This is a genomic window from Rhodanobacter thiooxydans LCS2 (genome assembly GCF_000264375.1).
Taxonomy (GTDB): Bacteria; Pseudomonadota; Gammaproteobacteria; order Xanthomonadales; family Rhodanobacteraceae; genus Rhodanobacter; species Rhodanobacter thiooxydans.
In genome coordinates this window covers 1-55209 of record NZ_AJXW01000011.1, presented here as the reverse complement: position 1 = coordinate 55209, position 55209 = coordinate 1, and the positions used below count along the sequence as shown (strand labels likewise).

59 protein-coding genes and 1 riboswitch (1 of these 60 only partly in view) are annotated in these 55209 nt (G+C 68.4%); of the genes, 19 read left to right on the top strand and 40 right to left on the bottom strand.

Features of this window, described 5'->3' with window-relative positions:
- Together mtnC and UUA_RS03385 are read left to right on the top strand one after the other, a co-directional pair.
- On the top strand, window positions 1-595 hold the 3' portion of the coding sequence (gene mtnC / locus UUA_RS03390) for an acireductone synthase (RefSeq protein WP_008434280.1). 92 nt of this gene lie to the left of the window's left edge; the window shows 595 of its 687 coding nt (coding positions 93-687); its start codon lies off the left edge, out of view; it ends in the stop codon at window positions 593-595.
- Between the two features lie 21 nt (window positions 596-616).
- Window positions 617-1621: a C13 family peptidase gene (locus UUA_RS03385; RefSeq protein WP_008434278.1), complete on the top strand. Its 1005-nt coding sequence runs from the start codon at window positions 617-619 to the stop codon at window positions 1619-1621.
- A 6-nt stretch (window positions 1622-1627) separates the two neighbouring features.
- On the opposite strand, the gene hisIE is transcribed toward UUA_RS03385, so the two are convergent.
- The 9 genes from hisIE to UUA_RS03340 all read right to left on the bottom strand — a co-directional run bounded on the left by hisIE (window position 1628) and on the right by UUA_RS03340 (window position 9443).
- Window positions 1628-2260, bottom strand: a complete 633-nt coding sequence (hisIE, locus tag UUA_RS03380) for a bifunctional phosphoribosyl-AMP cyclohydrolase/phosphoribosyl-ATP diphosphatase HisIE (RefSeq protein ID WP_008434277.1) — start codon at window positions 2258-2260, stop codon at window positions 1628-1630.
- An 83-nt stretch (window positions 2261-2343) separates the two neighbouring features.
- Window positions 2344-3120, bottom strand: a complete 777-nt coding sequence (hisF, locus tag UUA_RS03375) for an imidazole glycerol phosphate synthase subunit HisF (protein ID WP_008434275.1) — start codon at window positions 3118-3120, stop codon at window positions 2344-2346.
- A gap of 178 nt (window positions 3121-3298) precedes the next feature.
- Window positions 3299-4027, bottom strand: a complete 729-nt coding sequence (gene hisA, locus UUA_RS03370; RefSeq protein WP_008434274.1) for a 1-(5-phosphoribosyl)-5-[(5-phosphoribosylamino)methylideneamino]imidazole-4-carboxamide isomerase — start codon at window positions 4025-4027, stop codon at window positions 3299-3301.
- On the bottom strand, window positions 4024-4614 hold the full coding sequence (gene hisH / locus UUA_RS03365) for an imidazole glycerol phosphate synthase subunit HisH (protein ID WP_008434273.1): 591 nt from the start codon (window positions 4612-4614) through the stop codon (window positions 4024-4026). Before hisH ends, hisA begins: the two co-directional genes overlap by 4 nt.
- A 136-nt stretch (window positions 4615-4750) precedes the next feature.
- Window positions 4751-5815, bottom strand: a complete 1065-nt coding sequence (hisB, locus tag UUA_RS03360; protein ID WP_008434271.1) for a bifunctional histidinol-phosphatase/imidazoleglycerol-phosphate dehydratase HisB — start codon at window positions 5813-5815, stop codon at window positions 4751-4753.
- Complete coding sequence (gene hisC, locus UUA_RS03355; protein ID WP_008434270.1) at window positions 5812-6873, bottom strand: histidinol-phosphate transaminase; 1062 nt, start codon at window positions 6871-6873, stop codon at window positions 5812-5814. Before hisC ends, hisB begins: the two co-directional genes overlap by 4 nt.
- Window positions 6870-8177, bottom strand: coding sequence for a histidinol dehydrogenase (hisD, locus tag UUA_RS03350; protein ID WP_008434268.1), 1308 nt, complete (start codon window positions 8175-8177; stop codon window positions 6870-6872). Before hisD ends, hisC begins: the two co-directional genes overlap by 4 nt.
- Before the next feature lie 43 nt (window positions 8178-8220).
- Window positions 8221-9114: an ATP phosphoribosyltransferase gene (hisG, locus tag UUA_RS03345; RefSeq protein ID WP_008434267.1), complete on the bottom strand. Its 894-nt coding sequence runs from the start codon at window positions 9112-9114 to the stop codon at window positions 8221-8223.
- Window positions 9111-9443 carry a YerC/YecD family TrpR-related protein gene (locus UUA_RS03340; protein ID WP_039953479.1) on the bottom strand — a complete coding sequence of 111 codons (333 nt, stop codon included), beginning with the start codon at window positions 9441-9443 and terminating at the stop codon, window positions 9111-9113. The genes hisG and UUA_RS03340 overlap by 4 nt, the downstream gene beginning before the upstream one ends.
- Before the next feature lie 140 nt (window positions 9444-9583).
- Window positions 9584-9794: riboswitch (cobalamin riboswitch) on the top strand.
- 348 nt (window positions 9795-10142) lie between these two features.
- On the opposite strand from UUA_RS03340, the gene UUA_RS03335 reads away from it, so the two are divergent.
- The 3 genes from UUA_RS03335 (at window position 10143) to UUA_RS03325 (ending at window position 14005) form a co-directional block, all read left to right on the top strand.
- The gene (locus tag UUA_RS03335; RefSeq protein ID WP_008434264.1) at window positions 10143-12566 is read left to right on the top strand and encodes a ribonucleoside-diphosphate reductase subunit alpha; all 2424 of its coding nucleotides are present in this window, start codon (window positions 10143-10145) and stop codon (window positions 12564-12566) included.
- Window positions 12567-12651: 85 nt separating this feature from the next.
- Complete coding sequence (locus UUA_RS03330; protein ID WP_008434263.1) at window positions 12652-13749, top strand: ribonucleotide-diphosphate reductase subunit beta; 1098 nt, start codon at window positions 12652-12654, stop codon at window positions 13747-13749.
- A 10-nt stretch (window positions 13750-13759) separates the two neighbouring features.
- Entirely contained in the window at window positions 13760-14005 is a 246-nt protein-coding gene (locus UUA_RS03325) for a glutaredoxin family protein (protein WP_008434261.1), read from the top strand.
- 416 nt (window positions 14006-14421) lie between these two features.
- On the opposite strand, the gene UUA_RS18720 is transcribed toward UUA_RS03325, so the two are convergent.
- The 7 genes from UUA_RS18720 to UUA_RS03295 all read right to left on the bottom strand — a co-directional run bounded on the left by UUA_RS18720 (window position 14422) and on the right by UUA_RS03295 (window position 18856).
- Window positions 14422-14583, bottom strand: a complete 162-nt coding sequence (locus UUA_RS18720; protein ID WP_008434260.1) for a 30S ribosomal protein THX — start codon at window positions 14581-14583, stop codon at window positions 14422-14424.
- Between the two features lie 68 nt (window positions 14584-14651).
- Complete coding sequence (locus UUA_RS03320; protein WP_008434259.1) at window positions 14652-15608, bottom strand: cation diffusion facilitator family transporter; 957 nt, start codon at window positions 15606-15608, stop codon at window positions 14652-14654.
- Between the two features lie 58 nt (window positions 15609-15666).
- Window positions 15667-16101, bottom strand: a complete 435-nt coding sequence (locus UUA_RS03315; protein WP_008434257.1) for a MerC domain-containing protein — start codon at window positions 16099-16101, stop codon at window positions 15667-15669.
- Window positions 16102-16199: 98 nt separating this feature from the next.
- Window positions 16200-16709, bottom strand: a complete 510-nt coding sequence (locus UUA_RS03310; protein WP_008434255.1) for a transcriptional repressor — start codon at window positions 16707-16709, stop codon at window positions 16200-16202.
- A 30-nt stretch (window positions 16710-16739) separates the two neighbouring features.
- Entirely contained in the window at window positions 16740-17018 is a 279-nt protein-coding gene (locus UUA_RS03305; protein WP_008434253.1) for a hypothetical protein, read from the bottom strand.
- Window positions 17019-17053: 35 nt separating this feature from the next.
- Window positions 17054-18454, bottom strand: a complete 1401-nt coding sequence (gene gltX, locus UUA_RS03300; RefSeq protein ID WP_008434251.1) for a glutamate--tRNA ligase — start codon at window positions 18452-18454, stop codon at window positions 17054-17056.
- Window positions 18455-18604: 150 nt separating this feature from the next.
- Window positions 18605-18856, bottom strand: a complete 252-nt coding sequence (locus UUA_RS03295; RefSeq protein ID WP_153022905.1) for a hypothetical protein — start codon at window positions 18854-18856, stop codon at window positions 18605-18607.
- A gap of 91 nt (window positions 18857-18947) precedes the next feature.
- Between UUA_RS03295 and UUA_RS03290 the strand changes: the two genes are divergently transcribed.
- Window positions 18948-19733: a transporter gene (locus UUA_RS03290; RefSeq protein WP_008434247.1), complete on the top strand. Its 786-nt coding sequence runs from the start codon at window positions 18948-18950 to the stop codon at window positions 19731-19733.
- 21 nt (window positions 19734-19754) lie between these two features.
- On the opposite strand, the gene UUA_RS03285 is transcribed toward UUA_RS03290, so the two are convergent.
- Window positions 19755-20192, bottom strand: a complete 438-nt coding sequence (locus UUA_RS03285) for a DUF4399 domain-containing protein (protein ID WP_008434245.1) — start codon at window positions 20190-20192, stop codon at window positions 19755-19757.
- Window positions 20193-20306: 114 nt separating this feature from the next.
- Between UUA_RS03285 and UUA_RS03280 the strand changes: the two genes are divergently transcribed.
- Window positions 20307-21467 carry a glycosyltransferase family 4 protein gene (locus UUA_RS03280; RefSeq protein WP_039953486.1) on the top strand — a complete coding sequence of 387 codons (1161 nt, stop codon included), beginning with the start codon at window positions 20307-20309 and terminating at the stop codon, window positions 21465-21467.
- Entirely contained in the window at window positions 21436-21999 is a 564-nt protein-coding gene (locus UUA_RS03275) for a phosphatase PAP2 family protein (protein WP_008434243.1), read from the top strand. The genes UUA_RS03280 and UUA_RS03275 overlap by 32 nt, the downstream gene beginning before the upstream one ends.
- A 292-nt stretch (window positions 22000-22291) precedes the next feature.
- On the opposite strand, the gene accD is transcribed toward UUA_RS03275, so the two are convergent.
- The 14 genes from accD to prmB form a co-directional block, all read right to left on the bottom strand.
- Window positions 22292-23161 carry an acetyl-CoA carboxylase, carboxyltransferase subunit beta gene (gene accD, locus UUA_RS03270; protein WP_008434241.1) on the bottom strand — a complete coding sequence of 290 codons (870 nt, stop codon included), beginning with the start codon at window positions 23159-23161 and terminating at the stop codon, window positions 22292-22294.
- A gap of 46 nt (window positions 23162-23207) precedes the next feature.
- Window positions 23208-24008 (bottom strand): tryptophan synthase subunit alpha, encoded by an 801-nt coding sequence (gene trpA, locus UUA_RS03265; protein WP_008434240.1) that lies wholly within the window; start codon window positions 24006-24008, stop codon window positions 23208-23210.
- Window positions 24005-25216, bottom strand: coding sequence for a tryptophan synthase subunit beta (gene trpB / locus UUA_RS03260; RefSeq protein ID WP_008434239.1), 1212 nt, complete (start codon window positions 25214-25216; stop codon window positions 24005-24007). The genes trpA and trpB overlap by 4 nt, the downstream gene beginning before the upstream one ends.
- Window positions 25217-25288: 72 nt before the next feature.
- Window positions 25289-26302, bottom strand: coding sequence for a cupin-like domain-containing protein (locus UUA_RS03255; RefSeq protein ID WP_008434237.1), 1014 nt, complete (start codon window positions 26300-26302; stop codon window positions 25289-25291).
- The gene (locus tag UUA_RS03250) at window positions 26299-26922 is read right to left on the bottom strand and encodes a phosphoribosylanthranilate isomerase (RefSeq protein WP_039953476.1); all 624 of its coding nucleotides are present in this window, start codon (window positions 26920-26922) and stop codon (window positions 26299-26301) included. Before UUA_RS03250 ends, UUA_RS03255 begins: the two co-directional genes overlap by 4 nt.
- A complete protein-coding gene (gene truA / locus UUA_RS03245) occupies window positions 26919-27686 on the bottom strand; it encodes a tRNA pseudouridine(38-40) synthase TruA (protein ID WP_008434235.1) in 768 nt (255 codons plus the stop codon). The genes UUA_RS03250 and truA overlap by 4 nt, the downstream gene beginning before the upstream one ends.
- Before the next feature lie 103 nt (window positions 27687-27789).
- Window positions 27790-30174 carry a motility hub landmark protein FimV gene (locus UUA_RS03240; RefSeq protein WP_008434227.1) on the bottom strand — a complete coding sequence of 795 codons (2385 nt, stop codon included), beginning with the start codon at window positions 30172-30174 and terminating at the stop codon, window positions 27790-27792.
- Between the two features lie 175 nt (window positions 30175-30349).
- Window positions 30350-30646 carry a hypothetical protein gene (locus UUA_RS03235; RefSeq protein WP_039953474.1) on the bottom strand — a complete coding sequence of 99 codons (297 nt, stop codon included), beginning with the start codon at window positions 30644-30646 and terminating at the stop codon, window positions 30350-30352.
- A gap of 2 nt (window positions 30647-30648) precedes the next feature.
- Window positions 30649-31680 (bottom strand): aspartate-semialdehyde dehydrogenase, encoded by a 1032-nt coding sequence (locus tag UUA_RS03230; protein ID WP_008434225.1) that lies wholly within the window; start codon window positions 31678-31680, stop codon window positions 30649-30651.
- A gap of 41 nt (window positions 31681-31721) precedes the next feature.
- Entirely contained in the window at window positions 31722-32714 is a 993-nt protein-coding gene (locus tag UUA_RS03225; RefSeq protein WP_008434224.1) for a 2-hydroxyacid dehydrogenase, read from the bottom strand.
- The gene (locus UUA_RS03220; protein ID WP_008434223.1) at window positions 32711-33106 is read right to left on the bottom strand and encodes a hypothetical protein; all 396 of its coding nucleotides are present in this window, start codon (window positions 33104-33106) and stop codon (window positions 32711-32713) included. The genes UUA_RS03225 and UUA_RS03220 overlap by 4 nt, the downstream gene beginning before the upstream one ends.
- Before the next feature lie 15 nt (window positions 33107-33121).
- Window positions 33122-34210 (bottom strand): chorismate synthase, encoded by a 1089-nt coding sequence (gene aroC / locus UUA_RS03215; protein WP_008434222.1) that lies wholly within the window; start codon window positions 34208-34210, stop codon window positions 33122-33124.
- Between the two features lie 34 nt (window positions 34211-34244).
- Window positions 34245-34790, bottom strand: a complete 546-nt coding sequence (locus UUA_RS03210; RefSeq protein WP_008434221.1) for a GNAT family N-acetyltransferase — start codon at window positions 34788-34790, stop codon at window positions 34245-34247.
- 3 nt (window positions 34791-34793) lie between these two features.
- The gene (gene prmB, locus UUA_RS03205; protein WP_008434220.1) at window positions 34794-35720 is read right to left on the bottom strand and encodes a 50S ribosomal protein L3 N(5)-glutamine methyltransferase; all 927 of its coding nucleotides are present in this window, start codon (window positions 35718-35720) and stop codon (window positions 34794-34796) included.
- 263 nt (window positions 35721-35983) lie between these two features.
- On the opposite strand from prmB, the gene asd reads away from it, so the two are divergent.
- Both asd and UUA_RS03195 read left to right on the top strand, forming a co-directional pair.
- Window positions 35984-36841 carry an archaetidylserine decarboxylase gene (gene asd / locus UUA_RS03200; RefSeq protein WP_008434219.1) on the top strand — a complete coding sequence of 286 codons (858 nt, stop codon included), beginning with the start codon at window positions 35984-35986 and terminating at the stop codon, window positions 36839-36841.
- Window positions 36842-36955: 114 nt separating this feature from the next.
- Entirely contained in the window at window positions 36956-37405 is a 450-nt protein-coding gene (locus tag UUA_RS03195) for a hypothetical protein (protein ID WP_039953472.1), read from the top strand.
- Window positions 37406-37428: 23 nt separating this feature from the next.
- On the opposite strand, the gene UUA_RS03190 is transcribed toward UUA_RS03195, so the two are convergent.
- On the bottom strand, window positions 37429-38913 hold the full coding sequence (locus tag UUA_RS03190) for a transglycosylase SLT domain-containing protein (protein WP_039953484.1): 1485 nt from the start codon (window positions 38911-38913) through the stop codon (window positions 37429-37431).
- Window positions 38914-39040: 127 nt separating this feature from the next.
- Here UUA_RS03190 and UUA_RS03185 point away from each other — a divergent pair, with 127 nt between their 5' ends.
- From UUA_RS03185 to greB, 3 genes are read left to right on the top strand one after another with little or no spacing between them, the layout of a single operon-like run.
- Window positions 39041-40534 carry a helicase HerA-like domain-containing protein gene (locus tag UUA_RS03185; protein ID WP_008434216.1) on the top strand — a complete coding sequence of 498 codons (1494 nt, stop codon included), beginning with the start codon at window positions 39041-39043 and terminating at the stop codon, window positions 40532-40534.
- Window positions 40535-40544: 10 nt separating this feature from the next.
- Window positions 40545-41792 (top strand): hypothetical protein, encoded by a 1248-nt coding sequence (locus UUA_RS03180; protein ID WP_008434215.1) that lies wholly within the window; start codon window positions 40545-40547, stop codon window positions 41790-41792.
- Entirely contained in the window at window positions 41789-42295 is a 507-nt protein-coding gene (gene greB / locus UUA_RS03175) for a transcription elongation factor GreB (protein ID WP_008434214.1), read from the top strand. The genes UUA_RS03180 and greB overlap by 4 nt, the downstream gene beginning before the upstream one ends.
- Window positions 42296-42343: 48 nt before the next feature.
- Here greB and UUA_RS03170 read toward each other — a convergent pair whose 3' ends face one another.
- Together UUA_RS03170 and rimO are read right to left on the bottom strand one after the other, a co-directional pair.
- Window positions 42344-43138, bottom strand: coding sequence for a DUF3025 domain-containing protein (locus tag UUA_RS03170; RefSeq protein ID WP_008434212.1), 795 nt, complete (start codon window positions 43136-43138; stop codon window positions 42344-42346).
- Between the two features lie 6 nt (window positions 43139-43144).
- Window positions 43145-44482: a 30S ribosomal protein S12 methylthiotransferase RimO gene (gene rimO / locus UUA_RS03165; protein ID WP_008434211.1), complete on the bottom strand. Its 1338-nt coding sequence runs from the start codon at window positions 44480-44482 to the stop codon at window positions 43145-43147.
- Window positions 44483-44585: 103 nt separating this feature from the next.
- Between rimO and UUA_RS03160 the strand changes: the two genes are divergently transcribed.
- Window positions 44586-45254 carry a dienelactone hydrolase family protein gene (locus UUA_RS03160; RefSeq protein ID WP_008434210.1) on the top strand — a complete coding sequence of 223 codons (669 nt, stop codon included), beginning with the start codon at window positions 44586-44588 and terminating at the stop codon, window positions 45252-45254.
- On the top strand, window positions 45251-45667 hold the full coding sequence (locus tag UUA_RS03155; RefSeq protein ID WP_008434207.1) for an HIT domain-containing protein: 417 nt from the start codon (window positions 45251-45253) through the stop codon (window positions 45665-45667). The genes UUA_RS03160 and UUA_RS03155 overlap by 4 nt, the downstream gene beginning before the upstream one ends.
- A 69-nt stretch (window positions 45668-45736) precedes the next feature.
- Here the strand turns inward: UUA_RS03155 and UUA_RS03150 are convergent, their stop codons facing one another.
- The 3 genes from UUA_RS03150 to apbC all read right to left on the bottom strand — a co-directional run bounded on the left by UUA_RS03150 (window position 45737) and on the right by apbC (window position 48123).
- Window positions 45737-46231, bottom strand: coding sequence for a hypothetical protein (locus UUA_RS03150; RefSeq protein WP_039953470.1), 495 nt, complete (start codon window positions 46229-46231; stop codon window positions 45737-45739).
- 95 nt (window positions 46232-46326) lie between these two features.
- A complete protein-coding gene (gene dcd / locus UUA_RS03145) occupies window positions 46327-46893 on the bottom strand; it encodes a dCTP deaminase (protein WP_008434203.1) in 567 nt (188 codons plus the stop codon).
- Between the two features lie 135 nt (window positions 46894-47028).
- Window positions 47029-48123, bottom strand: coding sequence for an iron-sulfur cluster carrier protein ApbC (gene apbC / locus UUA_RS03140; RefSeq protein ID WP_008434202.1), 1095 nt, complete (start codon window positions 48121-48123; stop codon window positions 47029-47031).
- A 159-nt stretch (window positions 48124-48282) separates the two neighbouring features.
- On the opposite strand from apbC, the gene UUA_RS03135 reads away from it, so the two are divergent.
- A complete protein-coding gene (locus UUA_RS03135; protein ID WP_008434200.1) occupies window positions 48283-48747 on the top strand; it encodes a DUF2147 domain-containing protein in 465 nt (154 codons plus the stop codon).
- A gap of 70 nt (window positions 48748-48817) precedes the next feature.
- Here the strand turns inward: UUA_RS03135 and UUA_RS03130 are convergent, their stop codons facing one another.
- From UUA_RS03130 to UUA_RS03120, 3 genes are read right to left on the bottom strand one after another with little or no spacing between them, the layout of a single operon-like run.
- Window positions 48818-49615: a DeoR/GlpR family DNA-binding transcription regulator gene (locus UUA_RS03130; RefSeq protein ID WP_008434198.1), complete on the bottom strand. Its 798-nt coding sequence runs from the start codon at window positions 49613-49615 to the stop codon at window positions 48818-48820.
- The gene (locus UUA_RS03125; protein ID WP_008434196.1) at window positions 49608-50237 is read right to left on the bottom strand and encodes an HAD family hydrolase; all 630 of its coding nucleotides are present in this window, start codon (window positions 50235-50237) and stop codon (window positions 49608-49610) included. The genes UUA_RS03130 and UUA_RS03125 overlap by 8 nt, the downstream gene beginning before the upstream one ends.
- Window positions 50234-51400: an MFS transporter gene (locus tag UUA_RS03120; RefSeq protein ID WP_008434194.1), complete on the bottom strand. Its 1167-nt coding sequence runs from the start codon at window positions 51398-51400 to the stop codon at window positions 50234-50236. Before UUA_RS03120 ends, UUA_RS03125 begins: the two co-directional genes overlap by 4 nt.
- Window positions 51401-51587: 187 nt before the next feature.
- Between UUA_RS03120 and metG the strand changes: the two genes are divergently transcribed.
- From metG to nth, 3 genes are all read left to right on the top strand, one after another.
- Entirely contained in the window at window positions 51588-53723 is a 2136-nt protein-coding gene (metG, locus tag UUA_RS03115) for a methionine--tRNA ligase (RefSeq protein ID WP_008434193.1), read from the top strand.
- A gap of 101 nt (window positions 53724-53824) precedes the next feature.
- Window positions 53825-54427: an RnfABCDGE type electron transport complex subunit B gene (locus UUA_RS03110; protein WP_008434192.1), complete on the top strand. Its 603-nt coding sequence runs from the start codon at window positions 53825-53827 to the stop codon at window positions 54425-54427.
- A gap of 121 nt (window positions 54428-54548) precedes the next feature.
- Window positions 54549-55193, top strand: coding sequence for an endonuclease III (nth, locus tag UUA_RS03105; protein ID WP_008434190.1), 645 nt, complete (start codon window positions 54549-54551; stop codon window positions 55191-55193).
- Window positions 55194-55209: the final 16 nt, after the last annotated feature.

Here is a 55209-nt window from a genome sequence, read left to right as displayed (position 1 = left end):
GCGGCTGCCGGCCTTCGTCGAAACCCACGGCGACAAGCCCGAGGTGCAGCACTGGCTGCATGAGGCGGCCATGGAGGCCGGGCTGGTGGAGGCCAGCCGCCAGGACATCATCGAGCTGCTGCTCAAGTGGATCGACCAGGACCGCAAGTCCACTGCACTGAAGGCGCTGCAGGGCATGATCTGGAAGGACGGCTACGAGGCCGGCGACTACCGCGCGCACATCTACCCGGAAGTCGCCGCGCGGCTGCGCGACTGGCGCGCCGACGGACTGCGTCTGTATGTCTACTCCTCCGGCTCGGTGCCGGCGCAGAAACTGTTCTTTCGCCACAGCGAGGCCGGCGATCTCGGCGCGCTGTTCGCAGGCTACTTCGACACCGAGACCGGCCCGAAGCGCGAGGTCGAATCCTACCGGCGCATCGCCGAAGCGATCGGCGAGCAGCCGCGCCACCTGCTGTTCCTGTCCGACATCGCGGAAGAACTCGACGCCGCGCAGGCGGCCGGCTTCCACACCGGCTGGCTGGTACGTGAACCGCAGGCGCTGCCCGACGCACCGCGCCATGCGGTCTATCGCAATTTCGACGCGATCACGCCGTGAAACCGCCGCACGCGCCCCGCCATGCGTAGCATCCTGACCATCCTGCTCGCGTTTGCCGCCGGGGTGCTGCTGGCGACCTGGTGGCCAGGCCAGTCGTCGGCGCCCAGCGCCGACCACTTCGCCGCCGCGGCACCTGGCAGCGCCGCGGCAGAAGCCGCGGTGGGCGACGACGTCGATGCGGACCGCTGGCCCAGCCAGGCCCCCACCCCGGAGCAGGTGCTGTACGCGCAGCCGCGGATGATGCGCGACGCCTTGGCGCAACTCGGGCCGCGCGTACCCGGCCAGCCGAACCTGTACCTGCTCGCCTTCGCCGGCGACGGTGGCGAGGACGTGTTCCGCAATGAAGCCGAGTACGCCGCGCGGTTGTTCGCGCAACGCTTCGGCGCCAGCGCGCACAGCCTGGTGCTGGAGAACAACCGGGCCAGCCTGACCACCCGGCCGCTGGCAAGCTGGAGCAACCTGGAAACCGCGCTCGAAGGCCTGGGCAAGGTGATGCAGCCGGACCAGGACATCCTGCTGCTGTACTTCACCAGCCACGGCAGCGAGGACCACGACCTCCTGCTCGACATGGACCCGCTGCCGCTGGACCAGCTCGGCGCCAGCGATCTGGCCGACATCCTGGCCATGCACCCGTTCAAGTGGAAGGTGGTGGTGGTCAACGCCTGCTACTCGGGCGGTTTCGTGCCGCCGCTGCGCGGCCCCGGCACCCTGGTGCTCACCGCCGCCCGCGCCGACCGCAGCTCGTTTGGCTGCGGCAGCGATTCCGACATCACGTACTTCGGCAAGGCCTGGCTGGTCGATGCACTGAACCGCACCGACAACTTTGCGGATGCGTTCAAACGGGCCAGCGGCGAAATCAGCCGGTGGGAACGGCAGGACAAGCTCACCCCCTCGGAGCCGCAGATCGACATCGGCAGCGGCATCACCGGGCAACTCGCCTTGTGGCGCAAGGGGCTCACGCCGGGACCGGCGTTGCCGTTCAGGCCGGCGCCGGCCGGCAACGCGTCCGTCGCCACGCCCCGCTAGTCCGGCTCATCCGCGTCGCGCATGCCGTTCGGCCAGCACGCGGGTGACATCGGCCAGGCCAAGTCCGCGCGCGCGCAGCGCCACGGTGAGATGGAATACCAGGTCCGCCGCCTCACCAAGCAGCTCGTCGTCATCCTGCGCCACCGCGGCCAGCGCGGTCTCCACACCTTCCTCGCCCACCTTCTGCGCGATGCGACGGATGCCGCCGTCGAACAGCCGGGTGGTGTAGCTACCGGGCGGACGTTCAACGTGGCGGTGCTCGACCAGAGCATTGAGTTCGGCGAGGAAACCGAGCGGCGGGCGTACGTCGGCGCTGTCGCCGAAGCAGCTGGAGGTGCCGAGGTGGCAGGTCGGCCCGTGCGGGGCGGCCTGGATCAGCAGGGTGTCGGCGTCGCAGTCGATGCGCATCGACTTCAGCGCGAGCACGTGGCCGGAGCTTTCGCCCTTGGTCCACAGGCGTTGCTTGCTGCGACTGTAGAAGGTGACATGACCGCTGGCTTGTGTCTGTGCCAGCGCTTCGGCGTCCATGTAGCCAAGCATCAGTACTTCGCCGCTGAGCCAGTGCTGCACGATCGCCGGCAGCAGGCCGTCGCCTTTGGCCCAGTCGAGGCGGGAGAGTTTGGCGTTGAAATCAGTCATCGGGATACCTGCTGCCAGCATGCATCGGGGCATGCGATGAAATTCGGTTCTCTCGTCATTCCAGCGAAAGCTGGAATGACGAGCTAGGGGATACGTCGTACCGCGACACCTTGCGCCTGCAGGTATTCCTTGAGCGCAGGTATCGCAATCGCACCGGAGTGGAACACGCTTGCTGCCAGCGCGCCGTCCACGTCGGCCTCGACGAAGGCGTCGCGGAAGTGTTCCGGTGCGCCGGCGCCACCGGAGGCGACCAGCGGCACGCGGCAGATCGCGCGGGCCGCGGAAAGCTGCTCCAGATCGTAGCCACGGCGCACGCCGTCGCTGCCCATGCAGTTCAACACGATCTCGCCGGCGCCGCGCTGTTGCGCCTCGACCATCCAGTCCAGCGTTCGTCGCGACAGCGCCTGGGTCTTCGCGGGGTCGCCGGTGTACTGGCGCACGCGCCACTCGCCGTCGGTGTCACGCAGCGAGTCGATGCCGACCACCACGCACTGCACGCCGAACGCGGCAGCCAGTTCGTCGATCAGTGCGGGACGCTCCAGCGCCGGCGAGTTCACCGAAATCTTGTCGGCACCCGCGTGCAACACCGCGCGTGCTTCGTCCACCGAACGGATGCCGCCGGCCACGCAGAACGGAATGTCGATCACCCGTGCGACCTTCTCCACCCAGCCGCGATCCACGCTGCGCCCTTCGGGGCTGGCCGTGATGTCGTAGAACACCAGCTCGTCGGCGCCTTCGTCGCGGTAGCGCAACGCGAGATCGACGATTTCGCCCATCACCACGTGATCGCGGAAGCGCACGCCCTTGACCACCCGACCGTCGCGCACGTCGAGGCAGGGAATGACGCGGCGGCTCAGCATTGCGCAACTCCCGTCGTCGCATCCTTTCCCTCCCCTGCCTGCAGGGGAGGGTTGTGACCGAAGGAAATCCCTTGCGGAGGGAGGGGTGCTCTTCGCTGAACGCGCGAGAGCTTTACCCCCTCCCGGCCTCCCCCTGCACGCAGGGGGAGGAGAAAAGCTGGCAAGGTCGTCGCCAATTTCATGCTGCCAGCGCCTCCGCCACGTTGAAGCGCCCTTCGAGCAAGGCCCGGCCCAGGATCACGCCGCGCGCGCCGGCTTCACGCGCGGCACGGATGTCCTCCAGCGAGCGCACGCCGCCGGAGGCCTGCACGGCCATCGACGGAACCGTGGCGGCGAGATGGCGGTAGAGATCGAGGTTGAAGCCGGCGAGCATGCCGTCACGGTCGATGTCGGTGCACAACAGGTGGCGCGCGCCGCGCGCGGCGTACCACGGCGCCAGCTCGTCCAGCGTGCGCGCTTCGACTTCGGTCCAGCCCGCGCTGGGCAGGCTCCAGCGACCATCGAGGCGGCGCGTATCGAGCGCGAGGGTCAGCCTGTCGGCGCCGTAACTACCCAGCCAGCCAGCCACGAGTTCGGGCTCGCGGATCGCCACGCTGCCCAGCACCACGCGCTGCACGCCGGCGTCGAACAGCCGGCGCAGGTCGTCTTCACCGCGTACGCCGCCGCCGGCCTGGATCTGCATGCCATCGGCGGCGATGGCCTGGATCACCGCGAGATTGGCCAGGCTGCCCGAGCGCGCACCGTCCAGATCGACCAGGTGCAGCCAGCGCGCGCCGGCCTCGGCGTAGCCGCGCGCCTGCGCGCGCGGATCGGCGGCATAGGTGGTCTGCTGCGCGTAGTCGCCCTGCTTCAGGCGCACCACCTGGCCGCCGCGCAGGTCGATCGCGGGAATCACGTCGAAATTCATAGTTCGAGGAAGTTCTTCAACAGTCGGGCGCCGACGGCGGCAGAGCGCTCGGGATGGAACTGCATGCCATGGAAGTTGCCGTGCGCGATCACCGCCGAGAACGCGCCGCCGTAGTCGGCCGTGGCCAGGGTCCAGTCGCCGACCGGTACCGCGTAGCTGTGCACGAAATAGGCCTGGTCATCGTCGCCCAGGCCGGCCAGCAGCGGGTGCGGCCGCCGCACGGACAGTCGGTTCCAGCCCATGTGCGGCACGCGCAGGCCGGGCGCTTCGGTGAAACGACGCACCGGCGCCGGGATCAGTCCGAGGCACTCCGTGCCGCCCTCTTCCGAATGCGCGCACAACAGTTGCATGCCCAGACAAACTCCCAGCACGGGTTGTTGCAATGAACGCAGCAGCTCGACCAGTCCCAGTTCGTGCAGCCGCGCCATGCCCGGTCCGGCTGCACCCACGCCCGGCAGGATCACCTTGTCGGCGGCGCGGATGGTCGCCGCATCTGCCGTCAACGCGGCGTCCACGCCTAGGCGCTGTAAGGCGTAGCGCACCGAGCCGATGTTGGTACCGCCTGCGTCGACCAGCACCACGCTCATGCGCGCCCCTTGCTTTGCAGGAGCCCGCTCGCAGGCGATGTTTTGGACTTTGCGAATTCCGAATCTCCAAACCCGGATCCCGGCCCTGAGAGCATCGCCCGCGAGCGGGCTCCTACGGGGGATGGGAGAGACGGCATCACAGCGCGCCCTTGGTGCTGGGCAGTTCGCTGCCCTCGCGGCGAATCGCCTGGCGCAGCGTGCGCGCCACCACCTTGAAGCAGGCCTCGACCATGTGGTGAGCATTGTCGCCGCGCACGGCGAGGTGCAGGTTCGCGCCCAGCGTCTCGCACAGCGAGCGGAAGAAATGCGGCACCAGTTCGGTCGGCACCTCGCCCACGCGCTCGCGCGGGAAGCTGCCCTCGAACACGAAGAAAGGGCGGCCGGACAGGTCCAGCGCGGCACTCGCCTGCGCCTCGTCCATCGGCAGGGTGAAGCCGTAGCGGCCGATGCCACGCTTGTCGCCGAGCGCCTGCTTCAGCGCCTGGCCCAGCGCCAGCGCGCAATCCTCGATGGTGTGGTGTTCGTCGATGTGGGTGTCGCCGTCGCAGACCAGCTCCAGCGCGAAGCCGCCGTGCTTGCCGATCTGCTCCAGCATGTGGTCGAAGAAACCCAGGCCGGTGTGCGCCTGCGGCTCGGCCACCCGATCCAGGTCGACGCTGACCGTGATGCGGGTTTCCTTCGTGTTGCGCACCACCGTGGCGGTGCGCGGTGCATCCAGCAGCTGATGCGCCAGCGCCTCCCAGCTCGTGCCGAGCGGGCCGACGCGGAAGCCGCGCACGCCGAGGTTCGCCGCGAACTGCAGGTCGGTTTCGCGGTCGCCCACCATCGCCGACGTCGCCCGGCTCCAGCCGTCATCGGCGAGGTAGTGCCGCAGCATGCCGACGCCGGGCTTGCGCGTATCGAGGCCCTCGTGCGGGAAGCTGCGGTCGATCAGCATCTCGCGGAAGCGGATGCCCTGCGAGGCGAGGATGCGCAGCAGCAGTTCGTGCGGCCCGGTGAAATGCGGCTCCGGGAAACTGTCGGTGCCCAGGCCGTCCTGGTTGCTCACCATCACCAGCTCGTAGCCGGCGGCGACGAAGCGCTGCAACGCGGCGATCACGCCGGGCAGCAGGGCCAGCTTTTCGTAGCTGTCGATCTGCTCGTCGGCGGGTTCCTCGATCAGGCAGCCGTCGCGATCGACAAAAAGAATCTTGCGGCTCACGGGTTGGTTTCCTGCAGGACGGCCAGCACGCGCCCATTCTCCGCTGGCGTACCGATGGTGATGCGCAGCGCATCGCCGAGGTTGGGGTAGCGGCGCACGTCGCGCACCACGATGCCGGCGGCGAGCAGGCGCCGATAGGCCGCGCCGGCATCGTCGAAGCGCACGGCGAGGAAGTTCGCCTGTGACGGCAGCACGTCGCGCACGCCGGGCAACCGGTGCAACGCCTCGTGCATCCGCGTGCGTTCCGCGCGAACGACGGCGAGGTGTTCGCGCGCGTTCGCCTGCCCCCAACCGGACAGCGCCAGTAGCGCCGCGTCCACGCTCGGCAACGGCAGCGGATACGGCGCCATGATCCGGCGCAGCAGTGCGATCACCTCGGCGTTCGCCAGCAGGCTGCCGATGCGCACGCCGGCCAGCGCCCAAGCCTTGGACAAGGTGCGCAACACGGCGAGGTTGTCGTAGCGGTCGATCAGGTCGACCACGCTGCCTTCGTCGGCGAACTCCACATAGGCCTCGTCCACCACCAGCAGCGCGCGGCCGGCCAGCGCACGCGCCAGCCGCTCCACGTCGGTGCGCGGCACCGGCTGGCCGGTGGGATTGTTCGGCGTGCAGATGAAGACCAGCTTCACCGCCGAGGTCAGCGCGGCCAGCATCGCATCCACGTCCAGGGTGGCGTCCGTCCCCAGCGGCACCTCGACGATGCCCGCGTCCTGCACCCGTGCGCACACCGCATACATGCCGAACGTGGGCGGCTGGATCAGGATCGCATCGCGGCCCGCGTGACAGAACGCGCGCACCAGCAGGTCGATCGCCTCGTCGCTGCCGCGGCCGACCAGCAACTGTTGGCGCCGCACGCCGTAGAGTGCCGCCAATGCATCGACCAGCGCCGCGGGCTGCGGCTCGGGATAGCGATTGCAACCAAGGCCGTCGTCGCCCACCGGCGCCCACGCCGACTCGTTCGCGTTGAGGAACACCTCGCCGCCGCTGGCCTCCATCCGCGCCGAAGAATACGGCTGCATCGCGCGAATTTCCGGCCGCGCCAGGTCGAGCACACTCATGACAGGGACTCCAATGTGGCCAATCGCAAGGTCACCGCGCGGCGGTGCGCCTCCAGTTGTTCGGCCGCGGCCAGCGTCGCCGTGCAGGGGCCGATATTGCGCAATCCTTCTTCGCTGACTTCCTGCACGCTGATCTGCTTCTGGTAGCTGGCCACCGACACGCCGCTGTAGCTGCGCGCGTAGCCGTAGGTCGGCAGCACATGGTTGCTGCCGCTGCAGTAGTCGCCCACCGATTCGGGCGCCCACTGGCCGAGGAAGACCGAGCCCGCACTCTCGACGCCGTCGAGCAGCGCACGCGGTGCGGCCACCTGCAGGATCAGGTGCTCGGGCGCGTAACGGTTGCTCACTTCCACTGCCTGCGCCAGCGAGTCGACGGCGATCAGCCGGCTCTGCGCCAGTGCCTGATTGACGATCGCGCCACGCGGCAACTCGGCGCACTGCCGCTCGACCTCGGCGGCTGCCTGGTCCAGCAACCCGGCGGACGGGCTCAGCAGGATCACCTGCGAATCCGGTCCGTGCTCGGCCTGCGACAGCAGGTCGGCGGCGACGAAGACCGGATTCGCCCCGGCATCGGCGATCACCAGCACTTCGGACGGGCCGGCCGGCATGTCGATCGCGGCGCCTTCCGGATCGGACGACACCTGCAGCTTCCCTTCGGTGACCCAGGCGTTGCCGGGGCCGAACAGCTTGTCGCACTTCGGCACCGATTCCGTGCCATAGGCCATCGCGGCGATCGCCTGCGCGCCGCCCAGCTTGAACACCTTGTGCACGCCGGTAAGGCGCGCGGCGTACAGCACTGCCTCGTCGCAGCGGCCGTCGGCGCGCGCCGGCGAGCACAGCACCACTTCGCGGCAACCAGCGATGTGCGCCGGCACGCCCAGCATCAGTGCGGTCGACGGCAGCGGCGCGCTGCCGGCCGGCACGTACAGGCCGACCCGGCCGATCGGCCGCAGCATGCGCTCCACCCGTACGCCGGGCGCGGTATCCACCGCCACCGGCTGCAGCGCCGCCGCGCGATGGAACGCCTCGATGCGCGCTGCCGCTTCGCGGATCGCGGCTTTCAGGGCCGGATCGAGGGAAGCCTCGGCCGCGGCGAATTCGGTCTCGTCCACCGCGATCGCCTGCAGTGCGCAGCGGTCGTATTTCGCGCTCAGTTCGCGCAGCGCCGTGTCGCCGCCTTCGCGCACGGTGGCGATGATCTGCTCGACGCCACGGCGCAGTTCGTCGGCCCGCGACTGCGCGGGGCGCGCCAGCGCCTCGAGGCGCGCCGTCTCATCCAGGGCATTCCAGTCCAGACGTTTCATGTGAGCCTGCTCTTCATGCCAACCTGATTCATGCCAACCTGCCTCATGCCAGCATTTTCTCCACCGGCAGCACGAACATCTCGCGTGCCCCAGCCTTCTTGATCTCTTCCAGTTGCCGCCAGCTCACTTCGCCGGCGCACAGCGCCTGCAGCATCAATTGATCTGGCTGGCCGGCTACCGGCAACAGGGTCGGCTGCGGACCGCCCGGCAGCAGGCGGGTGACCGCTTCCAGCGTGTGGCGCGAGGTCTGCAGCAGCAGCAGGCGCGACTCGCGCACCTGGATCACCCCATCCAGTCGTTTCAGCAGCAATTCCAGCAGGTCGCCGCGCTCGTCCGCCGGCAGCGCCTGCGGCCCGGCCAGCACGGCTTCGCTGTGCAGCAGCACGTCGGCTTCGCGCAACTGGTTCGCCACCAGGGTGCCACCGCTCTGCACCAGGTCGCAGATCGCGTCGGCGGTGCCTAGCTTCGGCGCAATCTCGACCGAACCGGCCAGGGTCACCACGCCGGCCTCGACGCCCTGCGCCTGCAGCCATTCACCGAGCAGGCCCGGGTACGAGGTGGCGATGCGCCGGCCCTGCAGTTGCTGTGGACTTTGATAGTCCAGTTCCTGTGGCACCGCGATCGACAGCCGACAACGGCCGAAGCCGAGCGGGCGCAGTTCGCCGAGCGGTTCGGCGTCGCGCCCCGCGGTGAGCTGGAACTCGGTCAGCACGTTGCGCCCAACGATGCCAAGGTCACACACGCCTTGCGCAATCAGGCCGGGGATATCGTCGTCGCGCACCAGCAGCAGATCCACCGGCTCGCCCTCGCCGAAGCAGAACAGCTTGTCGCGGCTCTGCCGGAAAGTGAGCCCGCAGCGGGCCAGCAGATCCAATGCCGGCTCGGTGAGCCGACCGGATTTCTGCATCGCGACGCGCAAGCGGTCGCGCGGCTTCATGCCTTCTTCCTCGCGACCTGCGCCTGCCGCCGCGCCGCGCGGGCCGCCGCGGCCATGTAACCGCCGTTGCCCTGGTTGAGATAGCGCGCCACCCGCCCGATGGTGGTGATGCTGACCGCGGTGCGCTCGTGAATCTCACGATACGGCACGCCGTCCAGCAACAGCGGCACCACGCGCCAGCGATCCACCATCACCTCCAGCTCCGCCGGCGTGCACAGATCGCCGAGAAAGGCGGCCATTTCCTCCGCGTTCTTCAGCGACAGCAGCGCCTCGTACAGGCTTTGCGCGGCGGCATTCACGGCAGTTGCGTCAGGTGATCTACGTTTCATAATGTACTAATGCGTTAATACAATGGCGCAAAGCATAGCTGTCATGATGCGCTGCGGCAAGCCCCGGATGCCGGCGGTCGTCATGGCGCCGACATCGTGACGCAAGGCCCATCTCTGGTATTGACGCACGCCACAAGACCCAATATGTTGTGCCCGTCGGTACCCCGGCCGCTTGCGGCAGCCGGGTTGAAAAGGGAATCCGGTGTGAATCCGGAGCTGCCCCGCAGCGGTAAGCGGAAACGAACTGCCTTACAGGCACTGGGCGCACAGCACCCGGGAAGCGAGGCACAGTAGGTGGGCCAAGGCCCGCGTCCGCAAAGTCCGAAGACCTGCCGACACATCGGGCCGAACGTCCGGTGCGGGTGACCGCTTCCGCGGGGGAGCGCGTCGCGAATCGGGCGCCCTGCCCGGTCGCGCGCGCTTGCCTTGCCAAGCCCAACCCTCTTGGCCCTGCGCGCGGGAGCAGGCAACTGGTCAAGAAGCCGCCTCTCGGCTTCCCTTCGGGGAACGCACATGCCACACCTCATGCTCACCTTGCGCCGCACGCGCCCGGGCGCGCGCCACCACGCTGACACGTCACGCCGCAGCCAGGCCCGTCCCCCCGACTGACGGTGCTCCACCGTATCCCTTCATCATCACTGGCCCGCCACCTCGGTGCGCCGGTCATGCCTGCCTGTGCTTCAAAGGAGGACACCCCTCATGCTGGAAACCATCATCAAGCGCGACGGCCGCGTCGAGCCGTTCACTCCGTCCAAGCTCAACCAGTGGGGCGAATGGGCCGCGCAAACCCTGGGCGACGCGGTGGACTGGCCTTCGGTTGTGCTGGAAGCGGTGGCCGGTTTGTCCGGCACGTCCAGCACGCGCGAGCTGCAGCAACAACTCATCAAGACCTGCCTGCACTTCGACACCTGGTCGTACAACCGTATGGCCGGGCGGCTCTACGCCACCTTGATCCGCAAGAATCTGTACGGCCGCGATCGCCCCAGCGTGCAGGCGCTGCACCGCAAGCTGCAGCAGCTCGGCTACATGGAATTGCTGGATTACTCCGCGGCGGAATACGCGCAGGTGGAGGCGATCATCGACCACGAGCGCGATTTCGCCTACGCGCATTACCAGCTGCACACCCACCTCACCAAGTACGCCATCGCCGACCGCGTCAACGGCGTCTACCATGAGACGCCGCAGTTCATCTACATGCGCATGGCGATGGCGCTGGCGGTGGATCAGCCGCGCGCGCGCCGCATGCACGACGTGGAACGCCTCTACGAACACCTGTCGCTGAACCGCATCAACGCGCCCACGCCCAACCATGTGAACCTGGGCACGCCGCTGCGTGGTTACGCCAGCTGCTGCCTGTACACCACCGGCGACAACGCGCGCTCCATCGCGGTGGGCAACCACATCGCCAACACCATGACCTACATGTCCGCCGGCATCGGCGCGCACATGCAGACGCGCTCGCTGAACGACCCGGTACGCGGCGGCGTGATCCGCCACCAGGGCAAGCTGCCGTATTACCGCGCCCTGGTGGCCGAGGTGAAATCCAACCTGCAGAACGGCCGCGGCGGCGCCTGCACCAGCTACTTCTCGATCTTCGACCCGGAAGTGGATGCTCTGCTGCGGCTGAAGAACCCGATGTCCACCGCCGACCGGAAGATCCGCGGCATGGACTACTCCTGGGGCGGCAACCGCTTCTTCGCGCGCAAGGTGGCCTTGAACGAGGACGTGTTCCTGTTCAACTGCTACACCGCGCCCGACCTGCAGGAGGCGCTGTACAGCGGCGATGAGACGCGTTTCGAGGCGCTGTACCGGAAGTACGAGGCGGACACGGGCTTCAGCAAGACCTTTGTCAGCGCGCGCGAACTGCTCATCACCGCCAGCAACGAATGGAACGAGACCGGGCGCATCTACGAGCACAACATCGCCGAGATGAACCGGCATACGCCGTTCAAGGACACCATCTACAGCTCCAACCTGTGCTCGGAAATCGCCCTGCCCACGGCACCGTACAACCACATCCTCGAACTGTATGCGCAGCACGACATCTCCTTCGTCACCTTCGAGACGGAGGCCGGCGACACGCGCCGCATCGAGGGCGGCGAGCGCATCGCCACCGCACGCGGCGAACTGTGGCCCGAGGATCTCGCCGTGGGCGACGTGGTCGATGGCGCCCGCGTCGAGCGCATCGCCCAGCGCTCCTCGCCCGAGGTGGCCACCTGCAACCTCGCCGGCATCTGCGTGGACAACATCGACTCGGAAGATCAATACGCCGAAGTGGCCTATTACGCGCTGCTCATGATCGACAAATGCATCCACCTCGCGCACTACGAGCTGCCGCAGGTGGGCGTGACCTCGCGTCGGCGCCTGAATGCCGGCGTGGGCATCCTCGGCCTGGCCCACCTGATGGCGAAAAACCGCCAGCGCTACACGACGCCCGAAGGCAAGGCCTTCATCCACGCCGTGGCCGAGCGGCACTACTACCACCTCCTGCGCGCCAGCCTGCGGCTGGGCCAGGAACTGGGCAACGCGCCGTGGATGCACAAGACGCGCTGGCCCGAAGGCTGGCTGCCGCTGGACACCTGCAACCGCAACGTCGACAAGCTCGGCGACTTCCGCATGCATTACGACTGGGAGGCGTTGCGCGCGGAGATCAAGGCCAATGGCGGTATCCGCAATTCGGTACTGGTGGCGCACATGCCCACCGAAACCAGCGCCAACGCCTCGGGCACCACCAACGGGCTCTATCCCGTGCGCGAGCTCACCCTGATCAAGACCGACAACCACCGGGTGAACTACTGGGCCGCGCCCGAGGGCGACAGCATCGGCGAGTGGTACCAGTCGGCCTGGGACATTCCCGCACGCGACCTCACCGAGATGTACGCCATCGTGCAGAAGTGGACCGACCAGGGCATCTCGGCCGACTTCTATCGCCGCGTAATCGGCGACGACTGCATCGAATCCAGCGAGATGATCGAGAACTACCTCTACCGCGTGAAGCTGGGGCTGAAGTCCAAGTACTACATGAACCAGAAGACCTCCAACGGCATGCAGGAGGTCGCGGCAACCACCGCGACCAGCGCCGTCGACGAGAAGGACAGCGATTGCGAGGCATGCACTTTGTGAAGCAGTGGCGGCTTCGACCCGTCCGTGCGGACGAAGCCGCTCCCGCAACAACAGCCACCACCGCACACACCGCCACGAGAACGCCATGACCGACAACATTTTCAACTACGCCAAGACCGACTACGCCAAGCCCTCGCTGTTCCTGGGCCAGAAGCCTGGCTTGTTCGACACCATCAACCGCCACTACCCCGACATCTGGCGCCTGTACAAGGCACAGAAATCGCTGGACTGGGACGAGAACGAGTTCGACTACTCCTCCTGCAACGCCGACTTCAAATCCTGCTCGCGCGCCACTTGGGAAATGATGATCAAGACCCTGGCCTGGCAATGGGAAGCCGACAGCGTGGCGTCGCGCGCCATCGCCCCGGTGCTGGCGCCCTTCATCACCTCCAGCGAGCTGTGGGCCTGCTGGCAGCGCATCTCCGACAACGAGGTGATCCACGCCGCCACTTATTCTGAGATCGTGCGCAACTCCTTCGATGACCCGGGCGCCATCATCGAGGAGATCCTGCGCGTGGAGCAGGCGCACGCGCGGCTGGAGCGCGTGGCCAAGGCCTTCGCCGACGGCTACCGCGCCTCGCACCGGTACGCGCTGGGCCGGCTGCCCGACGACCAGGCCACCTACAACACCGTGTTCATGACGGTGGTGGCGCTGTTCTGCATGGAGCGCATCCAGTTCATGGCGAGCTTCGCCGTCACCTTCGCCATCTGCGACACCGGCCTGTTCCAGCCCATCGGCAAGGCGATCCAGAAGATCGCCCAGGACGAGCTGGAAATCCACGCCGAGCTGGATCGTGCCGTGCTGGCCAACGAGCTTGCCACCGAGCGCGGCCAGCGCGCCTTCCGCGAATGCCGCGATGCGATCGAGGCGCTGATCGAGGAAGTGGTGGACAGCGAGCTCACCTGGATCGCCTACCTGTTCGACGAGGGCCGTGAGCTGGTCGGCATGAACCCCGAACGCCTGTCGGCATGGACGCTGTACTGCGCCAAGGACGTCTACCAGACGCTGGGCCTGACCACCACGAAATACGCCCTGCCCGGCGCCAATCCGCTCAAGTACATGGAGAAGTGGCTGAACATCTCCAAGACCCAGGCCTCGCCGCAGGAACAGGACATCGCCGCCTACAAGGTAGGCGTGATGCGCCGCACCGACAAGAACCTGATCTTCGACGCCGACTTCTGAAGGAGCCTCCATGCAAGTCATCATCTACGGTCGCGACCACTGCGCGAGCTGCGACAAGACCAAGCTGCTGTGCCAGATGAAATCCATCACCTTCCAGTACCACAACGTGGGCACCGACATCAGCGTGGACGAGTTGCGCAGCAAGGTGGGCCAGCGCACCACCAGCCTGCCGCAGATCTTCCTGGCCGAAGGCGACACGATCCGCTACGTGGGCGGCTACGACGAGTTGCGCAGCGCCCTGCAACGCATGCATTGAGAGACCGTAAATTCTTCAACCTCTCAGCCCGGCCATGGCGAGGGCATGGCGAGGGCATGGATTGCCCGAGTTGAGGCAATGCAGGAGCAATTGCCCGATGCCCGAGTTGAGGCGACGCAGGAGCAGTTGCCCGATGCCCGAGTTGAGGCAATGCAGGGAGCAACTGCCCGATACCCGGTCGGGAGTCAGTCACGAAATGACTGGGTCGCGCAAACGCGTGCGAAAAAGCTCGCCAGGAGCAAACCTGTACAACCGCAGCTGACCCGTACGGCGGGCCGCAAGGATGCCGCACGCACGTGCGCCGGGCACGCCGATGAAACATTCCGCACGACGCGGAGTTTTTCGCCGGTGCTGGCCACAGGCCAACAAAAACCCCGCCGAGGCGGGGTTCTGGTCGGCTGCAACCGGCGAAGGAATCAGGCCGACTTCTTCTTCGGCGCGGCCTTCTTGGCAGCGGCTGGCTTGGTCACGGTCGGCTTGGCGCCAACCACGGCCGGCACCACGCTGTGCGCACGGGTGTTGCCGTAGCTGCCACGATAGGTCTTGCCGCGACGGGTCTTGCGATCGCCCTTGCCCATGGGGAACTCCTTGATTTATTGGATGAACGGCCTGCCATCATAGCAGTGTCCGGTGCCGCGCGGGATAGTCAGGGCCGGCCGTGCCCGGCGCAGTCTTCGCCGGCGTCGAGGCACTTGCCGGGATCGATCTGCACGGTCACATGCTGGATCCCGAAACGCTCCAGCAGCATCCGCTTGATCGCCTGCAGGGCCTGCGCATCGTCCGCACGCTCGTCCAGTTCGGCATGCACGGTGGCCATGCGCGACCCCGAGGCCAGCTGCCACACGTGCAGGTGGTGGATGTCGCAGATGCCCGGTGCCGCCGTGCGCAGCAAGGCTTCCACCGCACGGGTGTCGACGCCTTCGGGTACGCCTTCGAGAAGGATGTGCGCGGACCTGCGCAGCAACCGCCAGGCGCCGCCCAGGATCAGCAGCGAAACCAGCAGCGAAAGCACCGGGTCGGCCCACAGCCAGCCGAACCAGCGGATCGCCAGCGCCGCCAGCACCGCCGCCAGCGAACCGAGCAGGTCGCCCAGCACATGCAGGCTGGCGCCGGCCAGGTTGACGTCGTCGTGCGCATGTCCGTGCAGGGTGCGCAACACCAGCGCATTCACCAGCAGGCCCGCGATCGCCACGGCCAGCATGATTCCGGACAGGATCTCCCCGGGATGCAGCAGCCGCGCGACGGCCTCGTAGACGATCCAGCCGACCAGCACGAACTGGCCCAGCGCATTGACGAACCCGGCCAGCACCTCCATCCGGCCATAGCCGTAACTGCGCCGTGCGTCGGCCGGCCTGCTCGCCATCCGCGCGCCGACGACCGCCAGCAGCAGGGCCAGCGCGTCGACCACCATGTGCCCGGCATCGGCCAGCAAGGCCAGCGAACCGGACCACACGCCACCAGCCGCCTCGACTGCCATCATCAAGACGGTCAACACGAACGCGAACAGCAGCTTGCGACTGCGCCCGTCGGACGCGACCGCCAATTCGTGCGCGTGTTCGTGGTCGTGCGGGTGGTCGTGCCGATGGGCGTGCGCGGTGTTCATGCACACATGCTAGGAACAGCCGCCGCCGTTACACAATCACCAGCGGGTCCGCTGCGACTCAGTGCGCGCACTGCGGGCCGTGCACGTGCGCACCGTTGCTGCGGCTGTCCAGCCGCAGATTGACGAAATGCGCAGCGGCCAGCAGCAGGCCGCCACTGGTCACCATCACGCTGTGCAGGATCGGCGTGGAGCCGTCGATATAGATGATGCCGAGCAGCAGCAAGGCCAGCCCCGGCGCAGCGAGTCGCAATGGCAAGGCGCGCTGGTGCCGGCGATAACCGCGGACCAGGACGAACGAGGCCAGCACGCAGGCAAACAGCACGAACACGCGCTCGAAGCGATGGTCGGCCAGGAATTCCAGGCCTAGCAGCGGCAGCAGCGCGATCACGAAGGGCAGCAGCGCGCAGTGGATCGCACACAGGAAAGATGCCGTCGCACCGACGCGATCGGCGGCATGCCACCAGCGGAATTTGTTCGCCTGCTCGGAGTCCATCGTCGTGCCCGGCACCGCCAGAGGTGGCGGCTCAGTATCCGGCCGGATGCGATGTTACATTATAACATTACCAAATGCCATACCCGGCAGTCGCCGGTTCAGTCCTTGCGGCAATGCCGGCAGGTGCCATGGACTTCCAGCGTCTGCGCCTGCGGGCGGAAGCCGAACGCCCTGGCCTGCGCCTCGATCAGCTCGGCGACCCGCTCGTCGCAGACCTCCTGGGCGCTGGCGCAGGTATCGCAGATCAGGAACGGCACCTGATGCGCCTCGGCCGGGTGGTGGCAGGAGACGAACGCATTGATGGATTCCAGCTTGTGGATGAAACCGTTCTCGAGCAGGAAATCAAGCGCGCGGTAGACCGTCGGCGGCGCCGCATTGCCGTGCTTCTCGCGCAGCTGGTCAAGCAGGTCGTAGGCCTTGACCGGCTTGTGTGCGGTCGCGATCAGCTCCAGCACTTCCTTGCGCAGCGGGGTCAGGCGCAGGCCGCGCTCCTCGCTGGCATGCTCCACGGCGCGCACGAAACCTTTCGCGTCGTGATGATGCGGGTGGCTCGGGTGCGGGTTGCGGGCGGTGTCGTGGTTCAATCGGTTCACCTCGTACTGGATCATACACTGCACCCGTCGCGCCGGCGGCAGGCGTCAGCGCGGCAAAGGCGGCGGCCGATGCGGCGGTTCGCGGCGCGGCCGCAGCAGGAGCACGATCCAGCCGATCGGCCCCAGCACCCACGCCCACACGATCCCTTCGAACAGGCGGCCGCGCCACGAGCCGAGCAGCGCACCCACCGCGACGAACAGCAGGCTCCACCAGAACATGGCGGCCCACGGCAGCATGTTCAACAGGTTGAAGAAGATCTGCCAGAACGCGCCAGGCGCGTCGGGGTCGACGCCATGGGTGGCCCGGGCCAGCAGTTCGTCCATGCCGGCTTCAGCGCGTCATCGGCATGGCCGCAGGCTCATCCCCGCGCCACGGCCACCGCGGCAGCGAGGCGCTTGAGCGCCTCGGCGCGGCCGGCCAGGTAGATCGTGTGCTCGATCGAGGGCGAGACCTGGGTGCCGGTCATCGCCACCCGCAGCGGCTGGGCGACCTTGCCCATGCCCAACTCCAGCTTCGCGGCGATCTGCTCGATGACCTGGTGGATCGGCTCCGGCTTCCACTCGCAGCCGGCCAGCAGCGCTGTCGCGGCGTCGAGCACGGCGACCGCGCTGTCGTTCTTCAGGTGCTTGGCCACCGCCTTGTCGTCCCACTCGACGATGGGGCCATACCAGATCTTCGCGCGCTCGGCCATTTCCTTCAGCGTGTGCACGCGGTCGCGCAGCGCCACGATCACGTCGACCGGCGCCGGACCCGCGCTGAAGTCGATGCCGGCACGCTGAAGGTGCCACTCGAACTCGGCGGCGATCGACTGCGGCTCGTCGGTCTTCAGGTAGTGCTGGTTGAGCCAGGCCAGCTTCTCGGTGTCGAAGCGCGAGGCGGCCTTGTTGACGTCGGCGACGTCGAACAGCGCGATCATCTCCTCGCGCGAGAAGATCTCCTGGTCGCCGTGCGACCAGCCCAGCCGCACCAGGTAGTTCAGGATCGCGTGCGGCAGGAAGCCGTCGGCGCGGTACTCCATCACGCTGACCGAGTTGGTGCGCTTGGAGAGCTTCTTGCCTTCCTTGTCCAGGATCATCGGCAGGTGCGCGAACTCCGGCACCGGGGCCCCCAGCGCGTGGTAGATGTTGATCTGCCGCGGCGTGTTGTTGACGTGGTCGTCACCGCGGATCACCTCGGTGATGCCCATGTCGATGTCGTCGACCACCACCGCGAAGTTGTAGGTGGGCCAGCCGTCGGAGCGGAAGATCACCAGGTCGTCCAGCTCGCTGTTGGCCCACTCGATGCGGCCCTTCACCTTGTCGTCGAACACCACCGAACCTTCCGTCGGGTTGCGGAAGCGGATCACGCGATTTGGATCTTCACGAAAAGGTTCGTTGCGGTCGCGGTAGTGGCCGTTGTAGCGCGGCTTCTCGCCCGCCTTCATGGCCGCCTCGCGCATCGCCTCGATCTCGTCCTTGCTCTCGTAGGCGTAGTAGGCCTTGCCGGCAGCGACCAGCTCGTCGGCGACCTGTTTGTAACGCGTCAACCGCTGGGTCTGGTAGAACGGGCCTTCATCGGCGTCGAGATCGAGCCAGTGCATGGCGTCGAGGATCGCCTGCACGGCCTCCTCGGTGGAGCGCTCGCGGTCGGTGTCCTCGATGCGCAGGATGAACTGGCCGCCGCGACGACGCGCCTCCAGCCAGCAATACAGCGCGGTGCGCGCCCCGCCGATGTGCAGGAAGCCGGTGGGACTGGGGGCGAAGCGGGTGCGGACGGTCATGGGATTCGTGGCGATGGATGAAACGCCGATTTTAGCCGATGACCGGCCGCACGTTTACGGGTGACCGGGAATCTCGCAGGTCCACTGCCGGCAGATTTCCACGTTCGGATTCGACGCGAACGGATCGAGCTCCCTGGAGCCCCACCGACCCTACCGCAGCGGCGCCATGGCGGCGGACCGGTCGCCATCATCGATCCGCGGCAAGTCGTCAGCCTCTCGCGGAGCCGGCAGCAGCACGTACCTCACCTGGAATACGGGCCGGTGCGAAGGCAACTGTGCCTGCGCCTGTGCCTGCGCCTGCGCCTGTGCGTGTGCCTGCGCGGACGCAGCCTGCGGCGCGGGAACGCCGGCCCACGCCGCGGCCGGCAAGGTCAACGCCTGGATGAACAGCGTGCGTTTCATCGTCCACCTCCGACGGAGGAATTCGGTCCGGCTCGCCTTCGATAGTACGCTCACCGCGCCCGCCGCCGTCATCCGGCCATGGAGTGCAGACATGGAATCCCATCGACCAGGCCACCGTCTTGCCCTGCCCGCCCTCGCCACCCTAGTGGCGCTCGCCTCGCCCGTCGCAGCACGTGCCGACGGCAACCCCGGTTACGATCGCCCCGGCCTCGGCTTCGCCCCCGCCGTGCTGCAGGCGGGCGACGTCAGCTGGGAACAGGGGCTACCCGATGCCAGCCGCGACCGCAAGGACGGCGTCACCAGCACCCAATACGGCGCCGATACGCTGCTGCGACTCGGTCTTGGCAGATCAGTCGAACTGCAGCTCGGCGGCTCGCCCTACAACTACCTGCGGCAGACCGGCACAGGCGCGCACTACCGCAGCCACGGCCGCGGCGACAGCACACTCGGGATGAAATTCGCCCTGCCCGCGTCCGGCGCCTTCAGCTGGGGCCTGCTGGGCAACGTGGAATTCACTGACGGCGCGCGGGATTTCCGCAACCCGCGCCGCCAGTACCTGTTCGGCGCCGACTTCAACTGGCAGTGGAGTGCGCACAACACCGCCGCGCTGTACCTGGAGAACGTGCGCAGCGGCGGCCGCGACAGCCACCTGCTCGCCGCCAACGACGGCTACGCGCTCACGCCCACGCTCAACGGCTTCATCGAGATCGCGCTGCAGGACGACACCGATGGCGGCCACGGCAGCCGCGCAGGCGCCGGGCTGGCATGGATGCTCACGCCACACGTGCAAGTGGACGCCAGCGCGCGCCACCGCATCGGCGGCCACGCCCCCGAGTGGGAGGCGGGCCTGGGGGTATCGGCGTACTTCGGCCACTGAGTGCGCGGCCGAAGCGGAAGCTCACTTCACGTGCACGGTGATCCGCTTCGACACTACGGCCGGCCCGAACGGCACGTGGTTCTGGTCGCCCAGTTCCAGCTGCAGCGTGTGCGTGCCCGGCTTCAGCTTCAACGTGGTCTCGGTCTGGCCGCCGCCGAAATGAATGTGCTGTTCGTCCTTCGGAATCGGCTGGCCGGCGGGCGGCAGCTCCTTTACGTCGACCAGCAGGTGGTGGTGACCGGTGTGTTCCTTGGCCACGCCGGCCGGCGCCACGCCCATGCCCTTGAGGCCAAAGCGCACGGTGACGTCCTGGCCCACGGTGGCGCCGTTGGCGGGCGTGATGATGTACACCTCGGCACCGGCAGGAGCCGGCGTGACCGGCAGGCCGGCCGGCGCATCGGTGGCCAGCGCAGCGCCAGTCAGTCCAGCCAGGGTCAGGGCAAGCAGGATGCGTTTCATCGAAAGGTCTCCAGGTGCGGGAAGAACGACCGAGTGTAAGCGCAGCGTCATGCGCTGGCCATGCCAGCGCAACGCCGCAGCGCGAAGCTGCGCACAGCCAGCACGGGCATTCTCATGCGCATCGGCATCGTCAGCGAGACCTATCCACCGGAAATCAACGGCGTCGCGCTGACCGTGCACAGCCTCGCCGCCGGGCTCGCCGCCCGCGGCCACTGCATCGACCTGATCCGGCCGCGCCAGCCGCAGTCGCACGGCGACGAATCCGGCATCGACGTGCTCGAACTGCGCGGCGGCGCGCTGCCTCGCTACCCGGGCCTGCGCTTCGGCCTGCCCGCCGGCCGCACGCTGCGGCGGCACTGGTCGCGGCAGCGTCCCGATGCGGTCTATGTGGCCACCGAAGGACCGCTCGGCTGGTCGGCCGTGCGCGCTGCCAGGCAGCTTGGCATTCCGCTCAGCAGCGGTTTCCACACCCGCTTCGACAGCTACGCCAGCCATTACGGCGTGGGCCTGCTCACGCCACTGGTGCGCGGCTACCTGCGTCGTTTCCACCAGCGCGCCGTCGCCACCCTGGTGCCGACCGATGCGCTCGCACAGGAACTGCACGCCATGGGCATCACCAATACGCGCCTGCTGCGCCGCGCCGTGGATACGCAGCTGTTCCATCCGAACCACCGCGACATGGCCTTGCGTGCCGACTGGGGCGTGGACGCTGCCACGCCGGTGGTGCTGTACGTGGGGCGCATCGCGCCGGAGAAGAATCTGGAACTGGCGGTACGAACCTTTCGCACGATCCAGCAGCAGGTGCCGGGGGCGCGCTACGTGTGGGTCGGCGACGGTCCGGCCCGCGACGCGTTGCAGGCCGCCAACCCGGACTTCATCTTCGCGGGCGTGCAACGCGGCGAGGCGCTGGCGCGGCACTACGCCAGTGCCGACCTGTTCCCGTTCCCCAGCCTCAGCGAGACCTTCGGTAACGTGATCATCGAGGCGCTGGCCGCCGGCCTGCCGGTGGTGGCGTACGCTGAAGGCGCCGCACGCGAGCACTTGGTCGACGGCGTCAACGGTTGCTGTATTGCCACCGGCGATGAGGCGGCCTTCATCGACGCCACGTCACGGCTGGCCAGCAACCCGGCGCTGATCCGGCACATGGGTCGCGCGGCGCATGCCGGCGTGGCGGGGCTGTCGCCCGAATCGGTGATCCGCGATTTCGAAAACCTGCTGCGCGAAATGGCCGAGGAGAACCTGCATGAACACGCCTCCGTCGCTGCCCACCTCTGAACTCCTGCCCGGACCGCGCTTCGCACTGGATCGCCGCGTCTGCGTGATCGCCAACCACTGGGGCGCCCGTCGCGTGGTGGGTGCATGCTTCGGCATGATCAGCCGGCTCGGCGACGGCATGTTCTGGTACGCGTTGATGGCGGCGCTGGCGGCGGTCGGCGGCCAGCGCGGGCTGATCGCGGCCATGCACATGGCGGTCACCGGACTCGCCGCGCTGCTGCTGTACCGCGTGCTGAAGCGCTGGACGCGTCGCCCGCGTCCGTATCGCGCCTGCCCCGGCGTGATCGCCCACGTGCCGCCGCTGGACGAGTTCAGCTTTCCGTCCGGCCATACCTTGCAGGCGGTGGGCTTCAGCATCGTGGCGCTCGCCTGGTATCCGATGCTGGCGCCGCTGCTGCTGGGCTTCACCGCGCTGGTCGCCGCCTCGCGGGTGATCCTCGGCCTGCACTACCCGAGCGATGTGCTCGCCGCCATCGTGATCGGCGGTGTGCTCGGCGGCGCCTCGCTATGGCTGGCCGGCCTGTCCGGCTGAGCAGATCCTGCGCACGCCGTCGGCCGTGTCTTTGCGCTCAAGCAGATAGCGCACTTGTCCACAGGCTTTACCGCGCGCGCTCCACAATCGCTGTGGAAAACCAGTGCCGCACACCGCGTCGTCATGCGCAACTCGTGACCAGCGCGTAGCAAGTGCTTGATGGAGCAACGGCGAAGTCGGCTTGTCCACAGGCTTTGCCGGAACGCTTCCACAGCAGCTGTGGAAAACTCGATTGCGCAAACGACGATGCCGCCCACAGGCGGCATCGCATCATCGCAGGCAGCTCGCCCGCTCAGGCCGCACGCGGCGCCTTCATCAGGATGCCGAGCAGGTCGGCCAGCTTGTCGCGCATCTCGCGGCGGTCGACGATCAGGTCGATCGCGCCGTGCTCGAGCAGGAACTCCGAACGCTGGAAACCCTCCGGCAAGGTCTCGCGCACGGTCTGCTCGATCACGCGCGGGCCGGCGAAGCCGATCAGCGCCTTCGGCTCACCGATGTTGATGTCGCCGAGCATCGCCAGGCTGGCCGAGACGCCGCCGGTGGTCGGGTTGGTCAGCACGCTGATGTACGGCACGCCAGCATCGCGCAGGCGCGCCAGCGCAGCGGAGGTCTTGGCCATCTGCATCAGCGAGAACAGCGCCTCCTGCATGCGCGCGCCGCCGGTGGCGGAGAAGCACACCAGCGCGCTCCTGTCGGCCAGCGCACGCTCGGCGGCGCGGGCGAATTTCTCGCCGACCACCGAACCCATCGAGCCGCCCATGTAGGCGAACTCGAACGCCGTCGCCATCAGCGGACGGCCCTTGAGCCGGCCGCTCATGGCGACCATCGCGTCCTTCTCGCCGAGCTTCTTCTGGGTGGCGACGATGCGGTCGCGGTATTTCTTGGTATCGCGGAACTTCAGCGGATCGGTCGGCTCCAGGCTGGCCCACAGTTCCTGCGCGGAACCTTCATCCAGCAATGCGCCCAATCGCGCACGCGCACTGATGTAGTGGTGATGGCCGCACTTGGGGCAGACCATCAGGTTGCGCTCCAGCTCCGGCTTGTACAGCACGGTGCCGCAGCCGCCGCACTTCTCCCACACGCCTTCGGGCACCGAACCCTTGCCGCCATTTGGACTCTGCGGGCGGGTGCGCGGGTTCATGATTTTCTGCAGCCAGTTCATTGCATCACCCCACCGTTCATGCGCGCCACCCTGGGCAGCGTATTGTTCAATGCGCGTCGAGCGCGCTGCGGATCGGCGCGAGAAACGCGCGTACCCGCCCAGCAATGTCATCGGCACCCGTCGCGCCGGCCAGCTTGTCCACCAGCGCGCTGCCGATCACCACCGCATCGGCAAAACCGGCGATCGCCTTTGCGCTCGCTGCATCGCGGATGCCGAAACCGACCGCCACCGGCGCCTTCGCACGGGCGCGGATATCGGCAACGCGTACCGCGATGTCGCCGGTGCTCAAGTGTGCCGCACCGGTGATGCCGGCAAACGAGACATAGTACAGGAAACCCTCGGCCGAACCGCACAGCTGCGCCATACGCGAGGGTTCGGTGGTGGGCGCGGCGAGCAGGATCTGCTGCAGCCCGGCGTCGCGCAGCGGCTGCAGCACGGCGGATTCCTCCAGCGGGCAATCGACCAGCAGCACGCCGTCGACGCCGGCCTGCGCGGCCTCCTGCGCGAAGCGCGCGTAGCCGTGGATCTCGACCGGATTCAGATAACCCATCAGCACGATCGGCGTATCCGCATCGCGCTGGCGGAACGCGGCGACCCAACCCAGCACGTCGGCCAGGCCCACGCCCTTCGCGATCGCCCGCTCGCTGGCGTGCTGGATCACCGGGCCGTCGGCCATCGGGTCGGAGAACGGCACGCCCAGCTCGATCAGGTCGGCGCCGGCGTCAACCAACGCATGCATCAACCCCACCATGTGCTGCGGCGAAGGGTCGCCGGCGGTGACGAACGGGATCAGGCCGGTGCGACTGGCAGCCTTCAGTGCAGCGAAGCGACGGTCGATACGGCTCATACCTCGACTCCTTCGCGCGCGGCGATCGTGTGCACGTCCTTGTCGCCGCGGCCGGAGAGATTGCAGAGCACGATGCCGTCCTGCGGATACTCGCGCGCCAGCTTGATCGCCTGCGCCACCGCGTGGCTGGATTCCAGCGCGGCCAGGATGCCTTCGGTGCGCGCCAGCAGGTGGAACGCGGCCAGCGTCTCGTCGTCGGTGATGCCGACATAGGTAGCGCGACCGGCGTCCTTCAAGAACGCATGCTCGGGGCCGACGCCGGGATAGTCCAGGCCGGCCGAGACCGAGTGCGTCTCGGTGATCTGGCCGTTGTCGTCGCACAGTACGTAGGTGCGGTTGCCGTGCAGCACGCCGGGACGGCCGGCGGCCAGCGAGGCCGCGTGATGGCCTGTCGCCAGACCCAAGCCCGCCGCTTCGGCGCCCACGATGCGCACGCCGGCGTCGTTGAGGAAGGCATGGAACAGGCCGATCGCGTTCGAGCCGCCGCCGACGCAGGCGGTCAGCACGTCGGGCAGGCGACCATACTCTTCGAGCATCTGCGCGCGCGCCTCGCGGCCGACGATGGCGTTGAAGTCGCGCACCATCAGCGGGTACGGATGCGGCCCGGCGACGGTGCCGATGATGTAGAAGGTGTCGGCGACGTTGGTGACCCAGTCGCGCATCGCCTCGTTCAACGCGTCCTTCAGCGTCTTCGAGCCGGAGGTCACCGGCACCACCTCGGCGCCGAGCAGCTTCATGCGGTAGACATTGATCTTCTGCCGCTCGATGTCCACCGCGCCCATGTAGACCACGCACTTCAGGCCCAGCCGTGCCGCCACCGTGGCGCTGGCCACGCCGTGCTGGCCGGCGCCGGTCTCAGCGATGATGCGGGTCTTGCCCATGTTGCGTGCGACCAGCGCCTGGCCCACGGTGTTGTTGATCTTGTGCGCGCCGGTATGGTTGAGGTCTTCGCGCTTGAACAGGATGCGCGCGCCACCGACGTGCTTCGACAGCCGCTCGGCGTGGTAGATCGGGCTGGGCCGGCCGACGTAGTGCTTCAGGTCGCGGTCGAGTTCGGCGATGAAGACCGGATCCTCGCGCAGGCGCAGGTAGGCTTCGGTCAGTTCGGCCAGCGGCGCCATCAGCGTCTCAGCCACGTAGCTGCCGCCATAGTTGCCGAAGCGGCCGTGCGCGTCGGGGTAAGCGTTGTAGTCCACGATCTTGCTCATCTCGTCACTCTGGGAAGGGCATGCCGCACTGCGGCAAGCAGCCATCTTAGCGGCAAGCCCGGCCGAACGGGGTCACAGGTAACGGCGGATGGAGGCCCTGACCTCGGCCAGTTGCCCGGGCGTGAGCGGGCCGAGGATTCCGCGCCGGCCGGCGGGCAAGTGTGCGGCGGGATCCTCGTCGCCGAATACGTAGTAGTCCAGCAGTTCCCTCCACGCCGCCCGTTCCGCCGGCGGCAGCGAGCGGAAGGCGAGGATGCAGTGCATCAGGCAGCCCAGCGCCGTGCCTGGCGCATGACCGGCCGCAATCACCGGCCGCCACCAGTAGTTCACCAGCGCGTTGATCCGCTGCAGGGATTCCACGTGGTGCCACCACATGGGCGGAATGTAGATCGCATCCCCGGGATGCAGCTCCGCCACCTGCGCCTCGGCCAGCGCCAGTTTCAGGCGGGGAAAGCGCGGATCGTCGGGGCGGTCGAGCCTGGCGATGCCGATCGCCGCGCCGGTAGGCGCGAAATCCAGCGGCCCGACGTACAGGTTGCGCGCCTGTTCCGGCGCGAACAGGGTGAAGCGCCGGACGCCGCATGCCACGCAGGCGACGTTGTGGTATTCGTCGAAATGCACCGGCGTGGTGACCCGGTTGCCGATCCAGATGCGCGGCTGGATGCTGCGGTCGAGGAAGGGAATGGCGTGATCGTCCAGCAATCCCGGCAGGCAGTCGGCGATCAGCGCGCTCTGCATCGCCAGCCCCGGTGCCTCCGGCTGGCGACTGTACTGTGCCAGCCGCTGCAGGCCCTGGCCGATCGAGACGCGGTGGTGCTCGTAGTTGAAGCCGTCGAACGCCGCGTTGTAGCCGACCACCCCGCCCTCGCCCGGCGGCAGCAGCAGCGCGTCGACCTCGCTGCCGTTGTCCAGCCGCGCCAGCTCGCGGGCGAACGCGTCGTCCGACTGCCGCGCCCAGGCCACCATCGGCCAGTCGCGGCAAAGGCCGCGGATCACCAGCGGGCGGGCGCGACCGACCAGGTCGGCAAGGGCGGGCGAACCGTCGCCATCGCGGCATTCCTCGATGGCGGCCGCAGCGCCGCTCACGCCGCATCCACCGCGCGCACCGCGCGGATGAAGGCTTCCAGCCGCGCCGGGTCCTTGATCCCCGCTGCCGACTCCACCCCGCTGGCCACGTCCACCGCCCACGGCCGCGCCTTACGCACGGCCTCGCCCACGTTGCCGGCGTGCAGGCCGCCGGCGAGGATTAACGGTTGCTCCAGGCCATCCGGCAGCAGCGACCAGTCGAACGTTCTGCCGCTGCCGCCGGCCTCGCCGGCCGCATGGCCATCCAGCAGCAGGCCGGAGGCGTGCGGATACGCCTGCAACCGAGACAACGCCGTCGCGCCCTCGCCCATCGCAATCGCCTTGAGGAACGGATGGCCGAACTGCGCGCACCAGGCGTCGCTCTCGTTGCCGTGAAACTGCAGCCAAGTGGGCCGCACGGCGTCGAGCACCTGCTGCACCAGCGCTGCCTCGTCGTCCATGAACAGGGCGACGGTGGCCACGAACGGCGGCAGCACTGCCACGATCTCGCGTGCCTGCGCCAGCGTCACCTGCCGCTTGCTGCGTGCGGTGAACACCAGGCCGATCGCATCGGCGCCGAGCCGCGCGGCGAGCAGCGCGTCGCCGACCCGGGTCATGCCGCAGCACTTGATGCGGGTCACTGGCTCACCTCGCCCGGCAGGCCCCAGTACGGCTCGTAGCGCGGGCCGATGAAGGTCAGCCCCGTGGCCGGCGCGGTCGGTCCAGCCACTTGGCGGTCACGGCCGGCCAGCAGTTCGGCCATCCATGCGACCGGTTGCTCGTCGCGGCCGATCAGCAGCAGCGAGCCGACGATATTGCGCACCATATGGTGCAGGAACGCGTTCGCCTCGATGTCGACGAATACCTGCTCGCCCTCGCGCCGCACGCTCACCGCCAGCACGCTGCGGCGCGGGTGCGCGGCCTGGCAGGACAGCGCGCGGAACGCGCTGAAATCGTGCTCGCCAAGCAGCGCCTGCGCGGCTTCGTGCATGCGCGCGGCATCCAGCGGCAGGCGCTCCCAGGTGACGTAGCGCGCATCCAGCGCCGCCCGCACCGGCCGGTTGAGAAGGTGGTAGCGGTAGCGCCGGCTGCGCGCTGCGTAGCGCGCGTGGAAACTGTCCGGCACCGGCTGCGCCCACAGCACCGCCACGCTGGGCGGCAGGTTGGAACACGCGCCGAGCACCCAGCCGCGCATGTCGCGGCGCGCCTCGCTGTCGAAGTGCACCACCTGGCAGCGGCCATGCACGCCGGCGTCGGTGCGCCCTGCGCAGCTGACTTCGACCGGATGGTCGGCCACCTTCGACAACGCTTCCTCCAGCACACCCTGCACGCTGACATCGACCTTCAGGCGCTGCCAGCCGCTGAAATCGGTACCGTCGTATTCGATGCCCAGGGCAATGCGCATGGAGTCGTGCAGGGGTTCGCTGAAAGAAGAAAGATTAGCAGGCCACAACGCATCGGGCCGGCAAAAGCCGGCCCGATGCGTTCCGCGCGATGCTGCCCGCGGCTCAGTGCAGGCTGTCGAGCAGGCGCTTGGCGACGTCCTTCTGCATCTGGCTGCCCTCCTTGACCACCTCGCCCAGCATGGCGCGGGCGCCTTCGGCATCGCCCATGTCGATGTAGGCACGGGCCAGGTCGAGCTTGGTGTCCACCGGGTCGTCGCTGAACTCGCCCAGGTCATGGCCAGCGTCCGTCGCCAGCGGCACGCTGTCGTCTTCCTCGAAGTGCCAGCTCGACACCGGCTCGGCGGGCGCGGGCCGGCTCGATGCCAGTGGCGCGACCACGGTGGTGTCGTCCGCCGCCGGCGGCGGTGTCGATGCCGGGCGCGCCGCCGCTTCGCCAGCTGTCCGGGTGAGATCGAAGTTGAAGTTGTATTCGCTGACGGGCTTGGGCCCGCTCGGCGGCAGCGGCGGCATTGTGGAGACCACCGTGGGCGCATCGCCCTTGTCGGCATAGTCGTCGATGTTGAACGCGCCACGCGCTTCGGCCTCGCCGGACAACGCCGGCTCGGCGTGATGGTCGAACAGCGGGTGGCCCGGCGCCAGGTCCTCGCCCATGTGCAGCACGTCCTGCCACTCGTCCTGCTCTGGATCGACGATATGGGCGTGCATCGCCTCGGCCGCCGCCTCGAAATGCTCGACGTCGCGGCGGGAGTAGTACAGGGTGACCAGTTCCAGGTGCAGGCTGATGTCATCGGGATGTTCGGCCAGCTGGTCGAGCAGTTCGTCCTGGTCGACATCGCCGCCGGGAAGATCCTGAGCGGAGGCGGCGGACGAACCGAAACGGTCGGCCAGCGACGGCGGCGCCTTCGACGCCTCGGTGGCCGGCTTGCGCCGACGACCCAGCATGGCCAGCAGGATCAGCAGCACGACCGCACCGCCCGCGGCCGCCCAGGCCCAGGTCTGCATGTACCACGGCCGTTCCAGCGGCGCCGGCATGTGGGCAGGAGCCGTGGTGGCCGGCTTCTCCACCGGCTTGGTCGCCGCCGAGGTCGCAATCGGCGTGGTCACCAAGGTGCTGGCGTGCGCCGGGGCGCTGGCCGGACTGGAGGCAGCCGCCGGCGACGACGCCGTAGCGGCCGCAACGGGCGCCGCGGCCACACTGGCGGCCGTGCTGGCGGTGGCGGTGGCGGTTTCCAGCTTCTCCACAGGCGCCGCGGGCACGGCGCCCGTGGCCTTCGTGTTGCTGGCGGTGCCCGCCGGCGCTGCAGCCGCAGGCTGATTGGCCGCCTTGCGTGCGGCGGCCAGCTTGGCCTGCAGCCCGGCGATCTCGTTGTCCTTCAGCGACAGCAGGCGCTCGTTCTTGCTGTTGATGTCCGCCAGGTCCTTCACGCGGGCCTTCAGATCCGTAATCTGCTGCTGCAGGCTGGCCAGGCTCTCCTTGGTGCGCAGCAGCTCCTGGCGCGCGCCATTGCCGGCCGCGCCACCGCCCTGCGAGCCGGCGCCGGTGTTCGCCTTGGCCGGCATCAGGGCCAACCGGTCGCCAGTGTCGGGCGCACCGGTCGACGCACCGGCATTGGACGTGCGGGTGGCGGCGTTGGCCACGACCGCCGGCTTGCCCGGAGTCCCGGCGCGCCAGTCGCTGTTCTGCCGGCGCACTTCGGCGACGGCGGCGGCGATCGTCATGGCCTGCGCCTCGGCCGAGGTCGGCACGCGCAGCACCACGCCGGTCTTCAGCGCATTGATGTTGTTGCGGTAGAACGCATTCGGGTTGGCCTGCTGCAGCGCCAGCATCATCTGCTGCACGTCGACGCCGGACGGGGTCACGCTGCGCGCAATGCCGGACAGCGTCTGGCCACGCTCGACCGGAGCGGTCTGGCCGTTGCCTGCCTCGGCGGTCGCGGGAGCGGGCGCCGGCTTCGCCGCAGCCGCCTTGACGGGCTTCGCCGGGGCAGCCGCCTTCGTCGCCGGAGCCTCCGCCGCCGCCTTGGCCGGCCGTGTCACCTTCTGGTGCTGCGCGGACGGTGTTGGGGTGGTCGCGACGGGCGCCGCTTGGGAACTATTCGGCGGATCGAGCAGGATCGCGTACTCGCGTACGCTCTTGCCGGCCTTGCCGTTCACTTCGATCAACAGGTCGAGGAAGGGGTCGTCCACCGGCGTGCTGCTGGTGATGCGGATCACCGGTTGCCCGGCGCCGGCAGTGGCCACGCTGAAATGCAGCGGGACCGCGGTACGCCCGCCAACGATGCCGGCACGCGCGAATTCCTCGCTGGAAGCCAGCTGGACGGTGAGCCCCTGCAACTCCGCCGGGCTTTCGGGATGCAGCGGAATCTCGGCCAGCAGCGGCTGTCCCAGCGCCGATTTGACCTGGATCTGACCAAGGTCCACAGCCATGACCTGGCTGCTGCCCAGTGCCAGCGCGATCAGCATCGACAACTTCAACGAACGATTCATTGCATGTTCCCCCGAACGATCCTGGCGCGACTCTTTATTTGTTCATGGCACCGCCGCAAGGGCGGCCTGCCCCAAAATGAGCTGCCACTTTAGTTACATGCAGGCCAATCAACAATAGCTGCAGCGAATACTTGCAGTGCATTGCTGCGGTGTGTTCTCACCGCAGCAGCACTTCTCAACGCGTGCCCGAGGCCGCCTGGGCCTGCAGCTCATGCAGCTGTTGCTGCAGCTCGGCGATGGTCCGGTCCTGCTGCTGCAGCCGTTCGCTGGCCCGCCTGCTGTCCGATTCCTGCCGGCCGAGATCCTGCTTCAGCCGTGCCACTTCGGCCCGGCTGCCAGCCAGTCGTTGTTGCGCCGTCGACAGCAATTTTGCCGGCGCCGGCGCGGCCGGCGACGGCTTCGCCCGGTCACCGGCCCAGGCCACCGACGCGAGAACGAATCCAGCGATTACAAGGAGTTGCATCAAACGCATCTTCAGAGATAGTCCTCGATCAGCAATTCGGCGATCTGCACCGCATTCAGCGCCGCGCCCTTGCGGATGTTGTCCGAGACGATCCACAGATCCAGCCCACGCTCGTGCGAGATGTCCTCGCGGATGCGCCCCACGTACACCGGGTCGTTGCCGGCCGCCTCACCCACCGGGGTCGGATAGCCGCCCGGCTTGCGCTCGTCCACCAGCACCACACCCGGCGCCTGGCGCAGCAGCTCGCGGGCCTGCTCGGCGGTGATCTTGTCGCTGGTCTCGATGTGCACTGCCTCGGAATGGCCATAGAACACCGGCACGCGCACCGCGGTCGGGTTCACCTGGATCGACTCGTCTTCCAGGATCTTGCGGGTCTCCCACACCAGCTTCATTTCTTCCTTGGTGTAGCCGTTCGGCTGGAAATCGTCGATCTGCGGGATGACATTGAACGCGATCTGGGCCGGGAATTTCTTGCCCGGTTCCACGCTTTGGAAGTTCAGCAGCGCCGCGGTCTCCCGGCCCAGCTCCTCCATGCCGCTGCGGCCGGCGCCGGAAACCGACTGGTAGGTGGCCACGTTGATCCGCTCGATCTGCACCGCGCGGTGGATCGGCGCCAGCGCCACCAGCATCTGCATGGTCGAGCAGTTCGGGTTGGCGATGATGCCGCGCGTGGTGTATTGCGCGATCGCGTGCGGGTTGACCTCGCTGATCACCAGCGGGATGTCGTCCTGGTAGCGGAACTCGGAGGTGTTGTCGATCACCACCGCGCCGGCCGCGGCCGCGCGCGGCGCATGCACGCGGCTGACCGAGCCGCCGGCGGAGAAGAACGCGATGTCGACGCCGGCGAAGTCGTAGGTGTCCAGCAACTGCACGGTGATGTCCTTGCCGGCGAAGCTGACCTTGCCGCCGGCCGAACGCTCGCTCGCCAGCGGCACCAGTTCGCTGACCGGGAACTCGCGCTCGGCGAGGATCGCCAGCACGGTCTCGCCGACCGCGCCGGTGGCGCCGACCATGGCGACCTTGTAACTGCTCTTCTGACTCATGGGTGGGGTTCTTCGCTCAGGGTGGGAGGTCGGGCCGGTCGTCAGGCCAGCACGTTGGGATTGAGGATCGTGGGCGGCCGCCCGGCATGCGGGCCATGGCCGAACAGCGCCAACACATTGTCCACGGCCAGGGCGGTCATCGCACGGCGCGTTTCGGTGCTGGCGCTAGCGATGTGCGGGCTGAGCACGATGTTGTCCAGTTCGAGCAGGCCCGGATGCAGCGCCGGCTCGCCTTCGAACACATCCAGCCCGGCCGCGGCCAGCCGCCGCTCGCGCAGGGCCGCCGTCAAGGCCTTGTCGTCCACGATGCCGCCGCGGGCCACGTTCACCAGCACCGCGGTCGGTTTCATCAGCGCCAGTTCGGGCGCGCCGATGGCGTGCTGGGTCTGCGGCGTCAACGGCAGCACCAGCACCAGGAAATCGGACTCGCGCAGCAGCTGCGCCTTGTCGACGAAGCGCGCGCGGCAGGCCCGCTCGGTCGCCTCGGGCAGCGGCGAGCGGTTGTGGTACAGCACCGGCATGCCGAAGCCGACCGCGCGATGCGCGATCGCCTGGCCGATCCGGCCCATGCCGAGAATGCCAAGGGTGCGGCCGCGCACGTCGGTGCCCAGCCACGCCTTGAACTCGGTGGCTTTCCAGTGCCCGGCACGCAGCCAGCGCTCGGCCGCGTTCATGCGCCGCGCGGAGCCGAGCAGCAGCGCCCAGGCGTAGTCGGCCACGCTTTCATTGAGCACGTCGGCGGTATTGGAGGCGGCGATGCCGGCGGCGCTGAGCGCGTCCAGATCGAGGTTGTCGTAGCCGACGCCGAGATTGACGACGATGCGCAGCCGATGCGCACCGGCGATTTCCGCCGCACCGATGCGGTCCTTCAGACCCACGATCGCGGCATCCTGTGCGGCCAGCTTCGCCGCCAGTTCGGCCGGACTGAACTTGCGCTCCTCTGCCTCGGCGGTCACCTCAAAATGCGGTTCGAGCCGGGCGATGACTCCCGGGAAGGTGGGTCGCGAGATCCAGACGCGCGGCTTGCTGGTCAAGGCACGGCTCCAATCGCGGGGGCAATCTCATCGGCGAGCCAGTAGTACGCCAGCGTCATCGCGAACAGGGTTCCGACCAGCCACAACGCCCCGCGCCCATGCCGCCAGGCTGCGTGGAACGGCGAATACTGGGCCGGAATGTCGACCAGGTATGCCGCGCAGTAGCAGACATTGGCGAGCACCGCCAGCACGAACAAGGCCAGCACGGACTGGAATCGCAGGCCGGCCAGGACAGCCGGCCAACCCATCACGACCCAGCCCGCGGCCACCAGCACCAGCGCCATGTTGTAGGCGATCCGCCGCACCTCCCAGTAGCGGATCGCATCGCCGAGGATGTCATGCAACGACGCATGCGATGGAACTGCGTGGAGCGAATTCGACGATGCGCGCATAGCGTGCCCTCCGGCTCAGGGAATGCGTGGCGCCACCGCGCCCACGTCGCCGCACTGGGCGCGATGGCGCAAGGCATGATCCATCAGCACCAGCGCCATCATCGCCTCGGCGATCGGCGTGGCGCGGATACCGACGCAGGGATCGTGGCGACCTTTGGTCACCACCTCGACCGGTTCGCCGGCCAGGTTCACGCTGTGGCCGGGGATCAGGATGCTGGAGGTGGGTTTCAGCGCGATCGAGGCGACCACCGGCTGGCCGCTGCTGATGCCACCAAGAATGCCGCCGGCATGATTGGACGCAAAGCCGTCCATGCCCATTTCGTCGCGATGCCCGCTGCCGCGCTGCGCCACGGCGGCGAAGCCGTCGCCGATCTCCACGCCCTTGACCGCGTTGATCGACATCAGCGCAGCGGCCAGGTCGCCATCGAGCTTGCCGTAGATCGGCTCGCCCCAACCCGGCGGCACGCCGTCGGCGACCACGTTGACGCGCGCGCCGACCGAGTCGCCAGATTTGCGCAACGCGTTGATGTAGCTCTCCAGCGCCGGCACCTGGGCCGCGTCGGGCCAGAAGAACGGGTTCTGCTCCACCACGTCCCAGTCGAACGCGTCCGGCACGACGTTGCCGATCTGCGCCAGGTAGCCGCGCACGCGCACGCCGTGGTGCTCGGCCAGCCACTTCTTGGCGACTACCGCGGCGGCCACGCGCATGGTGGTCTCGCGCGCCGAGGAGCGCCCGCCGCCGCGTGGGTCGCGGATACCGTATTTCTGCCAGTAGGTGTAGTCGGCGTGGCCGGGGCGGAAGCTCTGCACGATGTCGCCGTAGTCCTTGCTGCGCTGGTCGGTGTTGCGTATCAGCAGCGCGATCGGCGTGCCGGTGGTTCTGCCCTGGTAGACGCCGGAGAGGATCTCCACCTCGTCCGCCTCGTGCCGCTGCGAGGTATAGCGGCTGCGACCGGTGGCGCGGCGGTCGAGGTCGCCGCGGAATTCCTCGGCGGCGATCGCCAGCCCCGGCGGGCAGCCGTCGATCACGCAGCCGATCGCCGGCCCGTGGCTTTCGCCGAAGGTGGTGACGGTGAAGAGCTTGCCGAAGGAATTGCTGGACACGGGATTTGGACGTCTATTGGGTAATCGCTACAGCTTAACCGCGATGGCACTGCGCTGCCCGCCATTCGTGCTCCAGCAGGGCGAAGATCGCGTCGTCGACCCACTCGCCGCGCAGCCACAGGCTCTCGCGGTGGTGCGCCTCCTGGCGCATGCCCAGCGCACGCAGCAGCGCCATGCAGGCCAGGTTGCGCGGGTCGACCGAGGCGTGGACGCGATGCCGGCCGAGCTGGCCGAACACATGGTCGAACACTGCGCGCACGGCCTCGTCGGCATAACCGAAGCCCTGCCGGGCCGGCGCGATGCTGATGCCGAACTCGACCGAATCCCCGGCCGCTTCGGGCAGGTTCAGGCCGAGATCGCCGATCAGCGTGCCATCGTCGCGCGGCCGGATCGCGCGCTGGAACCAGCCGTGCGACGGCAGCTGCGGCTGGGCAGCGATGAACGCGCGGGCGGCCGCGGAATCGGCCGGGCGCCAGCCTTGGTAGCGCGCTACGGCGGGATCGCCGCGCAGCGCGAACAGCGCCGCCGCATCGTCAGGGCGCAACGCGTCGATCCGCAGCCGCGCCGTGACCAGCTCCATCGATCAGCCAGGACGACGCGCGGCCGCCGCCGCACCGATCGCCGCGGCGTGCTCGACCAGGTCGCGCCGCTCCAGCGCGAACACGCCCATCAGCCCGACCTTGAACTCGATCCACACGAACGGCACCTCCGGCAGCAACGCGGCCAGCGCGTGCTCGCTCTCGCCCACCTCGACGATCAGCAGGCCGTCTTCGGTGAGGTGGTCGGCGGCCTCGTCCAGCATGCGCAGACACAGGTCCAGGCCGTCGGCGCCGGAGGTGAGGCCGAGCTTCGGCTCGTGCGCGTACTCGCCGGGCAGCGCGGCGTACTCGTCCTCGGTGACATAGGGCGGGTTGGAGACGATCAGGTCGTACCGGCGCCCGGCCACGCCCGCGAACAGGTCGGACCGGATCGCCTCGACGCGGCCCTCGACGTGCTGGAACGCGATGTTCTCGCGCGCCAGCGACAACGCCTCGTCGCTGATGTCGACGATATCGACCTGCCAGTCCGGGTTGTACTCGGCCATCGCGATGCCGATGCAGCCCGAGCCCGTGCACAGGTCCAGCGCGCGTTCGACCTGGCGCTCGTCCAGCCACGGCGCGAAGCCCGACTCGATCAATTCGGCGATCGGCGAGCGCGGTACCAGCGCGCGGCGGTCGCTCTTGAACTTCAGCCCGGCAAACCAGGTCTCGCCGACCAGGTAGGCCACCGGCAGGCGCTCGCTGACGCGGCGATCGATCAGCGCCAGCACGTTCGCGCGCTCGGCCGTGGTGAGCCGGCCGACGCCGTACGCCGGCGGGATGTCCGGTGGCAGGTGCAGGCTGGCGAGCACGAGATGCGTGGCCTCGTCGATCGGGTTGTCGTGGCTGTGGCCGAAGGTGAGCCCCGCCGCCGAGAAGCGGCTGGCGCCATAACGGATGAAGTCGATGATGGTGGCGAGCTCGGCAGTCACGGCGATCCAGAGGGTGGCAAGTCGGCCGGCGATTATAAGCCCCTCTCCCATTGGGCGAGGGGTTGGGATGAGGCCCGGCAAGGCCGCAACGCCACGCTCCACCCGAACCCTCTCCCACCTGGATTCGCGCCATCCATGGCGCCCACCCCTTCGGAGCCGGCTTCACTATTCCGCAGGCGCTCCAGCGCCTGCAGGTCCGCACCCTCTTCCAGAGGGAGAGGGGACGCACGATCAAGGGCACCGTCACCCGTATACTTCGGCGGATGACCTTCAAGATCCTGCTGCAATACATCCTTCCGCACCGCTTCCTGTCGCGCCTGGTCTACTGGGCCACGCGCTGGACCTTCGCGCCGTGGAAGAACTGGCTGATCGCCACCATCGTGCGCAACTACGACGTGAACATGGCAGAGGCCGCGCAGCCCGATCCGCTGGCCTACCAGCACTTCAATGCGTTCTTCACCCGCAAGCTGAGGCCCGGCGCGCGCCAGGCCGACACCGACCCGGCCGCCCTGCTCTCGCCCGCCGACGGCCGCATCAGCCAGGCCGGCGCGATCGTCGACGGCCGCATCTTCCAGGCCAAGGGCCAAGACTACACCGCCGCCGAGCTGCTCGGCGGCGACGAGGCCGCCGCCGCGCCGTACCGCAACGGCCGTTTCGTCACCGTGTACCTGTCGCCGCGCGACTACCACCGCGTGCACATGCCGCTGGCCGGCACGCTGAAGGAGGCCGTGCACGTGCCGGGGCGCATCTTCAGCGTGGCGCCGTTCGCGGTGGAGGCGATCCCGCGGCTGTTCGCGCGCAACGAGCGGCTGGTTTGCCATTTCGAGGGCGAACACGGCCCGTTCGTGGTGGTGATGGTGGGCGCGATCCTGGTCTCGTCGGTGGCCACCGTGTGGGACGGCCTGGTGATCCCGCCGTATGTACCGTCGATCCGGCGCAAGTCGTTTGCCAGCCAGCACGTCGCGCTGGAACGCTTCGCCGAGATGGCCCGCTTCAACATGGGCTCCACCGTGATCGTGCTGCTGCCCGAGGGCGCCGCCGAGCTGGATGCCCTGCAGCCGCAGCAGGCCGTGCGGGTCGGTCAGCGGCTGGGGCGACGTCGGCAATCGACGCCGAACTGACGTCACGCGTCATTTTGTGACGCCCTAGGCGCTATTGCTGCAACTGCTTCGTTACGCTCGTGGCTTCGCCGCACGTGCTGCGTGCCACGAAACTCCAGCGCCGAAGGGGATCCCATGCAAATACTCACTCCGTTGCTCGTGGCGGTACGCGCACGCCAGCTGGGTCGCCAGTTCCGCGACATCGAACGCAGCGTGCGTGCCCTGCCCAAGCGCAACCGCGAGCGCCTGGGCATGCTCACCCTGCGCGAAATCGGGCAGGCTTCGCGCAGCGATTTCCCACACCTATACGGCACCGCGCCGGAAGCGCGCTACCTGCCCTGGGGCCAGGGCACCGAGGCGGGCTACGAGCGCGCCTGCTCGACCAACGCCGAAGTGGCGCTGCGCGGCATCGCGCTGTGGCTGGCGGTGGCCTACCACGAAACCAAGAACTCCCCGCACTCCAGCCTGCAACCGCAGCACCGCCAGCTGATGCAGTTGCTGCGCGAGCTGAAGGAAGTGCACGGCGCCGGCCACGCCGACACCGGCAATGGCAACAGCTGGGCGCAGGAAAGCGCCGTCGCCTGAAGGCGGTACGGCGCGGCAGCGGATCAGCGGCAGACCGGCAGTTTCAGTGTCTGCCCGATGCTCAGGTGGTGGTGCTTCAGCCCGTTCGCCTCGGCGACTTCCTGCACGCTGGAGCAATGCAGCTTGCGCACGATGCTGATCAGCGTGTCGCCACGGCGTACCTTGTAGCGACTGGTTCCTCTCGCCGCCGGCGCCGGCGCCGGCTCCACCGGAGCGGCCACCACCGGCACCACCGCATGGTGCAGGTCGCCGGCGAGGATCGGCCACGGACCCTCGACGCAGCGTGATGCGTACGCCTTCTCCAGCAACTTCGGCAACTGCAGCGGCGTACCGGCCGGCTGGGTCACCTGCGGGTCCAGCCGCGGGTTGAGGTTGCGCAGGGTGCGGAACCAGCCATCGCCCATGCCGCCGGCCGAGCCCAGGCATACGGTGAGTTCCGACAACGAGGCCGGCCGCTTCAGCGTGACCGTGCCGGGCGCACCATCGACCTTCGGGAAGCGCAGGTTGTAGCTGTCCGGGTGCTGGAACAGCCACGCCGCGGCGAGCACCGCCGGCACGTAGTCGCGGGTCTCCTGCGACAACTGGTCGTAGACGCGCGGGTCGTAGAAGCTCACCGAGGTGTCGTCGCCGACCGTGCGGCGCATGCGTCCCTCGCCGCCGTTGTAGGCGCCGAGGGCGAGTTCGAGATTGTCGTTGAAGACCCGCAACTGCTCGTTGATGTACTCGGCGTTCGCCCGCGCCGATGCCGCAGGATCGAAGCGCATATCAAAACCGCTGTCGCTGCCCAGCCCGAAACGCATGCCGGTGGCATACATGAACTGCAGCGGGCCGGATGCGCCCGAGCGCGAGACGGCATGCACCTTGCCGCCGGATTCCTTGGCCATGATGCCGAACAGCAGTGCCTCGGGCAGGTCCGCCTTCTGGTACTGCGGCCACATCTGGTAGCGCAGGTACTGGTAGTTCACCCAGGCGTCCATCAGCTGCGGGCGCCACTGGGTCAGCCACATCTCCAGCGCCGCCTTCACCGGGCCGTTCATCGCAATCAGCTGCGACAGCTTCTGCCCGTGCAGCAGGGTCACGCTGCGCTGCGCCTGCGGCAGGCTGGCCGCACCGGTCTTGCCGGCGGCCAGGGCCGCCTGCGACGGGTCGACGTCGCTGTCCAGGTCCTGGCCGGCGCCGAAATCGCCGTCCTTCAGGCGCAGCAGATGGTCGAACGCCGAAAAGAACCGCTGCGGATCGCAGCCCGGCGTATTGCCGCAGTGCGCCGCAGCCTGCTTCAGGCTGTCCAGCGAACGGGTCAGCGTCAGCTGCGAGGCCTGCGGGTTGCCCTCGCGCGACTGCTGCAGGGCGGTTTCGTAGCCCTTGCTGGCCTGATCGAGCTGGCCGTAGAGCGCATCGACCTTGGCCGAGGGTTTGCCGCCGCCGGTACTGGCGCAGGCATTGAGCAGACTGATCGCCACGGCAAACGGCGCCAGGCGCATGAAACGAACGACCGCATACGACAACATCACGAACCGCACCCCCTGAAAACGCCAACCATAGCGGGCGCGCAGTTCCGACTCAACGCGCTGCATCACGCCACGACGGGCTCGCCGTCTTGGCTACAATCATTCGATCATCCGGGGAAGGAACGCCATGACTGAGATCCTGATCGGCCGCAACGACAGCACCAGCGTCAATCTCGACCCGCACTACGGCAACCGCCACGGCATGATCGCCGGCGCCACCGGCACCGGCAAATCCGTTTCGTTGATGGTGCTGGCCGAAGGCTTCTCGCGGCTGGGCGTGCCGTGCTTCCTGGCCGACGCCAAGGGCGACCTGGCCGGTCTGGCGATGGCCGCCGGCGAGCCCGGCGACAAGCTCAAGGCGCGGCTGGACAAGCTCAAGCTTACCGAGTGGAAACCGCAGGCCAACCCGGTGATCTTCTGGGACATCTACGGCAAGCTCGGCCATCCGGTGCGCGCCACCGTCAGCGAGATGGGCCCCGCCCTGCTCGGCCGCGTGCTGGAACTGAACGACACCCAGGAAGGCGTGCTGGAGGTGGTGTTCAAGGCCGCCGACGACCAGGGCTGGCTGCTGCTCGACCTGGCCGACCTGCGCGCCCTGCTCGGCTACGCTGCGGAGAACGCCAAGGCGCTCTCGGCGAAGTACGGGCTGATCAGCACCACCAGCATCGCGGCGATCCAGCGCGCACTGCTGAAACTGGAGAACGACGGCGCCGACCAGTTCTTCGGCGAGCCGGCGCTGGAGCTGGCCGACCTGATGCGCCAGGACATGAGCGGACGCGGCATCATCAACGTGCTGGCCGCCGACCAGCTGATCCTGAAGCCGCGGCTGTACTCCACCTTCCTGCTGTGGCTGCTGTCCGAACTGTTCGAGCAACTGCCCGAAGTGGGCGACCTCGACCAGCCGAAGATGGTGTTCTTCTTCGACGAGGCGCACCTGCTGTTCGACGACGCCTCGCCGGCGCTACTGCAGCGCGTGGAGCAGGTGGTGCGGCTGATCCGCTCCAAGGGCGTCGGCGTGTACTTCTGCTCGCAGAATCCCGACGACGTGCCCGGCGTGATTCTCGGCCAACTCGGCAACCGCATCCAGCATGCGCTGCGCGCGTTCACCCCGCGCGACCAGAAGGCGGTCAGGGCGGCGGCGGAAACCTTCGTCGCCAACCCGAAGCTCGACGTCAGCGCGGCGATCACCAAGCTCGCCGTCGGCGAGGCGCTGGCCTCCACCCTCGGCAACGGCGGCGTGCCCTCGCCGGTGGAGCAGGTGTTGGTGACGGCGCCCTGCGGCCGCATCGGCGCGATCACCGAGGCCGAGCGCGCCACCGTGCGCCAGCGCTCGCCGGTGGGCGGCAAGTACGACAACCCGCTCAACCGCGAGTCGGCGGCCGAGATGCTGGCCAAACGCGCCGACGACAAGGCGAGTGCCGACGCCGCGCCGACCGGTACGCCGGGCAAGGCCGAGGAAGCAGGCTGGGGCGGTGCGGTGCACGACGTGCTGTTCGGCACCAAGCGCCGCCAGGGCATGGTCGAGACGATGGGCAAGCAGGTGGCGCGCACGATGGGCAACCAGCTCGGCCGGCAGATCCTGCGCGGCGTGCTGGGCGGCATCTTCGGCGGCAAGCGCTGAGGCGCCGCCGATGCCACGCGTCGAAGTCGTCGCTGCCGACACACCGTTCGGCGAGCGCCTCGCGGCCGCTTTCGGCTATCCGCTGCGTGGCGCCGCGCTGCCCACCTGCGTGGTGCTGGCGCTGATCCACTACGTCGGCTTGCTGCCGTCGTGGACCGGTGCGCTGGCCAGCGCGCTGGTGTGGGCCGCCACCTGGCGCTACGCCGCCGACTGCCTGTTGCACACTGCCAACGGCTATGCCGACCCGCCCGACGTCGGCAGCGACGGCAACAGCGCGAGCGGCTGGGGCCTGACCGCGATCCACCTGCTGGTGGTCGCGCTGTGCGTGGTCGCCATCGTGTTCTTCCCGCACCTGCTGTGGCCGGTGCTGATCCTGTCCGCCCTGGTGCTGCCAGCGATCGACATGTCGCTGGCGTTCGACGGCAACCTGGCGCTGGCGGTCAACCCGTTGAACTGGGTACGCGTGATCGGCGGTTTCGGCGCCGCCTACCTGATTCCCGTGGCGATCAACCTGCTGCTCGGTCTGCTGATCGTACTGGCCTCGGTCACCACCGCGCTGCTGCCGCGGCTGCTGGCGCTGCCGCTGTTCGCCTTCGCCTACACCTACCTGATCGTGCTGGCCTTCCACCTGATGGGCGCGATGATCCACCAGCGCCACGAGCGCTTCGGCATCGAACCGGAAGCCGAGAAACTCGCCGCCGCCTCCGGCCAGGATGCCGACAGCCGCCTGGTCGAGGAAGCGCGCCAGCTCGCCGTCGACGACCCGCTGGCGGCCCTGCGGCAACTGGCCGCCCGCCTGCGGGACCGCACCGCACCGGCCGCGGTGCACCAGCTTTATCGCGAGCTGCTGCAGCGGCAGGGCCTGCGCGACGATCTGCTGGTGCACGGCCAGATCTGGATCGCTGCGCTGATCGCCCAGAAGGAATCGCGCCGCGCGCTCGGCGTGCTGCAGGAGTGCGGCGGCATCGACGCCACCTTCGTGCCGGATGATCCGCGCACCTGCGGCGAGCTGGCCGACCTCGCCGCCCGGCTGGGCATGAACCGGCTCGCCATCCAGCTGTGCCACGGCTATCTCGCACGCTGGCCGCGCGACGCGCACACGCCGTACTACGGCCTGCTGGCCGCCCGCCAGCTCGCCGCCCACGCCGACCAGTACGCCGAGGCCGCGGCGCTGCTGGACCGGCTCGCCGCCGCGTGGCCGGACCACCCATTGCGCAGCGAGATCGACGCGCAACGGCGCCAGCTGGCCCCGGCATGAGCCGCTGGCGTCCGCCCTCGCCCGGCTCCACCGCGATCGTCACCCGCGAGGGTTTCGAGCGGCTGAAGGCCGAGCTCGACCAGCTGTGGCACGTGCTGCGCCCGGAGGTGGTGAAGGCGCTGGCCGCGGCCGCCGCCGAAGGCGACCGCTCGGAAAACGCCGAATACACCTACCGCAAGAAGCAGCTCGGCGAGATCGACCGCCGCGTGCGCTACCTCAGCAAGCGCATCCCTTCGCTCAAGGTGGCCGAAGGCGTACCGGGCGACCGCCAGGCGGTGTTCTTCGGCGCCTGCATCGAGCTGGAGAACGTCGCCACGGGCGAGGTTCACCGCTACCGCATCGTCGGCCCGGACGAGACCGATGCGAAACGCGGCTGGATCAGCATCGACTCGCCGCTGGCGCGGGCGGTGCTGAAGAAGCGCGTCGACGACGAGTTCAGCGCCGAGCTGCCGGGCGGGCTGACCGCGTTTGCCGTGCTCGCGGTCGACTACGACGGAAGCTGACGCGGCATCGCGGCGGGAGCAGCGGGCCGTATGCCACGCCGGGATTCCTCAGGCAGCCGGCGGGTACGCGCGCCCGGCGCGCCGCGGCTGATAGCAGGCGGCATGGTGATGGAAGGCTTCGTCGGCGTTGTCCGGATGCCAGCCCGGAATGCCCGACAGCGGCAGTGGCCGCAGCTCCAGCGGATCGAGCAGCACGCGTTCCGCACCGACCGCTGCGGCGCAACGCACGGATAGGTCGACGTCGCCGCCCGACCGAAACACCAGTGCCTTGCCCACCAGCAGCCGGCCCGGACTCAGGGCCAGCTCCAGCAGCGCGTGACCGAACAGCTCCAGCTGGATCGAACCGTCCAGCCATGCCTGCCGTCGGCGCCAGAACAGGCCATGCCAGTCATGCGCATCCCACAACGCCAGCAGCGCGGGATCGCGCACGGCGACGATCACGCCGGCTTCGTCGAAATGGGTCAACGCATACTGCGCGCGCGAGCGCCGCTTCGGCCCCATGCTGGCGATCCCGGCCACCTGCCGCGCGTTGAGCGCGCGCTTGAGGCTCGGGTAACGCAGCCAGACCAGCGCGTTGAACAGGTCGTGCCAGTTGTTTTCGCGGGTGGCTATTTCATCGCGTTCGGCGATGCGCTGCTCGTAGTGCAGGCCATCGGCGAGCAGCTCGTGGGTTTGCGCCACGAAGTGTTCGCGCATGCCGACGGCGCGGCAGGCGTTGAGCGCGTCGATCGCCGGCCACGCCGTACCTTCGAGCAGGTCGGCGTACTCGCGCCATGCCGCCAGCGGCGGCTGGCCAAACACCGCCGGATCGACCGCGTCGCGGGCCGGCGCGACGTAGCGCATGGACGCCTACACCACCTTGAGCTGCGGATACGCCAGGCGCGCGTGCAGGTCGTGTTCGCTGGCCCCCTCGACCACCACGTCGACGAACTGGCCGGGTTTGAGGTGCTGGCCGTCGGCGATCAACACGCTGCCGTCGATCTCGGGTGCGTCGGCGGCGGAGCGGGCCACGGCGCCGTCGGCGTTCGCCTCGTCCACCAGCACCTTGAGCGTGCGGCCGACCTTGCGCTGCAGCTTGGCGGCGGAGATTTCCGCCTGCGCGGCCATGAACTGTTCCAGACGGTCCTCCTTCAGCTCCTCGGAGACAGCGCCGGGCAGCTCGTTGGCCTTGGCGCCATCCACCGGCGAGTAGGCGAACGCGCCCACGCGGTCCAGCTCGGCCTCACGCAGGAAATCCAGCAGCTCCTCGAACTCGGCGTCGGTCTCGCCCGGGAAGCCCACGATGAAGGTGCTGCGGATGGTGAGGTCAGGGACCTGGGCGCGCCAGTTGCGGATGCGCTCCAGCGTCTTGTCGATGTTGCCGGGGCGCTTCATCAGTTTCAGGATGCGCGGGCTGGCGTGCTGGAACGGGATGTCGAGGTACGGCAGCAGGTTCCCTTCCGCCATCAGCGGCATCAGCTCGTCCACGTGCGGGTATGGATAGACGTAGTGCAGGCGCGTCCACGCGCCCAGCCCGGCCAGGCCTTCGCACAGCTCGGTCATGCGCGTGCGGTACGCCTTGCCGCGCCAGCTGCGCTCGGCGTATTTCAGGTCCACGCCGTAGGCGCTGGTGTCCTGCGAGATCACCAGCAGTTCCTTCACGCCGCCCCTGACCAGCTTCTCGGCCTCCACCAGCACTTCGTCCACCGGGCGCGAGACCAGGTTGCCGCGCATCGACGGGATGATGCAGAAGCTGCAGCGGTGATTGCAGCCTTCGGAAATCTTGAGATACGCGTAATGCTTCGGAGTGAGCTTCACCCCGGTGTCCGGCACGATGTCGATGAACTTGTTGCGCTGCGGCGGCAGCGCCTGGTGCACCGCGCTCATCACGCTGGCGTAGTCCTGCGGGCCGCTGATCGACAGCACGTCGGGATAGGCCTCGCGGATCAACGCCTCGCGCTTGCCCAGGCAGCCGGTGACGATCACCTTGCCGTTCTCGTTGAGCGCGGTGCCGATCGAGTCCAATGACTCCTGCACCGCGGCGTCGATGAAGCCGCAAGTGTTCACCACCACCGCGTCGGCCTCGCCGTAGCTGGGCACGATCTGGTAGCCCTCGACCTTGAGCTGGGTGAGGATGCGCTCGGAGTCGACCAGCGCCTTGGGGCAGCCGAGACTGACGAAGCCGATCTTGTGGGCGGTCTGGGACATGCGGGGCCACCGGGAACATGCGGAGTAACCGCAAATTATACGGCAGTGCGGCGCGGCCACCGGCGCGGCTAGACTTCACGCGATCCCCGCCAAGGAGCCAGCCATGGGCCAGCACATCAACATCCCCACCACCCGCACCCAGTGCATCGGCGGCTACCTCGCCCAGCCGCACGGCAAGCCGAAGGGTGGCATCGTGGTGATCCAGGAAATCTTCGGCGTCACCGCACACATCCGCCGTGTGGCCGACCGCTTCGCCGCGCACGGCTACACGGCGATCGCGCCGGCGTTCTTCGACCATCTGGAGAGCGGCGTGGAGCTGGACTACGACCAGGTCGGCGCGAACAAGGGCAAGCGGCTGGTGAACGAGCTGGGGCTGGAGCGCGCGCTGGAGGACGTCGCCAGCGCGGCCGAGTCGATCGCCTCGGCCGGCAGGATCGGCACCGTCGGCTATTGCTGGGGCGGCACCGTGGCCCTGCTCGCCGCATTGCGCCTGGGCCTGCCCTCGGTGAGTTACTACGGCGCGCGCAACCTGCCGTTCCTGCACGAGACGCCGCAGGCGCCGGTGATGTTCCACTTCGGCGAGAAGGACCGCAGCATCACGCCGGAGATGGTGGCAAAGCACCGCGAGGCGCTGCCGCAGATGGAACTCTTCACCTACCCGGCCGACCACGCCTTCAACCGCGACGGCAGCACGCCCTACCACGAGCCCAGCGCGAAGCTGGCGCTGGAGCGCACGCTGGCGTTCTTCGACCGGCAGCTGGCCAGCGCATGAGCGAGACCGGCTTTGTACTCGATCCGCGGCTGGCGGCAGATACCCACACGGTCGCCTCGCTGCCGCTGTGCGACGTGCGGCTGATGGACGACGCGCGCTGGCCGTGGCTGGTGCTGGTGCCGCGCCGCGCCGGGCTGGTGGAGATTGCCGACCTGCACGGCGACGAGCAGGCGGTGCTGTGGCAGGAGGTGAACCGCGCCGCCGCCGCGCTGCGCGCGGCGGCACCCTGCGACAAGCTCAACCTCGGCGCGCTCGGCAACATCGTGCGGCAGTTGCACGTGCACCTGATTGCGCGGGTCGAAGGCGATGCGGCGTGGCCGGGACCGGTATGGGGGTATGGCGCCCCCGTGACCCGTGACGACGAAGGCGCCGCCGCGCTGATCGCCGCGCTGAGACATGCACTGGCTGCCTGAGCCGCGCAAGCGGCCAATGAAAAGCCCGCGGCACTGGCCGCGGGCTTTTCGCCGGGAAACCGCCGGACGTCAATGCTGCTGTGAAGGATCGAAGCTGCCGCCGGCAGCGGACTTGCCCTTCAATTCGTCATTCATCTGCACCGGCGCGCGGTAATCCTCCAGCCGGCGCGCCTTGGTATCCACCGGGTTGATCTTTTTCAACGTGCCGTCGTCGTCGTAGTACACGGCAAAGCCGTAGTCGAGCTGCATGCGCGCCATGTATTCGAGATGCTGCTTGCGCACCTTGGAATCGTCGCTGCGCTCCAGCAGCACAGTCTTCGGCAGCTTGCCCTGCTCCTTCAGGTAGGCGAAATGGCTGCCCAGATCCAGCGCCGACAGCACCGCGTCGTCCAGCAGGAACTGGCCGCTCTTGTAGGCCTTGACGACGGTGTCGAACTGGGACCGCGCCTGGGCGGCACTGATCTCATCCTTGGTGCTGCCGCGATGGCAGCCAGCCAGCACCAGCAGGCTGCCAAGCATGGCTGCTGCGGCTGCACGGGTAAGCAGGGACGGAAAACGGATCATCGGTGTCTCCTGGAAAACTGGTCGGTGCGCCAGGCGAGTGTAGCGCCCGGCCATGATCGTGGGCAGCGTCCTGCGCCACCCGTTCAGGGGAACAATCAGGTGCGCGGCAGAGTCACGCCCTGCTGGCCCTGGTACTTGCCGCCACGGTCCTTGTAGCTGGTCTCGCATTCCTCATCGGATTCGAGGAACAGCATCTGCGCCACGCCCTCGTTGGCGTAGATTTTCGCGGGCAGCGGCGTGGTGTTGGAGAACTCCAGCGTCACATGACCTTCCCACTCCGGCTCCAGCGGAGTCACGTTGACGATGATGCCGCAGCGCGCGTAGGTGCTCTTCCCGAGGCAGATGGTGAGCACCTTGCGCGGGATGCGGAAGTACTCCACCGTGCGCGCCAGCGCGAACGAGTTGGGCGGGATGATGCACACGTCCGCCTCGACGTCGACGAAGCTGGTCGGGTCGAACGACTTGGGGTCGACGATGGTGGAGTTGATGTTGGTGAAGATCTTGAACTCGCGCGCGCAGCGCACGTCGTAGCCGTAGCTGGAGGTTCCGTAGGAAATCAGCTTGATGTCGTCGCGCAGCTTGATCTGGCCGGGTTCGAATGGCTCGATCATGCCGTGGCTTTCGGCCATGCGGCGGATCCACTTGTCGGGTTTGATGCTCACGCGGTCTCCGGTCGGTAGCGGCGGCGCCCGGTCGGGCCGGGCGCAAAGCGGCAAAAATACATGGTTCGGGCGCCGCCGCGCCAGCCGCGGGGCCTCATGCCAGCCGCGGGATCCCGGCCGGGATGCCCAGCGCCGTCATGCGGCCGGCACGCCCTGCACCACGATCTTGCCCAGCCCCAGCGACTTGTTGCGCGGCTGCCGCGACAGCCGGCCGGCCACGTTGCGGGCGATCTCGCGATAACGCTTGGCGAGGTCGGAGTCGGGGATCGCCGCCACCGTGGGGTTGCCGCCGTCGGTCTGCTCGCGGATGCGGATGTCCAGCGGCAACGAGCCGAGATAGGCCGCGCCGTACTGCGTGGCCATGCGCTCGCCGCCGCCCTCGCCGAAGATGTTCTCCTCGTGGCCGCAGTTCGAGCAGACGTGGGTGGCCATGTTCTCCACCACGCCCAGCACCGGCACCTCGACCTTCTCGAACATCTTCAGCGCCTTGCGCGCATCCAGCAGGGCGATGTCCTGCGGCGTGGTGACGATCACCGCGCCAGCCACCGGTACCTTCTGCGACAGCGTGAGCTGGATGTCGCCGGTACCCGGCGGCAGGTCGACGATCAGGTAGTCGAGCTGTTCCCAGCGCGTGTCGTTGAGCAATTGCATCATCGCCTGGGTGACCATCGGACCGCGCCAGATCATCGGCGTGTCCTCCTCCACCAGGAAGCCGATCGACATCACCGGCATGCCGTGCGCCTGCATCGGGATGATGCTCTTGCCATCCGGCGAGGCCGGCTTGCCGTGCACGCCGAGCATGGTTGGCTGGCTCGGACCATAGATGTCCGCGTCCATCACGCCGACCTTCGCGCCCTCGGCCTGCAGCGCCAGCGCCAGGTTCGCCGACACCGTGGACTTGCCCACGCCGCCCTTGCCGGAAGCTACCACGATGATGTTCTTCACGTTCGGCAGCGGCCCCAGCGTGCCCTGCACCTTGTGCACGTGGATGCGGCTGGTGATCGAGACGACCGCGGAGTCGATCGCCGGATGATCCTGCAGCGCCTGGCGCACGCGCGCGGCGATGGCGTCGACAGCGCCGGCGGCCGGGTAGCCCAGTTGCAGGTCCACCGACACCTTCGTTCCGTCCACGCCGACCGCACGCAGCGCCTCGGCCAGCGGCGCGCCGGTATGGGTGTCGATGAGGCCGCCAAGGATCTGGCGGACCAGGGCTTCGTTGGCCTGGGTCATGGTTCGGTATCGGGAGCGTTTGCGGGGCTGACATTATGCCAGCCCGCCGCTGCGGCCCCGCTGATCCAGGTCAGCGACGGGCTTGGCGCAATGCAGCTTGACGGCGCCGCGCCAGCCCGCCAGCCTCACCCCATACGCTTTCGTACGGGAGGAGCACCCATGAAGCAAGCAGTTCGTCTCACCTTCGCCGCCGGCCTGCTGCTGGCCGCCGGCGCAGCGCTGGCCGCCAACGACACCCCGGTCGGCACCTGGAAGACCATCGACGACAGCACCCACCAGCCGAAGTCAATCGTCGAGATCACCGAGCACAACGGCGAGTACCAGGCGAAGATCATGCAGTTGCTGAACCGTACGCCCGAGGACGTGGCGCGCGACGGCGAGCATCCGGTCTGCACCAAGTGCGACGGCGAGCGCAAGAACCAGCCGATCGTGGGCATGACCTTCATGTGGGGCGTCAGCCAGGATGGCGACGAATGGAGTGGCGGCAAGATCCTCGACCCGAAGAATGGCAAGGTCTACAAGGTGAAGCTCAAACTGGTGGACGGCGGCAGCAAGCTCGACGTGCACGGCTACATCGGCTTCGCCTTGCTCGGCCGCTCGCAGATCTGGGAACGCCAGGACTGACCCCCACCTTCACGCCTGACCCGACGCCCCGCACCGCCCGCCGGTGCGGGGCGTTTTCACGTGTGGCCGCTCAGTCAGCCGCCGGCTCGGCGCGGTGCACGCTGACGCCGCGCGCGCTGAACGCGGCGCGTGCCTGGCGCCCGACGGCATGCTCGAGCACCAGGTGCTGCACCTCCTCGATGGGTGCGATGCGGTGCGTGGCCACCGTACCCAGCTTGTCGCTGGTGGCTACCACCACGGTCTCGCCGCTGGCCTCGACCATCGCCCGCTTCAGCAGCGACTCCTCGCTGTCGAAACCCCACAGGCCAGTGCCCGCGTCGATGGCGCAGGCACCGGGGAAACACAGGTCGGCGCGCACGCGCTGCAGCTCCTGCAGGGGCTGCGCACCCACCGCACCGCCGATCCGCGGGTCGATGCGGCCGCCCAGCAGCAGGATCTCGAAACCTTCGCGCTCGATCAGCGCCAGCGCGATGTCCGGCGCGTTGGTGACCACGGTGAGGCCCATCCGCTCGGGCAGGGTCGCGGCGATCGCGGCGTTGGTGGAGCCGGCGTCGATCAGCAGTACCTGTCCCGGACGCACCAGGCTCACCGCCTTGCGCGCCAGCGCCAGCTTGCGGCCGACCTGCTCGCCGCGCCGCTGCTTCAATGGCGCGACGGCGGCCGAGAGCGGCAGCGCGCCACCGTAGACGCGCTTGCACAGACCCTGCGCGGCCAGCTCGCGCAGGTCGCGGCGGATCGAATCCTCCGACGCCACCAACTCCGCCGCCAGCTCCGCCGCCACCACCCGTCCGCGGCTGCGCAGCCGCTGCAGGATCTCGCGCTGGCGCTCCTGCGGCAGCAGCTCGCCGGGCCGCGTCAGCCTAGCCATGTGCCGCCTCCAGCAGGCCCGCGCGGCACAGTTCCGCGCGCAAGGTAGCGGGATCGCGGAAGTGCAGCGCGTGCATGCCCAGCGCCGCGGCGGCTTCGACATTGCGCGGCGCGTCGTCGATGAACACCGTGCGCGCGGCATCCAGGCCATGGCGCGACAGCAGCACGCGGAAAATCGCCGGATCGGGCTTGATCAAGCGCTCCTCGCCCGACACCACAATGCCGCGGAAGGCGTCCATGAAGGCGTAGCGTTGCCGCGCCAGCGGAAAGGTTTCCTGCGACCAGTTGGTCAGCGCGTACAGCGGCACGCCGCGTGTGCGCAATTCGCCGAGGATCGCCACGGTGCCTTCGATCGGCCCGCGCAGCATCTCGTCCCAGCGCTCGCGGTAGGCGGCGATCAGCGCGGCATGTTGCGGATACTGCGTGCCGAGCGAGGCGATCGCCTCATGCCAGGGGCGTCCCGCATCCTGCTGCTCGTTCCAGTGTGCGGTGCAGACCTCGGCCAGGAAGCGCTCCATCGCCGCCTCGTCATCGAACAACCGGCGATACAGATGGCGCGGGTTCCAGTCCAGCAGCACGCCGCCGAAGTCGAACACTACGGTGTCGAAGCGCGGCGCACTCATGGTCGCACCAACCTTGCCGAGGCAGCGGTCAGCAGCAGCAGGCCGGCCACCGCCGCCAGCGCCACCGCCAGCGAGCTGGCCTGGGCGAGGAAACCGATCAGCGCCGGGCCGCTGAGCAGGCCGGCATAACCCAGCGTGGTCACCGTGGCGATGGCCACGCCCGGCGAGGTGCCGGGCAGGCGCCCGGCCGCACCGAACATCACCGGCACGATGTTGGCTGCGCCCAGCCCCACCAGCACGAAGCCGAGCAGCGCCGCACCCGGCCAAGCCAGCGTCGACGCCAGCAGGAAACCCGCCGCCGCGATGCAGGCGCCGATGCGCACCGTCCATACCGGGCCGTAACGCGCTACGACGCGATCGCCGCTGAGCCGGCCCAGCGCCATCGCCACCGAGAAGGCGGCGTAGCCGATGCCCGCCGACGCCGCCGGGAAACCGCGGAACTCGCGCAGGAACACCGCGCTCCAGTCCAGCATTGCGCCCTCGGCGAGGAAGCTGACGAAGCACAGCAGGCCCAGCAGCAGCACGACGCCGCGCGGCATGCCGAGTGCCGCCGCGCGCCCGGCGGTTTCACCTGTCCCGTCGAGCAGACGGGGCCATTGACTCGCCACCACAATGGCCAGCAGCAGGGAGATGGCGACGGCCGCCGTGGCGAGCGGCAGGCCCAGTGCGAGCAGCAGGCTCATGCCGGCCGCCCCGCCCAGGCCGCCGATGCTGAACAGGCCATGGAAACCCGACATCAGTGGACGGCCGTCGCGGCGCTCCACTTCCACCGCATGCGCGTTCATCGCCACGTCCACCGCGCCCAGCGCGGCACCGAAGTACGCCAGTCCGAACGCCAGGCTGGCCACGCCTGGTGCTGTCGCCAGCAGCGGCAGCGCCAGGCACAGCAGCAGGCCGCCGACGCCGATCACCCGGCGGCTGCCGAAGCGGTGGGTGAGCCAGCCGACCAGCGGCATCGAGGCCATCGAACCGCCGCCGAAAGCAAGTAACAACAGGCCGAGCTGGGCCTCGTCCAGGCCCAGCCGCGCCTTCGCGTACGGCACCATTGGCGCCCACGCAGCCATGCCGATGCCGGAGACCAGGAAGATCAGGCGGGTCGCAAGGATGGCCCTGGCCAATCCGCTGCGCGCACCACCCGCCGGGGAACTGTCGCCGTACTGCACGATCGTGGTCCTGCGATTCAATACGCAAAAACGTACACAAACACGCATGAATGCGCAATCCACGCACGTCCATTCCGTCCGTCCGGACGGTCGGCCCGGATCGCCGAAACCTTGCCCTGCCGAGCGTGCCGGCCATGCCGCGGCGGCGGCGTGGCATAATCCGCAGTCATTTCGACCGAACGCCGCCATGAGTCGCCGCCTGCTCGTCACCAACGCCCTTCCCTACGCCAACGGCCCGCTGCACATGGGCCATCTGCTGGGCTACATCCAGGCCGACATCTGGGTACGCGCGCAACGGATGAGCGGCAACAAGGTGGTCTACGTGTGCGCCGACGATGCGCACGGCACGCCGATCATGCTGGCCGCGGAGAAGGCCGGCATGACGCCCGAGGCCTTCATCGCCGGCATCCGCGAGGGCCACGAGGCGGACTTCGCCGCGTTCGGCGTGGACTTCGACCAGTACCACACCACCCATTCGGAAGAGAACCGCGAGCTGGCGACGCTGATCTACACGCGCCTGCGCGACGGCGGCTATATCGCCAGGCGCAAGATCCAGCAGCTGTTCGATCCGGAAAAGCAGATGTTCCTGCCGGACCGCTACATCAAGGGCGTGTGCCCGAACTGCGGCACGCCGGATCAGTACGGCGACAACTGCGAGCATTGCGGCGCCACCTATGCGCCGACCGACCTGCTCAACCCGTACTCGGTGATGTCCGGCGCCACGCCGGTGCTGCGCGACTCGGAGCACTACTTCTTCGAACTGGGCAAGTTCGAGGGGCTGCTGCGCGACTGGTTCGCCGGCAAGCTCACCCACGGCAAGCCGGTGGCCAACAGCGGCGTCGCGGCGAAGCTGCGCGAATGGCTGGACGGCGGCCTGCGGGACTGGGACATCTCGCGCGACGCTCCCTATTTCGGCTTCCCGATCCCCGACGCGCCGGGCAAGTTCTTCTACGTGTGGCTGGACGCGCCGGTCGGCTACCTGGCCAGCTTCAAGGCGCTGTGCGACCGCACCCGCCTGAAGTTCGACGACTTCCTCGCCCCCGGCAGCAGCGCCGAGATGCACCACTTCATCGGCAAGGACATCATCAATTTCCACGGCCTGTTCTGGCCGGCGATGCTGCATGGCGCGCAGATGCGCGTGCCCACCGCGCTGCACGTCAACGGCTACCTCACGGTGAACGGCGCGAAGATGTCCAAGTCGCGCGGCACCTTCATCCAGGCGCGCACCTACCTGGACGCCGGCCTGCACCCGGGGTTCCTGCGCTATTACTTCGCCAGCATGCTTAGCGACGCACCGGTCGACGTGGACCTCGACCTCAAGGCGTTCGAGGAGCGCGTCAATTCGCACTTGGTCGGCAAGTGGGTGAACATCGCCAGCCGCACCGCCGGCTTCGTGCACAAGTATTTCGGCGGCCGCCTGGCGCCCCAGTTCAGCGCGGAGGAAACCGCGCTGTGGAACACCCTGCTGGAACACTACGACGGCATCGCCGCGCTGTACGACAGCGGCGAGTTCGCCGAGGTCACCCGCCGCTTCGTGCTGATGGCCGACCTGGTCAACGGTCACATCGCCGCCAAGGCGCCATGGGCGATGGCCAAGGACGAGAGCCGGCGCGACGAGCTGCACCAGGTGTGCTCGTTCGCGCTGACCGCGTTCCGCCTGCTGACCGGCATGCTCAAGCCGATCCTGCCGATCACCGCGGCCGCCGCCGAACGATTCCTGGCCGCGCCGATCGCCGACTTCGACGACGCCCGCGCCGGCCTGCGCAACCACGCCATCAACACGTTCGAGCCGCTGCTCGGCCGCATCGATCCCAAGCGCATCGAGGCGATGATCGAAGCATCGAAGGATTCGCTGGGCGCACCGGCCGCCGCCCCCGCCGCCCCGAAAAAGAAAAAAGCCATGAACGACACCGCCACGCCGACCGCACCCGCTGCGCCGAATCCCGGCTCTCAAGCGACGAATGTCGGGTCATCCCGAGTCCCGACTCCCGACACCATCGGCATCGACGACTTCGCCAGGCTGGACCTGCGCATCGGCAAGGTCATCGCCTGCGGGTTCGTGGACGGCTCGGACAAGCTGCTGCGCTTCGAACTCGATGCCGGCGCACTGGGCACCCGGCAGATCTTCTCCGGCATCCGCGCTGCCTACGCCGAGCCGGAAAAGCTGGTCGGCCGCAACGTGGTGTTCATCGCCAACCTCGCCCCGCGCAAGATGCGCTTCGGCCTCTCCGAGGGCATGATCCTCAGCGCCGGCGACGGCGGCAGCGACCTGTTCCTGCTCGACGCCGACCCGGGCGCGCAGCCTGGCGCCAGCGTGCGTTAGGCAGGGAGAAGGAAATAGATAATAGGGAATAGAAAAGCCGCCAGCCTGCCGCACCGCGCTCTTTGCTCTTCCCTATTTCCCATTCCCTACTTCCTGCTCCCATGACCGACCTCGCCGACCGCATCGATGCCCTGCTGCCGCAGACGCAATGCGAGCAGTGCGGCTACCACGGCTGCCGGCCGTATGCGGAGGCGATCGCGCGTGGCGAGGCGCCGATCAACCGCTGCCCGCCCGGCGGTACGACCGGCATCGCGAAGCTGGCGGCGCTGCTGGATCGACCCTTGCTGCCGCTGGACCCCGCCTGCGGCGTGGAGAAGCCGCGCATGCTGGCGCGCATCGTCGAAGCCGACTGCATCGGCTGCACCAAGTGCATCCAGGCCTGCCCGGTCGACGCGATCGTGGGCGCGTCGAAGCTGATGCACACCGTGCTCGCCGACGACTGCACCGGCTGCGAACTGTGCGTGCCGGCCTGTCCGGTCGACTGCATCGTGCTGGAGCCGATGCCGATGGAACAGATCGACCAGGCGCACGCCGACGCGGCGCGCGGACATTTCCAGCGCCGCGAGGCGCGACTGGCGCGCGAAGCGGCCGAGCGCGAGGCAGAACTGGCCATGCGCAAGACAGCAGTGGATGCCGCCGCATCCAGCAACCCGGTGCTGGCCGCGCTGGCCCGCGCCCGCGCGAAGCAGGACAAGTCGCCATGAAAACGCAGCGCCGCACATCGTCGTTCCAGCGCAAGCTGGAATCCAGTGACTTCCGGCTGCGGGCAGCGGCAAGGCGCTGGATGCCAGCTTTCGCTGGCATGCCGGGTGTCTCACCATGCCCATGAAACGCGCCGACGTGGTCGAGCTGTTCACCCGCCTGCGCGAGCTGAACCCGCATCCCACCACCGAACTCGCCTACTCCACCCCGTTCGAGCTGCTGGTGGCCGTGGTGCTGTCCGCGCAGGCCACCGACGTGGGCGTGAACAAGGCTACCCGCAAGCTCTACCCGGTGGCGAACACACCGCAGGCGATCCTCGCGCTGGGCGAGGAAGGGCTGAAGAAGTACATCAGCACGATCGGCCTGTTCAACGCCAAGGCGAAGAACGTGATCGCGCTGTGCCGGCTGCTGATCGAGCAGCACGGCGGCGAGGTGCCGCGCACGCGCGAGGCGCTGGAAGCGCTGCCCGGAGTTGGTCGCAAGACTGCCAACGTGATGCTCAACACCGCCTTCGGCGAGCCGACCATCGCGGTGGACACGCACATCTTCCGCGTCGCCAACCGCACTGGCCTCGCGCCGGGCAAGGACGTGCGCGCGGTGGAGGACAAGCTGGAGAAGGTGGTGCCGGCCGAGTTCAAGCACGACGCCCACCACTGGCTGATCCTGCACGGCCGCTACGTGTGCAAGGCACGCAAGCCGGACTGCCCGCACTGCGCAATCCGCGACCTGTGCCGGTACAAGCACAAGACCACAGCCGACCATACGTAGGTTGGGGTGAGCGCAG

Coding starts and splice junctions, on each gene's coding strand:
- UUA_RS03220 (WP_008434223.1), bottom strand. CDS start 33,106: ATGCGCGCATCGTCGAATTCGCTCCACGCAGTTCCATCGCATGCGTCG.
- hisC (WP_008434270.1), bottom strand. CDS start 6,873: ATGAGTGTGCTCGACCTGGCGCGGCCGGAAATTCGCGCGATGCAGCCG.
- UUA_RS03230 (WP_008434225.1), bottom strand. CDS start 31,680: ATGAGTCAGAAGAGCAGTTACAAGGTCGCCATGGTCGGCGCCACCGGC.
- UUA_RS03315 (WP_008434257.1), bottom strand. CDS start 16,101: ATGGACTCCGAGCAGGCGAACAAATTCCGCTGGTGGCATGCCGCCGAT.
- metG (WP_008434193.1), top strand. CDS start 51,588: ATGAGTCGCCGCCTGCTCGTCACCAACGCCCTTCCCTACGCCAACGGC.
- UUA_RS03295 (WP_153022905.1), bottom strand. CDS start 18,856: ATGAAACGCACGCTGTTCATCCAGGCGTTGACCTTGCCGGCCGCGGCG.
- UUA_RS03335 (WP_008434264.1), top strand. CDS start 10,143: ATGCTGGAAACCATCATCAAGCGCGACGGCCGCGTCGAGCCGTTCACT.
- hisA (WP_008434274.1), bottom strand. CDS start 4,027: ATGAATTTCGACGTGATTCCCGCGATCGACCTGCGCGGCGGCCAGGTG.
- UUA_RS03130 (WP_008434198.1), bottom strand. CDS start 49,615: ATGGCTAGGCTGACGCGGCCCGGCGAGCTGCTGCCGCAGGAGCGCCAG.
- hisD (WP_008434268.1), bottom strand. CDS start 8,177: ATGAAACGTCTGGACTGGAATGCCCTGGATGAGACGGCGCGCCTCGAG.
- hisIE (WP_008434277.1), bottom strand. CDS start 2,260: ATGACTGATTTCAACGCCAAACTCTCCCGCCTCGACTGGGCCAAAGGC.
- hisH (WP_008434273.1), bottom strand. CDS start 4,614: ATGAGCGTGGTGCTGGTCGACGCAGGCGGTACCAACATCGGCTCGGTG.
- UUA_RS03340 (WP_039953479.1), bottom strand. CDS start 9,443: ATGAAACGTAGATCACCTGACGCAACTGCCGTGAATGCCGCCGCGCAA.
- truA (WP_008434235.1), bottom strand. CDS start 27,686: ATGCGCATTGCCCTGGGCATCGAATACGACGGTACCGATTTCAGCGGC.
- UUA_RS03325 (WP_008434261.1), top strand. CDS start 13,760: ATGCAAGTCATCATCTACGGTCGCGACCACTGCGCGAGCTGCGACAAG.
- asd (WP_008434219.1), top strand. CDS start 35,984: ATGACCTTCAAGATCCTGCTGCAATACATCCTTCCGCACCGCTTCCTG.
- UUA_RS03135 (WP_008434200.1), top strand. CDS start 48,283: ATGAAGCAAGCAGTTCGTCTCACCTTCGCCGCCGGCCTGCTGCTGGCC.
- UUA_RS03320 (WP_008434259.1), bottom strand. CDS start 15,608: ATGAACACCGCGCACGCCCATCGGCACGACCACCCGCACGACCACGAA.
- UUA_RS03125 (WP_008434196.1), bottom strand. CDS start 50,237: ATGAGTGCGCCGCGCTTCGACACCGTAGTGTTCGACTTCGGCGGCGTG.
- accD (WP_008434241.1), bottom strand. CDS start 23,161: ATGAACTGGCTGCAGAAAATCATGAACCCGCGCACCCGCCCGCAGAGT.
- UUA_RS03285 (WP_008434245.1), bottom strand. CDS start 20,192: ATGAAACGCATCCTGCTTGCCCTGACCCTGGCTGGACTGACTGGCGCT.
- UUA_RS03185 (WP_008434216.1), top strand. CDS start 39,041: ATGACTGAGATCCTGATCGGCCGCAACGACAGCACCAGCGTCAATCTC.
- UUA_RS03310 (WP_008434255.1), bottom strand. CDS start 16,709: ATGATCCAGTACGAGGTGAACCGATTGAACCACGACACCGCCCGCAAC.
- apbC (WP_008434202.1), bottom strand. CDS start 48,123: ATGACCCAGGCCAACGAAGCCCTGGTCCGCCAGATCCTTGGCGGCCTC.
- gltX (WP_008434251.1), bottom strand. CDS start 18,454: ATGACCGTCCGCACCCGCTTCGCCCCCAGTCCCACCGGCTTCCTGCAC.
- UUA_RS03385 (WP_008434278.1), top strand. CDS start 617: ATGCGTAGCATCCTGACCATCCTGCTCGCGTTTGCCGCCGGGGTGCTG.
- UUA_RS03275 (WP_008434243.1), top strand. CDS start 21,436: ATGAACACGCCTCCGTCGCTGCCCACCTCTGAACTCCTGCCCGGACCG.
- UUA_RS03235 (WP_039953474.1), bottom strand. CDS start 30,646: ATGCGTTTGATGCAACTCCTTGTAATCGCTGGATTCGTTCTCGCGTCG.
- UUA_RS03305 (WP_008434253.1), bottom strand. CDS start 17,018: ATGGACGAACTGCTGGCCCGGGCCACCCATGGCGTCGACCCCGACGCG.
- trpB (WP_008434239.1), bottom strand. CDS start 25,216: ATGAGCAAGATCGTGGACTACAACGCTTACCCCGACGCGCACGGCCGC.
- UUA_RS03210 (WP_008434221.1), bottom strand. CDS start 34,790: ATGGAGCTGGTCACGGCGCGGCTGCGGATCGACGCGTTGCGCCCTGAC.
- UUA_RS03290 (WP_008434247.1), top strand. CDS start 18,948: ATGGAATCCCATCGACCAGGCCACCGTCTTGCCCTGCCCGCCCTCGCC.
- UUA_RS03195 (WP_039953472.1), top strand. CDS start 36,956: ATGCAAATACTCACTCCGTTGCTCGTGGCGGTACGCGCACGCCAGCTG.
- UUA_RS03150 (WP_039953470.1), bottom strand. CDS start 46,231: ATGATCCGTTTTCCGTCCCTGCTTACCCGTGCAGCCGCAGCAGCCATG.
- UUA_RS03190 (WP_039953484.1), bottom strand. CDS start 38,913: ATGTTGTCGTATGCGGTCGTTCGTTTCATGCGCCTGGCGCCGTTTGCC.
- UUA_RS03180 (WP_008434215.1), top strand. CDS start 40,545: ATGCCACGCGTCGAAGTCGTCGCTGCCGACACACCGTTCGGCGAGCGC.
- hisF (WP_008434275.1), bottom strand. CDS start 3,120: ATGCTGAGCCGCCGCGTCATTCCCTGCCTCGACGTGCGCGACGGTCGG.
- UUA_RS03160 (WP_008434210.1), top strand. CDS start 44,586: ATGGGCCAGCACATCAACATCCCCACCACCCGCACCCAGTGCATCGGC.
- UUA_RS03155 (WP_008434207.1), top strand. CDS start 45,251: ATGAGCGAGACCGGCTTTGTACTCGATCCGCGGCTGGCGGCAGATACC.
- UUA_RS03110 (WP_008434192.1), top strand. CDS start 53,825: ATGACCGACCTCGCCGACCGCATCGATGCCCTGCTGCCGCAGACGCAA.
- UUA_RS03330 (WP_008434263.1), top strand. CDS start 12,652: ATGACCGACAACATTTTCAACTACGCCAAGACCGACTACGCCAAGCCC.
- UUA_RS03240 (WP_008434227.1), bottom strand. CDS start 30,174: ATGAATCGTTCGTTGAAGTTGTCGATGCTGATCGCGCTGGCACTGGGC.
- greB (WP_008434214.1), top strand. CDS start 41,789: ATGAGCCGCTGGCGTCCGCCCTCGCCCGGCTCCACCGCGATCGTCACC.
- trpA (WP_008434240.1), bottom strand. CDS start 24,008: ATGAGCCGTATCGACCGTCGCTTCGCTGCACTGAAGGCTGCCAGTCGC.
- rimO (WP_008434211.1), bottom strand. CDS start 44,482: ATGTCCCAGACCGCCCACAAGATCGGCTTCGTCAGTCTCGGCTGCCCC.
- UUA_RS03170 (WP_008434212.1), bottom strand. CDS start 43,138: ATGCGCTACGTCGCGCCGGCCCGCGACGCGGTCGATCCGGCGGTGTTT.
- UUA_RS03280 (WP_039953486.1), top strand. CDS start 20,307: ATGCGCATCGGCATCGTCAGCGAGACCTATCCACCGGAAATCAACGGC.
- nth (WP_008434190.1), top strand. CDS start 54,549: ATGAAACGCGCCGACGTGGTCGAGCTGTTCACCCGCCTGCGCGAGCTG.
- UUA_RS18720 (WP_008434260.1), bottom strand. CDS start 14,583: ATGGGCAAGGGCGATCGCAAGACCCGTCGCGGCAAGACCTATCGTGGC.
- hisG (WP_008434267.1), bottom strand. CDS start 9,114: ATGAAGCCGCGCGACCGCTTGCGCGTCGCGATGCAGAAATCCGGTCGG.